Annotated in this window: 60 protein-coding genes (1 of these 60 running past the window's edge); 43 read left to right on the top strand and 17 right to left on the bottom strand. The window is 65.8% G+C overall.

Annotation, left to right across the window (positions count from 1 at the left end; translation table 11 throughout):
* The first annotated feature begins 252 nt into the window (after positions 1–252).
* The 5 genes from rpsL (at position 253) to G6N43_RS26915 (ending at position 5,646) form a co-directional block, all read left to right on the top strand.
* Positions 253–627 carry a 30S ribosomal protein S12 gene (gene rpsL, locus G6N43_RS26935; RefSeq protein ID WP_007167812.1) on the top strand — a complete coding sequence of 125 codons (375 nt, stop codon included), beginning with the start codon at positions 253–255 and terminating at the stop codon, positions 625–627.
* On the top strand, positions 627–1,097 hold the full coding sequence (rpsG, locus tag G6N43_RS26930) for a 30S ribosomal protein S7 (RefSeq protein WP_083156093.1): 471 nt from the start codon (positions 627–629) through the stop codon (positions 1,095–1,097). Before rpsL ends, rpsG begins: the two co-directional genes overlap by 1 nt.
* An 89-nt stretch (positions 1,098–1,186) precedes the next feature.
* Entirely contained in the window at positions 1,187–3,292 is a 2,106-nt protein-coding gene (gene fusA / locus G6N43_RS26925; RefSeq protein WP_083156091.1) for an elongation factor G, read from the top strand.
* Positions 3,293–3,389: 97 nt separating this feature from the next.
* A complete protein-coding gene (gene tuf / locus G6N43_RS26920) occupies positions 3,390–4,580 on the top strand; it encodes an elongation factor Tu (protein WP_083156089.1) in 1,191 nt (396 codons plus the stop codon).
* Between the two features lie 202 nt (positions 4,581–4,782).
* Complete coding sequence (locus G6N43_RS26915; protein WP_083156087.1) at positions 4,783–5,646, top strand: cutinase family protein; 864 nt, start codon at positions 4,783–4,785, stop codon at positions 5,644–5,646.
* Here G6N43_RS26915 and G6N43_RS26910 read toward each other — a convergent pair.
* A complete protein-coding gene (locus G6N43_RS26910; protein ID WP_234810223.1) occupies positions 5,621–6,934 on the bottom strand; it encodes an MFS transporter in 1,314 nt (437 codons plus the stop codon). The genes G6N43_RS26915 and G6N43_RS26910 overlap by 26 nt on opposite strands.
* A 151-nt stretch (positions 6,935–7,085) precedes the next feature.
* Between G6N43_RS26910 and G6N43_RS26905 the strand changes: the two genes are divergently transcribed.
* From G6N43_RS26905 to G6N43_RS26890, 4 genes are all read left to right on the top strand, one after another.
* Positions 7,086–7,922 (top strand): SHOCT domain-containing protein, encoded by an 837-nt coding sequence (locus G6N43_RS26905; RefSeq protein ID WP_083156083.1) that lies wholly within the window; start codon positions 7,086–7,088, stop codon positions 7,920–7,922.
* Between the two features lie 77 nt (positions 7,923–7,999).
* Complete coding sequence (locus tag G6N43_RS26900; RefSeq protein ID WP_234810225.1) at positions 8,000–9,382, top strand: basic amino acid/polyamine antiporter; 1,383 nt, start codon at positions 8,000–8,002, stop codon at positions 9,380–9,382.
* A gap of 19 nt (positions 9,383–9,401) precedes the next feature.
* Positions 9,402–10,646, top strand: coding sequence for an arginine deiminase (locus G6N43_RS26895; RefSeq protein ID WP_083156079.1), 1,245 nt, complete (start codon positions 9,402–9,404; stop codon positions 10,644–10,646).
* Positions 10,647–10,713: 67 nt separating this feature from the next.
* Positions 10,714–11,568 (top strand): mycofactocin-coupled SDR family oxidoreductase, encoded by an 855-nt coding sequence (locus G6N43_RS26890; RefSeq protein ID WP_179967930.1) that lies wholly within the window; start codon positions 10,714–10,716, stop codon positions 11,566–11,568.
* A gap of 72 nt (positions 11,569–11,640) precedes the next feature.
* Here the strand turns inward: G6N43_RS26890 and G6N43_RS26885 are convergent, their stop codons facing one another.
* From G6N43_RS26885 to ddaH, 4 genes are read right to left on the bottom strand one after another with little or no spacing between them, the layout of a single operon-like run.
* The gene (locus tag G6N43_RS26885; protein WP_083156077.1) at positions 11,641–12,522 is read right to left on the bottom strand and encodes a universal stress protein; all 882 of its coding nucleotides are present in this window, start codon (positions 12,520–12,522) and stop codon (positions 11,641–11,643) included.
* Positions 12,519–14,024, bottom strand: a complete 1,506-nt coding sequence (locus tag G6N43_RS26880; protein WP_083156075.1) for an amino acid permease — start codon at positions 14,022–14,024, stop codon at positions 12,519–12,521. Before G6N43_RS26880 ends, G6N43_RS26885 begins: the two co-directional genes overlap by 4 nt.
* A 16-nt stretch (positions 14,025–14,040) precedes the next feature.
* Entirely contained in the window at positions 14,041–15,318 is a 1,278-nt protein-coding gene (rocD, locus tag G6N43_RS26875; RefSeq protein WP_272937667.1) for an ornithine--oxo-acid transaminase, read from the bottom strand.
* Entirely contained in the window at positions 15,291–16,064 is a 774-nt protein-coding gene (ddaH, locus tag G6N43_RS26870) for a dimethylargininase (RefSeq protein ID WP_163658222.1), read from the bottom strand. Before ddaH ends, rocD begins: the two co-directional genes overlap by 28 nt.
* Positions 16,065–16,314: 250 nt before the next feature.
* Between ddaH and G6N43_RS26865 the strand changes: the two genes are divergently transcribed.
* Both G6N43_RS26865 and G6N43_RS26860 read left to right on the top strand, forming a co-directional pair.
* On the top strand, positions 16,315–16,761 hold the full coding sequence (locus tag G6N43_RS26865; protein ID WP_083156165.1) for an Rv2324 family transcriptional regulator: 447 nt from the start codon (positions 16,315–16,317) through the stop codon (positions 16,759–16,761).
* Positions 16,762–16,806: 45 nt separating this feature from the next.
* Complete coding sequence (locus tag G6N43_RS26860) at positions 16,807–17,982, top strand: FAD-dependent oxidoreductase (protein WP_179967929.1); 1,176 nt, start codon at positions 16,807–16,809, stop codon at positions 17,980–17,982.
* A gap of 65 nt (positions 17,983–18,047) precedes the next feature.
* Here the strand turns inward: G6N43_RS26860 and G6N43_RS26855 are convergent, their stop codons facing one another.
* From G6N43_RS26855 to mftR, 3 genes are read right to left on the bottom strand one after another with little or no spacing between them, the layout of a single operon-like run.
* A complete protein-coding gene (locus G6N43_RS26855; protein ID WP_083156070.1) occupies positions 18,048–19,328 on the bottom strand; it encodes a VOC family protein in 1,281 nt (426 codons plus the stop codon).
* On the bottom strand, positions 19,325–19,849 hold the full coding sequence (locus G6N43_RS26850) for an RNA polymerase sigma factor (RefSeq protein WP_083156068.1): 525 nt from the start codon (positions 19,847–19,849) through the stop codon (positions 19,325–19,327). The genes G6N43_RS26855 and G6N43_RS26850 overlap by 4 nt, the downstream gene beginning before the upstream one ends.
* A 38-nt stretch (positions 19,850–19,887) precedes the next feature.
* On the bottom strand, positions 19,888–20,544 hold the full coding sequence (gene mftR / locus G6N43_RS26845; protein ID WP_234810222.1) for a mycofactocin system transcriptional regulator MftR: 657 nt from the start codon (positions 20,542–20,544) through the stop codon (positions 19,888–19,890).
* Between the two features lie 74 nt (positions 20,545–20,618).
* Between mftR and mftA the strand changes: the two genes are divergently transcribed.
* The 7 genes from mftA (at position 20,619) to mftG (ending at position 27,138) form a co-directional block, all read left to right on the top strand.
* A complete protein-coding gene (mftA, locus tag G6N43_RS26840) occupies positions 20,619–20,732 on the top strand; it encodes a mycofactocin precursor MftA (RefSeq protein WP_083156066.1) in 114 nt (37 codons plus the stop codon).
* Entirely contained in the window at positions 20,717–21,034 is a 318-nt protein-coding gene (mftB, locus tag G6N43_RS26835; protein WP_179967928.1) for a mycofactocin biosynthesis chaperone MftB, read from the top strand. Before mftA ends, mftB begins: the two co-directional genes overlap by 16 nt.
* On the top strand, positions 21,031–22,218 hold the full coding sequence (mftC, locus tag G6N43_RS26830; protein ID WP_083156062.1) for a mycofactocin radical SAM maturase: 1,188 nt from the start codon (positions 21,031–21,033) through the stop codon (positions 22,216–22,218). The genes mftB and mftC overlap by 4 nt, the downstream gene beginning before the upstream one ends.
* Before the next feature lie 4 nt (positions 22,219–22,222).
* A complete protein-coding gene (gene mftD / locus G6N43_RS26825; RefSeq protein WP_083156060.1) occupies positions 22,223–23,413 on the top strand; it encodes a pre-mycofactocin synthase MftD in 1,191 nt (396 codons plus the stop codon).
* Between the two features lie 133 nt (positions 23,414–23,546).
* Positions 23,547–24,290 (top strand): mycofactocin biosynthesis peptidyl-dipeptidase MftE, encoded by a 744-nt coding sequence (gene mftE / locus G6N43_RS26820; protein ID WP_083156058.1) that lies wholly within the window; start codon positions 23,547–23,549, stop codon positions 24,288–24,290.
* Positions 24,287–25,699, top strand: coding sequence for a mycofactocin biosynthesis glycosyltransferase MftF (gene mftF, locus G6N43_RS26815; RefSeq protein ID WP_083156056.1), 1,413 nt, complete (start codon positions 24,287–24,289; stop codon positions 25,697–25,699). The genes mftE and mftF overlap by 4 nt, the downstream gene beginning before the upstream one ends.
* A gap of 8 nt (positions 25,700–25,707) precedes the next feature.
* Positions 25,708–27,138 carry a mycofactocin dehydrogenase MftG gene (mftG, locus tag G6N43_RS26810; RefSeq protein WP_083156054.1) on the top strand — a complete coding sequence of 477 codons (1,431 nt, stop codon included), beginning with the start codon at positions 25,708–25,710 and terminating at the stop codon, positions 27,136–27,138.
* Here the strand turns inward: mftG and G6N43_RS26805 are convergent.
* Positions 27,037–28,719 (bottom strand): MFS transporter, encoded by a 1,683-nt coding sequence (locus G6N43_RS26805; RefSeq protein WP_083156152.1) that lies wholly within the window; start codon positions 28,717–28,719, stop codon positions 27,037–27,039. The two genes, mftG and G6N43_RS26805, sit on opposite strands and share 102 nt — an antisense overlap.
* An 82-nt stretch (positions 28,720–28,801) precedes the next feature.
* Here G6N43_RS26805 and G6N43_RS26800 point away from each other — a divergent pair, with 82 nt between their 5' ends.
* Complete coding sequence (locus G6N43_RS26800) at positions 28,802–29,449, top strand: TetR/AcrR family transcriptional regulator (RefSeq protein WP_083156053.1); 648 nt, start codon at positions 28,802–28,804, stop codon at positions 29,447–29,449.
* A gap of 6 nt (positions 29,450–29,455) precedes the next feature.
* Here G6N43_RS26800 and G6N43_RS26795 read toward each other — a convergent pair whose 3' ends face one another.
* Positions 29,456–30,721 carry a cytochrome P450 gene (locus G6N43_RS26795; protein WP_083156051.1) on the bottom strand — a complete coding sequence of 422 codons (1,266 nt, stop codon included), beginning with the start codon at positions 30,719–30,721 and terminating at the stop codon, positions 29,456–29,458.
* Between the two features lie 186 nt (positions 30,722–30,907).
* The gene (locus G6N43_RS26790) at positions 30,908–32,158 is read right to left on the bottom strand and encodes a cytochrome P450 (protein WP_083156049.1); all 1,251 of its coding nucleotides are present in this window, start codon (positions 32,156–32,158) and stop codon (positions 30,908–30,910) included.
* Between the two features lie 153 nt (positions 32,159–32,311).
* Here G6N43_RS26790 and G6N43_RS26785 point away from each other — a divergent pair, with 153 nt between their 5' ends.
* From G6N43_RS26785 to G6N43_RS26720, 14 genes are all read left to right on the top strand, one after another.
* Entirely contained in the window at positions 32,312–33,847 is a 1,536-nt protein-coding gene (locus G6N43_RS26785; RefSeq protein ID WP_083156047.1) for a carboxylesterase/lipase family protein, read from the top strand.
* 5 nt (positions 33,848–33,852) lie between these two features.
* Positions 33,853–34,209 carry a nuclear transport factor 2 family protein gene (locus G6N43_RS26780; RefSeq protein ID WP_083156150.1) on the top strand — a complete coding sequence of 119 codons (357 nt, stop codon included), beginning with the start codon at positions 33,853–33,855 and terminating at the stop codon, positions 34,207–34,209.
* Between the two features lie 391 nt (positions 34,210–34,600).
* Positions 34,601–34,906 carry a 30S ribosomal protein S10 gene (gene rpsJ, locus G6N43_RS26775; RefSeq protein ID WP_003883485.1) on the top strand — a complete coding sequence of 102 codons (306 nt, stop codon included), beginning with the start codon at positions 34,601–34,603 and terminating at the stop codon, positions 34,904–34,906.
* A gap of 14 nt (positions 34,907–34,920) precedes the next feature.
* Entirely contained in the window at positions 34,921–35,574 is a 654-nt protein-coding gene (gene rplC / locus G6N43_RS26770; RefSeq protein ID WP_083156045.1) for a 50S ribosomal protein L3, read from the top strand.
* Complete coding sequence (rplD, locus tag G6N43_RS26765) at positions 35,574–36,227, top strand: 50S ribosomal protein L4 (protein WP_083156043.1); 654 nt, start codon at positions 35,574–35,576, stop codon at positions 36,225–36,227. Before rplC ends, rplD begins: the two co-directional genes overlap by 1 nt.
* Positions 36,227–36,529: a 50S ribosomal protein L23 gene (rplW, locus tag G6N43_RS26760; RefSeq protein WP_083156041.1), complete on the top strand. Its 303-nt coding sequence runs from the start codon at positions 36,227–36,229 to the stop codon at positions 36,527–36,529. The genes rplD and rplW overlap by 1 nt, the downstream gene beginning before the upstream one ends.
* Positions 36,530–36,560: 31 nt before the next feature.
* On the top strand, positions 36,561–37,403 hold the full coding sequence (gene rplB, locus G6N43_RS26755; protein ID WP_083156039.1) for a 50S ribosomal protein L2: 843 nt from the start codon (positions 36,561–36,563) through the stop codon (positions 37,401–37,403).
* Between the two features lie 10 nt (positions 37,404–37,413).
* The gene (gene rpsS, locus G6N43_RS26750; protein WP_007167837.1) at positions 37,414–37,695 is read left to right on the top strand and encodes a 30S ribosomal protein S19; all 282 of its coding nucleotides are present in this window, start codon (positions 37,414–37,416) and stop codon (positions 37,693–37,695) included.
* Positions 37,695–38,303: a 50S ribosomal protein L22 gene (gene rplV / locus G6N43_RS26745; RefSeq protein ID WP_083156037.1), complete on the top strand. Its 609-nt coding sequence runs from the start codon at positions 37,695–37,697 to the stop codon at positions 38,301–38,303. Before rpsS ends, rplV begins: the two co-directional genes overlap by 1 nt.
* Entirely contained in the window at positions 38,303–39,154 is an 852-nt protein-coding gene (gene rpsC / locus G6N43_RS26740; RefSeq protein ID WP_083156035.1) for a 30S ribosomal protein S3, read from the top strand. Before rplV ends, rpsC begins: the two co-directional genes overlap by 1 nt.
* Positions 39,155–39,157: 3 nt before the next feature.
* Positions 39,158–39,574 carry a 50S ribosomal protein L16 gene (gene rplP / locus G6N43_RS26735; protein ID WP_006245113.1) on the top strand — a complete coding sequence of 139 codons (417 nt, stop codon included), beginning with the start codon at positions 39,158–39,160 and terminating at the stop codon, positions 39,572–39,574.
* Complete coding sequence (gene rpmC / locus G6N43_RS26730; RefSeq protein WP_014209141.1) at positions 39,574–39,807, top strand: 50S ribosomal protein L29; 234 nt, start codon at positions 39,574–39,576, stop codon at positions 39,805–39,807. Before rplP ends, rpmC begins: the two co-directional genes overlap by 1 nt.
* Positions 39,807–40,121, top strand: a complete 315-nt coding sequence (gene rpsQ / locus G6N43_RS26725) for a 30S ribosomal protein S17 (protein WP_083156033.1) — start codon at positions 39,807–39,809, stop codon at positions 40,119–40,121. Before rpmC ends, rpsQ begins: the two co-directional genes overlap by 1 nt.
* Before the next feature lie 114 nt (positions 40,122–40,235).
* On the top strand, positions 40,236–42,191 hold the full coding sequence (locus tag G6N43_RS26720; RefSeq protein WP_083156031.1) for a hypothetical protein: 1,956 nt from the start codon (positions 40,236–40,238) through the stop codon (positions 42,189–42,191).
* 18 nt (positions 42,192–42,209) lie between these two features.
* Here the strand turns inward: G6N43_RS26720 and G6N43_RS26715 are convergent, their stop codons facing one another.
* The 6 genes from G6N43_RS26715 to G6N43_RS26690 all read right to left on the bottom strand — a co-directional run bounded on the left by G6N43_RS26715 (position 42,210) and on the right by G6N43_RS26690 (position 49,196).
* Positions 42,210–43,601: an NAD(P)/FAD-dependent oxidoreductase gene (locus G6N43_RS26715; protein ID WP_083156029.1), complete on the bottom strand. Its 1,392-nt coding sequence runs from the start codon at positions 43,599–43,601 to the stop codon at positions 42,210–42,212.
* A 7-nt stretch (positions 43,602–43,608) separates the two neighbouring features.
* Entirely contained in the window at positions 43,609–44,262 is a 654-nt protein-coding gene (locus tag G6N43_RS26710) for an undecaprenyl diphosphate synthase family protein (protein ID WP_083156027.1), read from the bottom strand.
* Positions 44,263–44,452: 190 nt separating this feature from the next.
* On the bottom strand, positions 44,453–45,988 hold the full coding sequence (locus G6N43_RS26705) for a sugar transferase (protein WP_083156025.1): 1,536 nt from the start codon (positions 45,986–45,988) through the stop codon (positions 44,453–44,455).
* 152 nt (positions 45,989–46,140) lie between these two features.
* Positions 46,141–46,851: a GAF domain-containing protein gene (locus tag G6N43_RS26700; protein WP_234810221.1), complete on the bottom strand. Its 711-nt coding sequence runs from the start codon at positions 46,849–46,851 to the stop codon at positions 46,141–46,143.
* Positions 46,852–46,948: 97 nt separating this feature from the next.
* On the bottom strand, positions 46,949–48,454 hold the full coding sequence (zwf, locus tag G6N43_RS26695; protein WP_083156023.1) for a glucose-6-phosphate dehydrogenase: 1,506 nt from the start codon (positions 48,452–48,454) through the stop codon (positions 46,949–46,951).
* Positions 48,455–48,494: 40 nt separating this feature from the next.
* Positions 48,495–49,196, bottom strand: a complete 702-nt coding sequence (locus G6N43_RS26690) for a TetR/AcrR family transcriptional regulator (RefSeq protein ID WP_083156021.1) — start codon at positions 49,194–49,196, stop codon at positions 48,495–48,497.
* A gap of 55 nt (positions 49,197–49,251) precedes the next feature.
* Here G6N43_RS26690 and G6N43_RS26685 point away from each other — a divergent pair, with 55 nt between their 5' ends.
* The 10 genes from G6N43_RS26685 to rplF form a co-directional block, all read left to right on the top strand.
* The gene (locus G6N43_RS26685) at positions 49,252–49,935 is read left to right on the top strand and encodes a DUF2306 domain-containing protein (protein WP_083156146.1); all 684 of its coding nucleotides are present in this window, start codon (positions 49,252–49,254) and stop codon (positions 49,933–49,935) included.
* 54 nt (positions 49,936–49,989) lie between these two features.
* Positions 49,990–52,341, top strand: coding sequence for an arylsulfatase (locus G6N43_RS26680; protein WP_083156019.1), 2,352 nt, complete (start codon positions 49,990–49,992; stop codon positions 52,339–52,341).
* A gap of 6 nt (positions 52,342–52,347) precedes the next feature.
* A complete protein-coding gene (locus G6N43_RS26675; RefSeq protein WP_083156017.1) occupies positions 52,348–53,058 on the top strand; it encodes a hypothetical protein in 711 nt (236 codons plus the stop codon).
* Between the two features lie 4 nt (positions 53,059–53,062).
* Entirely contained in the window at positions 53,063–53,971 is a 909-nt protein-coding gene (locus G6N43_RS26670) for a formylglycine-generating enzyme family protein (RefSeq protein ID WP_083156015.1), read from the top strand.
* Positions 53,972–54,203: 232 nt separating this feature from the next.
* Positions 54,204–54,572: a 50S ribosomal protein L14 gene (rplN, locus tag G6N43_RS26665; RefSeq protein ID WP_083124662.1), complete on the top strand. Its 369-nt coding sequence runs from the start codon at positions 54,204–54,206 to the stop codon at positions 54,570–54,572.
* Positions 54,573–54,890, top strand: coding sequence for a 50S ribosomal protein L24 (gene rplX / locus G6N43_RS26660; RefSeq protein ID WP_083156013.1), 318 nt, complete (start codon positions 54,573–54,575; stop codon positions 54,888–54,890).
* Between the two features lies 1 nt (position 54,891).
* Positions 54,892–55,455, top strand: coding sequence for a 50S ribosomal protein L5 (rplE, locus tag G6N43_RS26655; protein ID WP_083156011.1), 564 nt, complete (start codon positions 54,892–54,894; stop codon positions 55,453–55,455).
* 4 nt (positions 55,456–55,459) lie between these two features.
* Positions 55,460–55,645, top strand: coding sequence for a type Z 30S ribosomal protein S14 (locus tag G6N43_RS26650; protein WP_067804051.1), 186 nt, complete (start codon positions 55,460–55,462; stop codon positions 55,643–55,645).
* 92 nt (positions 55,646–55,737) lie between these two features.
* Positions 55,738–56,136 carry a 30S ribosomal protein S8 gene (gene rpsH, locus G6N43_RS26645; protein WP_083156009.1) on the top strand — a complete coding sequence of 133 codons (399 nt, stop codon included), beginning with the start codon at positions 55,738–55,740 and terminating at the stop codon, positions 56,134–56,136.
* Between the two features lie 15 nt (positions 56,137–56,151).
* On the top strand, positions 56,152–56,638 hold the 5' portion of the coding sequence (gene rplF, locus G6N43_RS26640; protein WP_083156007.1) for a 50S ribosomal protein L6. It continues 53 nt past the right edge of the window; 487 of the gene's 540 nt are visible here — the first part of the coding sequence; the start codon lies at positions 56,152–56,154; its stop codon lies beyond the right edge, outside the window.

Here is a 56,638-nt window from a genome sequence, read left to right as displayed (position 1 = left end):
TCGGTACGCGCCACCCTGGTATTGTGGACGATCGTGCCTGGCAGATAAGGCGCATTGCGGACTGGCCTTTCGGGAAAAGTCAGCAGGCATGCCTGCACGCCGGGCCAATTCGCGTGTCCACGAAGCCTAGAGGAAAACCTCGCGGCGGGCGCATGCGACACACCCGATCGCGGGGTACGTGAACGGGACATAACTGCAGTACAGAGACTTCGGAACGACCAAGAACACACGAGCAACACAGAAAGCCGGTAGATGCCAACCATTCAGCAGCTGGTCCGCAAGGGTCGCCGCGACAAGATCGCCAAGGTCAAGACTGCGGCCCTCAAGGGCAGCCCGCAGCGTCGCGGAGTGTGCACCCGCGTGTACACCACCACCCCGAAGAAGCCGAACTCGGCGCTTCGCAAGGTCGCGCGCGTCAAGCTGACCAGCCAGGTTGAGGTCACCGCCTACATCCCCGGTGAGGGCCACAACCTGCAGGAGCACTCCATGGTGCTGGTGCGCGGTGGTCGTGTGAAGGACCTGCCCGGTGTGCGCTACAAGATCATCCGCGGCTCGCTGGACACCCAGGGCGTGAAGAACCGCAAGCAAGCGCGCAGCCGCTACGGCGCCAAGAAGGAGAAGAGCTAATGCCGCGCAAGGGGCCCGCACCCAAGCGTCCGTTGGTCAACGATCCGGTCTACGGGTCGCAGCTGGTAACCCAGCTGGTCAACAAAGTGTTGCTGGACGGGAAGAAATCGCTGGCCGAACGCATTGTTTATGGTGCGCTCGAACAAGCCCGTGACAAGACCGGCACCGATCCGGTGGTGACCCTGAAGCGCGCTCTCGACAACGTCAAGCCGGCCCTCGAGGTCCGCAGCCGCCGCGTCGGTGGCGCCACCTACCAGGTTCCCGTCGAGGTCCGCCCGGACCGCTCGGTGACCCTGGCACTGCGCTGGCTGGTCAGCTTCTCCAAGCAGCGTCGTGAGAAGACGATGATCGAGCGCCTGGCGAACGAGATCCTCGACGCCAGCAATGGCCTGGGTGCCGCCGTGAAGCGGCGCGAGGACACCCACAAGATGGCCGAGGCGAACCGAGCCTTCGCGCACTATCGCTGGTGACCCAGCCGGCCGTGGCGGCGTTGCCGCGGTGATGGCGGGTGACGGCGAATGAAGGCTGAACAACTACCAAGCGAGAGAGAAGAACTTCTGTGGCACAGAAGGACGTGCTGACCGACCTGACCAAGGTCCGCAACATCGGCATCATGGCGCACATCGATGCCGGTAAGACGACGACGACCGAGCGCATCCTCTACTACACCGGCATCAGCTACAAGATCGGTGAGGTGCACGACGGCGCCGCCACCATGGACTGGATGGAGCAGGAGCAGGAGCGGGGGATCACCATCACCTCCGCCGCTACCACCTGCTTCTGGAACGAGAACCAGATCAACATCATCGACACCCCCGGCCACGTCGACTTCACCGTGGAGGTGGAGCGCAGCCTGCGCGTGCTCGACGGTGCCGTGGCCGTCTTCGACGGCAAGGAAGGTGTCGAGCCGCAGTCCGAGCAGGTTTGGCGCCAGGCCGACAAGTACGACGTCCCCCGCATCTGCTTCGTCAACAAGATGGACAAGATCGGTGCGGACTTCTACTTCTCGGTGCGCACGATGGAGGAGCGCCTCGGCGCCAACGTCATCCCGATTCAGCTGCCGGTGGGCTCCGAGGGCGACTTCGAGGGCGTCGTCGACCTGGTCGAGATGAAGGCCAAGGTGTGGCGCGGCGAGACCAAGCTCGGTGAGACCTACGAAACCATCGACATCCCGGCCGACCTCCAGGAAAAGGCCGACGAGTACCGCACCAAGCTGCTCGAGGCGGTCGCCGAGACCGACGAGGCGCTGCTCGAGAAGTACTTCGGCGGCGAGGAGCTGACGGTCGAGGAGATCAAGGGCGCCCTGCGCAAGCTGACCATCAACTCCGAGGCGTACCTGGTGTTGTGCGGCAGCGCGTTCAAGAACAAGGGCGTGCAGCCCATGCTCGACGCGGTGATCGACTACCTGCCGTCGCCGCTGGACGTGCCGCCTGCCGTCGGCCACGTGCCGGGCAAGGAAGACGAGCAGATCAGCCGCAAACCGTCGGTCGACGAGCCGTTCTCGGCGCTGGCGTTCAAGGTCGCCACGCACCCGTTCTTCGGCAAGCTGACCTACGTGCGCGTCTACTCCGGCACCGTCGAGTCCGGTTCGCAGGTCATCAACGCGACCAAGGGCAAGAAGGAGCGGCTGGGCAAGCTGTTCCAGATGCACTCCAACAAGGAGAACCCGGTCGAACGGGCCTCCGCGGGGCACATCTACGCCGTCATCGGACTCAAGGACACCACCACCGGCGACACGCTGTCGGATCCGAACGACCAGATCGTGCTGGAGTCGATGACGTTCCCCGATCCGGTTATCGAGGTGGCCATCGAGCCCAAGACCAAGAGCGACCAGGAGAAGCTCGGCACGGCGATCCAGAAGCTGGCCGAAGAGGATCCGACGTTCAAGGTGCACCTCGACCAGGAGACCGGCCAGACCGTCATCGGCGGTATGGGCGAGCTGCACCTCGACATCCTCGTGGACCGCATGAAGCGCGAGTTCAAGGTCGAGGCCAACGTCGGCAAGCCGCAGGTCGCCTACCGCGAGACCATCCGCCGCAAGGTCGAGAAGGTCGAGTACACCCACAAGAAGCAGACGGGTGGCTCGGGCCAGTTCGCCAAGGTGCTCATCGACCTGGAGCCGTTCACCGGCGAGGACGGTGCCACCTACGAATTCGAGAACAAGGTCACCGGTGGCCGCATCCCGCGCGAGTTCATCCCGTCGGTGGATGCGGGCTGCCAGGACGCCATGCAGTACGGCGTGCTGGCCGGCTACCCGCTGGTGAATTTGAAGGTCACGCTGCTCGACGGTGCCTACCACGAGGTTGACTCCTCGGAAATGGCGTTCAAAGTTGCAGGATCACAGGTGCTGAAAAAGGCTGCGGCCCAAGCACAACCGGTGATCCTGGAGCCGATCATGGCCGTCGAGGTCACCACGCCCGAGGATTACATGGGCGACGTGATCGGCGACCTGAACTCCCGCCGTGGTCAGATCCAGGCCATGGAGGAGCGCTCCGGTGCACGCGTCGTCAGGGCGCATGTACCGCTGTCGGAGATGTTCGGCTACGTCGGAGACCTTCGGTCGAAGACCCAGGGCCGGGCGAACTACTCCATGGTTTTCGACTCGTACGCCGAGGTTCCGGCAAACGTGTCGAAGGAGATCATCGCGAAGGCGACCGGGCAGTAAGCCCCGGTTACCCCGCGAAGAGAATCAACTGCAAAGATCAAAGCACTGCTTCGAAACCAGATAGAAGAAGCACCAACAAGTCCAGGAGGACACAGAAGTGGCGAAGGCGAAGTTCGAGCGGACGAAGCCGCACGTCAACATCGGGACCATTGGTCACGTTGACCACGGCAAGACCACGCTTACTGCAGCAATCACCAAGGTTCTGCACGACAAGTACCCCGATTTGAACGAGTCGCGCGCATTCGACCAGATCGACAATGCGCCTGAGGAGCGTCAGCGCGGTATCACGATCAACATCTCCCACGTGGAGTACCAGACCGACAAGCGGCACTACGCGCACGTCGACGCCCCTGGCCACGCGGACTACATCAAGAACATGATCACCGGTGCCGCCCAGATGGACGGCGCGATCCTGGTGGTCGCCGCGACCGACGGCCCGATGCCGCAGACCCGTGAGCACGTGCTGCTCGCCCGTCAGGTGGGTGTGCCCTACATCCTCGTGGCTCTGAACAAGGCCGACATGGTCGACGACGAGGAGCTCATCGAGCTCGTCGAGATGGAGGTCCGGGAGCTGCTGAGCGCTCAGGACTTCGACGAGGACGCCCCGGTCATCAAGGTGTCGGCGCTGAAGGCCCTCGAGGGTGACCCGGAGTGGGTCAAGTCCGTCGAGGATCTGATGGACGCGGTCGACGAGTCGATTCCGGACCCGGTCCGCGAGACCGACAAGCCGTTCCTGATGCCCGTCGAGGACGTCTTCACCATCACCGGCCGCGGCACCGTGGTCACCGGTCGTGTGGAGCGCGGCGTCGTCAACGTGAACGAGGAAGTCGAGATCGTCGGCATCCGCCCGGAGACCACCAAGACCACGGTCACCGGCGTCGAGATGTTCCGCAAGCTGCTGGACCAGGGCCAGGCCGGTGACAACGTCGGTCTGCTGCTCCGCGGCATCAAGCGCGAGGACGTCGAGCGCGGCCAGGTCGTCGTGAAGCCCGGCACCACCACGCCGCACACCGAGTTCGAGGGCAGCGTCTACATCCTGTCCAAGGACGAGGGCGGCCGGCACACGCCGTTCTTCAACAACTACCGTCCGCAGTTCTACTTCCGCACCACCGACGTGACCGGTGTCGTGACGCTGCCGGAAGGCACCGAAATGGTGATGCCCGGTGACAACACCGACATCTCGGTGAAGCTGATCCAGCCCGTCGCCATGGACGAGGGTCTGCGGTTCGCCATCCGCGAGGGTGGCCGTACCGTTGGCGCCGGCCGGGTTACCAAGATCATCAAGTGATCTAAAGGTTCTGCTGCGAAGCGGCGCTCACCTTCGGGTGGGCGCCGCTTTCGCGTTGCGGCCGCGCATTTAGCTGGTGGAATGCACGCATATGCTGCGGGCGATCCACCGGTTCAGCCATCCCTGCCCGTAACACCGGCGGCCGTCGGAGCGATGTACTTCGCGTATGCCCTGGTCGGGGCCTAAGAAGGGGTGGGGATTCATGTTCCGTCGCGTCACCAGGATCGCGAGTGCGGCTGCCGCTGTCGCCGCATTTGCCGGACTCACAGGGCTCTCGCTGGGGACCGCCACCGCGCAGGCCAGTTGCCCCGACGTGCACTGGATCGGCGCTGCGGGCTCAGGGGAGCGCACGCCGACGGAAGTGACCCAGAACGGCGGGATGGGCCGCGTGGTCTACCGGTCGCTGCAGGACCTGTCCGCGGAAGTGGCCAAGGACGGCCGCACGCTGACCGCCGAGGCCGTCGAGTATCCGGCCGTGGAAGTGCCCGGTGAAGACGGCGGAATCGGGGAGTGGCTCGGCTTCATGGGCAGTGTCGATGCCGGTGCGGCGGCGTTGGGTAAGCAATACGAGGGGTTCGTCCAACGCTGCCCTGCCTCGAAGGTGGTCCTGGCCGGTTATTCGCAAGGCGCCATGGTGGTGCACCGCAACCTCGCCGCGCTGGAGGCCAGCCCCAACCTGGCGGCCGTGCTCCTGGTCGCCGACGGCGATCGACGCCCGGAGGACCCCACCTACAACATGGGCACCGCGAGCGGCATCCCGGAGCGCGGCAAGGGTGTCGCGCAGGACTGGCCGATCCTGGCGCACGCGCCGGGCCCGCTGACGCCGGCCATGGGCGCGCGGACCATCAGCGTGTGCAACCTCGGAGACGCCGTCTGCGATTACGACGAGGACGCCGACGACTCGACGGCCGCGTACGCGCAGCGGGTGTCCGTGCACACCAACTACGCCAAGACGTCCGGCCTGCCCTGGACCGCGCCGCTGTACTTCATGCTCGGCGGCCCGGCGCCGCAGAATCCCGAGGCGCAGCCGATCGTCCCGCTCAGCGCGAGCGTGCCGACGCCGTAGGCGTTCGGGCGATTCCAAGCACCACCACGCTGGCCACCGCCACTAGCGCTGCGAGCACACCGAGGATGACGTCGATCGCCGCGGCGGCCGACCGTCCGTCCTGCTGAAGCATCTCGAGCACCGTCCCCGCGACGGCGACACCGACTCCCGCGAGCGTCACCAACGCCGTCAACGTCACGCCTGCGGCCTCGCCCGCGCGTTCGGGTCGCACGACGGCCTGGGTTGCGACGGTGGTGAACGCATACAGCAGCCCCAGCGTTAATCCGCACGCCGCCAGCGCAGGCAGGTAGACGATCCAGGTGTCCGACGCTGCGAGCGTCCCGAGCGACACCGCGGCGGCGACACCCGTCAGCCCCATCACCAAGAGCGGTGGCCGACTGGCGGCAAGGCGTCCCGACAGCACGCCGCCCAGCGCCGCGCCCGCCGACGGTCCGAGGAACACCAGGCCCGCCATCAAGGGGTCGAGCCCACGCACCTGCTGCAGATTCAGCGTCGACAGGAAGATGGCGACCGCATAGGCGATGTTGGCGATGGCGCCGGCAATGACGAGTGCCGCGAATCGGCCGTTGCGCACCAGCGACAGATCGACCAGCGGCCACGACACCCGGTTCTCGACGACGACGAACAGCGCGAGTGCGAGTAGCGCAGCGGCGAACGCGATAGCCGTCGATGCCGACACCCACCCCCAGTGCGGGGCACGGTCAAATGTCAACGTGAACAAGCCGATTCCAACCGTGATGAACGCCAGCCCCGCGATGTCGATGCGACGCGGCACGGTCTCGTCGGAGGACTCCTCGATACTCGACGCGCCGAGCACCAGCGATGCCACCGTCAACGGCACGTTGAGCCAGAAGATCCACCGCCAGCCGACCGTGTCGGTCAGCAGGCCACCGATCAAGGGTCCCGCCGCGTTGCCCAAACCCGCTATGCCATAAGCCAACCCGATCGCATGACTTGCCTTCACACCCGGAAAGGCGTTGGTCAGCACGCTCACCGAAACCGGGAAGATGAGCGCGGCCCCGAGCCCTTGCAGGGCGCGAAACGCCACGATCAGGGGCACCGACGGTGCGAGTGCGCACAGCACCGACGCGACTCCGAACAATACGATGCCCGACATCAGCGCCTTGCGCCGTCCGAAGATGTCTCCGATCCGGCCCGCGGGAACCATGAAGGCACCCAACGTAAGCATGTAGACGCTGATCACCCATTGCAGGTCCGTCGGCGAGCTGTGGAGGTCGGAGGCGATCCGCGGCAGCGCGAGATTGGCCGCGAAGTAATCGATTTGCACGCAGAACAGCGCCAAGGAGACGGCTGCTAGGACCCATCGCCCTTTCACAGGTCACCCAGCGCAGCCACCGCCCGACGATAAGGCTCATGAGGGTGGATTTGGCGCTAATGTGACACGACGAGACGACCTCTTTCCCGTAGGAGCTTGGGTTATGTCCACTTTCTGGCGTTATGTCAAGATCCAGGCTTTCGTCCTGCTGTGCGGAATCGTCGGGCCGATCTTCCTCGCCATCTACTTCGCCTCCGGGGCGCAGCCGATCATGAAGTGGATGTTCTGGGCGGGTCTGGCAATCACCGCCCTCGACGTGTTCATCGCCCTCGGACTCACCAGCATGGGCGCACGGTCGTCGGCCAAGAAACAGGCCCTCGAGCAGACCGGGGCGCTGGCGCTCGCTCAAGTCGTGGGCATCCACGAGACCGGAACCCGGATCAACAACCAGCCGCTGGTGAAGATCGATCTGCAGATCTCGGGACCGGGTATCGCCCCGTTCGCGAGTCAGGACAGGGTGATCGCGTCGCTCACACGCCTGCCGATGATCACCAACCGCAAGCTCGTCGCTCTCGTGGATCCCGCCACTATGGAATATCAGATCGACTGGGACCGAAGCGGTTTGATCAGCGGTGTGATGCCCGCGACGTTCACCATCGCCGAGGACAACCGGACCTACGACCTCACGGGACAGGTAGGCCCGCTGATGGAGATCCTGCAGATCCTCAAGGCCAACAACATCGGCGTCAACAACATGATCGATCTACGTTCGAACCCGGTGGCTCGCCAACAGGTGCAGGCCATCGTGCGACGCGCCGCCGCCCAAGCGCCGCCGGCGCCCGCACCCGCAAGCGCACCGTCGACGCCGTCGTATCCCGTTGCACCTCCGGAACCTTCGACCGCGCAACGCCTGCAGGAGTTGGAGACGCTCCGCGCGACCGGTGCGATCTCGGACGACGAATACACCGCAAAGCGACAACAGATACTCGCCGACCTGTAGCGTGGACAGCGGTGACCACCGCTGAACCGCGGACCGAACCGGCCGATCAGAAAGTCAGCCTGCCGACGCTGACTGCGATGGTGGTCGGGTCGATGATCGGGTCCGGCGTGTTCCTGCTTCCCCGCAGATTCGGGACCGAGACCGGTGTTCTCGGGGCGATCATCGCGTGGACGGTCGCGGGTTTCGGAATGCTGATGCTGGCGTTCGTGTTTCAGCGCCTCGCAATGCGCAAGCCGCAACTCGACGCAGGCATCTTCGCCTACGCCAAGGCTGGTTTCGGTGACTACATCGGGTTCAACTCGGCCATCGGTTACTGGGCATCGGCCTGCGCAGGCAACACGTCCTACTGGGTGCTGATCACGGCGACGCTCAGCGCCATCGTCCCCGCCTTCGGACCAGGTGATACGGTGCTGGCCGTCGTCGTGTCCGCGATCGGGGTGTGGCTGTTCGCGGCATTGGTGATGCGCGGCGTCAAGGACGCGGCGGTGATCAACTACATCGTCACCGTCGCCAAGGTGCTGCCGATCCTGTCGTTCATCGTGATCGTGGCCATCGCCTTCCAGGCCGACATCTTTGCCGACAACTTCTGGGGTGGCGCAGAAGGGTATTCGTTCGCGGCGATCTGGGACCAGGCCACCGGCACGATGCTGATCACCGTGTTCGTGTTCCTCGGCATCGAGGGCGCCAGCGTCTACTCGAGGATGGCACGGAGGCGCGAGGACGTGGGCCGCGCGACCGTTATCGGATTCCTCAGTGTACTGAGCGTTTTCGCGCTCGTGACGCTGGTGTCCTACGGCGTCATGCCCCAACATGAGCTCGCCGGCGTCGACCAGCCCTCGATGGCTTCGGTGCTGGAATCGGTTGTCGGGCATTGGGGATCGATCTTCATCCGCGTCGGCGTGATCGTGTCGGTGCTCGGCGCGTATCTGGCGTGGACGCTGATGGCTGCGGAAGTGCTGTACATCCCGGCCAAATCCGATGACATGCCGCGGTTCCTGGCCCGCACCAACAGCCACGGTGCGCCCGTCACCGCATTGGTCATGGCGGCCGGTTTGACCTCGTTGCTGCTCGTGGCGCTGCTGTTCGCCGACAACGCACTGGATTTCATGCTTGATCTGACGGCCGCGCTGTCTTTGATTCCGTACTTGCTGGCCGCGGCGTACGCGCTCAAGCTGACGGCCACCCGCGAGACGTACGGGGACGGCAAATCGCTGGTTCCCGACATGGTGGTGGCAGGGCTGGCGACGGCGTACACGTTGTTCCTGCTGTACGCCGCGGGCATGGACAAGCTGTTGCTGTCCTGCATCCTGTACGCACCGGCGGCCGCGCTGTACGTCAAGGCGCGACGTGAACGTGGCCTACGTGTGTTCCGGCCCGTCGAAGCGGTGCTGTTCGGCGTGATTGTCCTCGGCGCCGTCGCGGGTGTGGTGTCCTTGGCAACAGGTGCGATCGAAATATAGCCGGGTGGGAGGAACTGAAGTGACGAATCCGTCGGCTGCCTACGGCGTCCACTCCGAGGTCGGCAAGCTGCGGAAGGTGCTGGTGTGCTCGCCGGGGCTGGCGCACGAGCGGCTCACCCCGACCAACTGCGACGAGCTGCTGTTCGACGACGTGCTGTGGGTGCAGAACGCCCGCCGCGACCACTTCGACTTCATCGACAAGATGCGCGACCGCGACGTCGAAGTTGTCGAACTGCACGAGCTTCTCACCGAGACGATGGAGATTCCCGAGGCGAAAGCCTGGCTGCTGGACCGCAAGATCGTGCCGAACGAAGTCGGACTCGGACTTGTCGACGACACACGAGGCTTCCTGGACTCGCTGACCCCGAGCCGGCTGACCGAGTTGCTCATCGGCGGCATGTCCACCCGCGACCTCCCGGCCGAAATCCAGTCCGGGTACCGCGCATTGGCCCGCGAGGCGACCGGCGTCACCGAGTATCTGATGCCGCCGTTGCCCAACACGCTGTACACACGCGACACCACGTGCTGGATATACAAGGGCCTGACGCTCAATCCGCTGTTCTGGCCTGCGCGCCACGACGAAACGCTGTTGATGAAGGCGATCTACGAGTTCCACCCCGACTTCGTCGGGTCGACGGTGTGGTGGGGTGACCCGGAACAGTCGTGGGGGATGTCGACGATCGAGGGCGGTGACGTCCTGGTGCCGGGCAATGGTGTCGTCATCATCGGGATGAGCGAACGGACGTCGCGCCAGGCGATCACCCAGGTGGCGGCCAAGCTGTTCGCCGAGAACGCCGCCGAGAAGATCATCGTCGCGGGTATGCCGAAGCTGCGTGCCGCCATGCACCTCGACACGGTGTTCACGTTCGCCGACCGCGACGTCGTCACGCTGTATCCGGACATCGTCGACTCGATACAAACGTTCATCCTGCATCCCACCGACGCCGATCCGGGGGTCGAGGTCGAGGAGGCGACCAAGCCGTTCGTCGAAGTGGTCGCCGGCGCGCTGGGGCTGGCCGCCCTGCGGGTGGTGGAAACCGGTGGCACGAAATACGACTCGGAGCGCCAGCAGTGGGACAGCGGCAACAACCTGGTCGCCGTCGAGCCGGGTGTGGTGTTCGCCTACGACCGCAACACCCACACCAACACCCTGCTCCGCCGAGCCGGCGTCGAGGTCATCACGATCGTGGGCGCGGAGCTGGGCCGCGGCCGCGGCGGCGGGCACTGCATGACGTGCCCGATCATCCGGGATCCCCTCGACTGATCGAGCTACTAGAACACGTTCCAGTTCTGCTGTTAGCCTGGTCCGCAGCTTCACGAAAGGAGCAGCGGTGACGGCGACGGACGGGCCCCTGGAAGGGCGAGTGGCATTCATAACCGGGGCCGCGCGCGGCCAGGGTCGGGCGCATGCGACCCGGCTGGCCCGCGAGGGCGCCGACATCATCGCCATCGACGTCTGCGCGCCGGTCTCGGACAGCATCACCTACCCGCTGGGGACGTCCGAAGAACTGGCCGAGACGGTGCGCGCGGTCGAGGCCACCGGCCGCAAGGTACTGGCCCGCGAGGTCGACATCCGTGACCTGGCCGCACTGCAGCAGGTGGTCGCCGACGGGGTCGAGCAGTTCGGCCGGCTGGACATCCTGGTGGCCAACGCGGGTGTCCTGAGCTGGGGCCGTCTCTTCGAGATGTCCGAGGAGCAGTGGAACACCGTCATAGACATCAACTTGAACGGCACATGGAAGACGATCCGCGCGGCCGTGCCCGCCATGATCGAGGCCGGCAACGGCGGATCGATCATCCTCGTGAGTTCATCCGCCGGGTTGAAGGCCACCCCGGGCAACGGTCACTACGCGGCGTCCAAGCACGGCATCACCTCGCTGACCAACTCGCTGGCATTGGAGGTGGGGGAGTTCGGGATTCGGGTCAACTCGATCCACCCCTACTCGATCGACACTCCGATGGTGGAGAAGGAGGCGATGATGGAGCTCTTCGGGAAGTTCCCGAGCTTCATCCACAGCTTCAAGCCGTTCCCGTACCGCGCCGTCAGTCAACAGGGTGCGTCGACTCTGCAGGATTTCATGACGGCCGAAGAGGTTTCGGATGTCGTGGCATGGCTGGCCGGCGACGGGTCTCTGACCATCTCCGGCAGCCAGATCAACGTCGACCGCGGCACCATGAACTACTAGTTCCTTCGCCGAGCAGACGCGTACACCCCCAAATTCGGTGTGAAATGGGGGCTTACGCGTCTGCTCGCGGGACTAACCCGGCAGCACCAACACCGGTACCGGGCTGTGCCGCACGATCTTTGACCCCCGCGAGCCCAGGAACACCCGGGCGATCCCGCCCGTCGGCTTGGTGCCAAGGGCGAGTAACTCGCCGTCCTGCCAGTCGGCGGCGTCGATGGCCTCATCCCAGGCGTAGCCGGTGGTCACCTCCAGCACGGTGTCGTCACTGACGACGTGCTTGGCTTTCAACTCGGCAAGAGCCTTTCGTGACTGCTCCGCCCAGGCTTCCAAGATCGAGTCCTCGGCGCGCAGACCGACCTCGGGCGGATACATGGTGCGGCCGCGCACAGCAAAGGTGATGACGCGCATCGGAACACTCAGCCTCTGGGCAAGTGCCGCCACGCGTTCGACGGCGTCGATGCACTCGGGTGTACCCGGGTAGGCGCACGTGATCCGGGTCAGCCCGCCGGCTTTCGAGCCGCGGTAACCGCGTGGGCTGATGGCCAGCGGGACCGGCGACGAGTGCAGCAGCCGATCCGTCGTCGAGCCGACGATGACCTGCCCCAGCTTGCCGTCAGCAGCGGAACCCAACACCAGCGCTTCGGCTTTCAGCTCGTCGACGGCTTCCTGAAGGCCAGCGGAAACCGATCGGTGCGCGACCTTGTGAAAGGCGACGTCGATGCCGTCACCGATCGAATCGAGGCACTGCTGCGCCTCTTTCGCCGAGTCCGCCGCCAATTGTTCGGCATATTGGGCATATTCGGCATCGACGCGGGCGAGCGAAGGGGTGATCCACGGCCGCGGCACCACCGTGACCACGGTCAGCGACGTCTTCAGCGTTCTCGCCGCCTCCACCGCGAGGTAGAGCGGCGAACGGCCGCCTTTGCCTGCGAGATAGCCGACCGCGACGGTCACGACTTCTCCTCGGGCGGGTGAGCCAGAATCACGTCGTCTTCGCCTGCGGCGGCGCTGGGGATGTAGCCGTCGCCCCCGTCGTTCAATGCGCTGTGATGGCGACTCCAGAGCAGGTAGAACACCAGCGCGGCACCGACCCAGACCCCGAACCACACCCACGTGTACCAGTGCAGGCCACGAAGCACCCAGATGCATGCCAGCACCGCCAGGATGGGCGTGACCGGATACAGCGGCACCTTGAATCCGCGGGGTAGATCGGGTTCGCGGACCCGCAGCACGATGACGCCGATCGACACCGTGATGAACGCGACCAAGGTGCCGATGGACACCATGTCGAGCAGGTGGTCCAACGGCACGAAGCCCGCCAGCAACGACACGATGACGGTGACGATCACGGTGTTGTTGACCGGAGTCATGGTGCGCGGGTTCACCTTGGCGAACAGCGACGGCAATAGACCGTCGCGGCCCATGGCGAACAGGATGCGCGTCTGGCCGTACATCACAACCAGGACCACCGAGAAGATCGAGATGACTGCACCCGCTGCGAGAACCGTGCTGGCCCAAGTGCTTCCGGTGATGTTCTCCAGGATGACCGCCAGACCCGCGTCGGCCTGTTCCTCGGAAGCGAATTCCGCGGTCGGCTGGGCTCCCAGCGCGGCGACCGCAACGAGCACGTACACGCTGGTGACGATGATCAGCGCGGCGATGATCGCGCGGGGCATCGTCTTCTGCGGGTTCTTCACCTCGTCACCTGCGGTGGAGACGGCGTCGAGGCCGATGTACGAGAAGAAGATGGTGCTCGCCGCCGCGTTGATACCGGCCCAGCCGTAATCCATGAAGCCCTGGAAGTGGTCGGCGTTGTAGGCGGTGAACGCGACCGCCGCGAACAGGATGAGCACACCCAGTTTGATGAGCACCATGATGGTGTTGACGAGCGCGGACTCGCTGGCCCCGCGGATCAGCAGCAGAGCGCACATCACGATCACGGCGACCGCGGGCAGGTTGATGAAGCCGGGGGTGCTGTCCCACGGTGCCGAGCTCAGCGCATCGGGGATCTCGAAGCCGAACAGGTTATCCAGCAATTTGTTCAGATAGCCGCTCCATCCGACCGCGACAGCGGATATCGACACGCCGTATTCCAGGAGCAGACAGGCTGCGATGCCCATCGCGGCGAACTCGCCGAGGGTCGTGTACGCGTAGGAGTAGGTGGAGCCGGACACGGGTACAGCCGACGCCATCTCGGCGTAGCAGATCGCGGACAGCCCGGCGGCGATACCCGCGATGATGAACGAGATGATCACGGCCGGACCGGCTTCCGGGACAGCGGACTGCAGCACGAAGAAGATGCCGGTGCCGACGGTGGCACCCACGCCGAACAGCGTCAGGTTGAACGTGCCGAGGGTTCGTTCCAAGTGGTCCGAGGCGCCGTGTGCGACCGGCGCTCCGATCACCGGCCTGCGACGCAGCAGCTGGTCCCTGAGGCTTATCGATGGAGCGGTCATGATGCCTCCTGAAGGCCTATCGCGCGGGGCTCCCGGTCAAGTGTGGACCTGCATCGGCCAGAACATCGGCGAATTGATCAATCGCCCAGTCGATCTCCTCGGCGGTGATCACCAGCGGTGGCGCGAAGCGCAGCGTCGACCCGTGCGTGTCCTTGACCAGGACGCCGCGCTCGGCGAGCTTGCGGCTGATCTGCTTACCGGTGCCGAGCGCCGGATCGATGTCCACGCCGGCCCACAGCCCCATGCCGCGTACCGCGACCACGCCGTACCCGAACAGCGCATGCAGTCGCCGATGCAGCTGCTCGCCGAGTTCTGCTGAACGCGACTGGAACTCGCCGCGTTGCAGCATCGCTACCACGGTGGTGCCGATCGCTGCCGCCAGCGGATTGCCACCGAACGTCGAGCCGTGCTCGCCCGGATGCAACACGCCCAGGATGTCCCGGTTGGCCACCACGGCCGAGAGCGGAACCACGCCGCCACCCAGGGCTTTGCCCAGCAGATACATGTCGGGCACCACGCCGAAGTGGTCGCAGGCGAAGGTGCGTCCGGTGCGTGCCAGGCCCGATTGGATCTCGTCGGCGATCATCAGCACGTTGCGCTCGGTGCACAGCGCGCGCACTCGCGGCAGGAAATCGGGCGGCGGAACGATGATCCCGGCCTCACCCTGGATCGGCTCGAGCAGCACCGCGACGGTGTTCTCATCGACCGCCGCGGCAAGGGCGTCGGCGTCGCCGAAGGGCACCGCACGGAACCCCGGCGTGTACGGACCGAAGCCGCGTCGCGCCGTCTCGTCGTCGGAGAAGCTGATGATCGTCGTCGTGCGACCGTGGAAGTTGTTGCGCGCCACCACGATATTGCCCTGCCCCGCGGGCACGTCCTTGACGTCGGTGCCCCATTTCCTGGCGACTTTGATACCGCTCTCAACGGCCTCGGCGCCGCTGTTCATCGGCAGCACCATGTCTTTGCCGCAGAGTTCGGCCAACGCCTCGCAGAACGGGCCGAGCCGATCGGAGTGAAACGCGCGGCTCACGAGCGTCAGCTTGTCCAACTGCGCATGGGCGACGGCGATGATCTCCGGATTGCGGTGGCCGAAGTTGACCGCCGAATAGGCCGCCAGACAGTCGAGATAGCGTCGGCCCTCGACATCGGTGATCCAGACGCCCTCCGCGCTCGCCGCGACCACCGGTAGCGGCGAATAGTTGTGTGCGACGTAGCGGTCGTCGAGGGCGATCGCTTCCTCGGTGGCGTTCACGGTGTCGACGATGGTCACGGATGTACCTCCAGTGTGCAGCATTTGACGGATCCGCCGCCTTTGAGCAGCTCGGAGAGATCGACGCCGATGGGTCGGAAGCCGGCCTGTTTCAGTTGTTCGGCGAAGCCGGTCGCGGCCGCAGGCAGGACGACGTTGAGGCCGTCGGATACGACGTTTAAGCCGAGCACGTTCGCGTCGGCGCTGCCCACCTCGATGGCGTCAGGGAACAGCTCGAGCAATCTCGCTCTGGACTCGGCGCTGAACGCGGGTGGATAGAACGCGATCGTCGTGTCGTCGAGTACGGCGAGCGCGGTGTCGAGGTGATAGAACCGCGGATCGACGAGTTCGAGGCTGACGACGGGCATCTTGACGATGGCGGCGATCTCCTCGTGCGCTCGTCGGTCCGTGCGAAAACCGTGGCCCGCCAGGATGATCGAACCGACGACCAGCAGGTCGCCCTGGCCTTCGTTCGTGTGTCGGGTTTCGGCGACGTCGTAGCCGTGCCGGCGCATCCACTCGGCGTAGGCCGCGGCTTCGCCTGCGCGTTGCGGGTAGGCGAATCGGGCGACGACGGCCGCGCCGTTGACGATCAGGCCGCCGTTGGCGGCGTAGACCATGTCGGGCAGCCCGGCGACGGGTTCGACCAACTCGACGGTGTGCCCGAGTTCCTTATACGTCTGGCGCAGGTGTTCCCACTGACTGAGCGCGACGTGGGTGTCCACCGAGACCGAGGTGTCCATCCAGGGGTTGATCGCGTACTCGACGGCGAAGAACGTCGGCGCCGTCATGGCGTAGTGGCGGGGCGCGGGGTACGTGGAGAGGCCACGCGCGCAGGGGAGGTGTCGGCGTCTGGGCGCGTCCGTGCGGCGACATCGGATACCGGCGGCCCGGAGCGCCTCCGTGCGGCGAGATCTGAGATCGTCATAAATCAACGATATGGTCGATCTATTTTGCAAGCAATCGCCGTTCATTGCGTAATGACTTACTATTTGTTCTCTCAGGCATAGATTTCTGGCGATTTGTTGTGTGGAGGTGATGATGGACCGCCTGGATGAGACCGACGAGCGAATCCTGGCCGCACTCGCCGACGACGCGCGGGCCACCTACGCGGAGATCGGCGAGCGCGTCAACCTATCGGCGCCCGCGGTGAAACGCCGGGTCGACCGGCTGCTGGAGAACGGGGTCATCCGCGGGTTCACCACGGTCGTCGACCGGAGCGCGCTCGGCTGGAACACCGAGGCGTATGTGCAGGTGTTCCGGCACGGCACGATCGCGCCAGAACGCTTGCGCGCGGCCTGGATCGACATTCCCGAGGTGATCGGCGCGGCCACCGTCACGGGGACCGCGGACGCGATTCTGCATGTCGTCGCCCGCGATATGCGCCATCTGGAAGAGGCGCTGGAACGGATTCGCTCGGCGGCCGATGTCGAACGCAGCGAGAGCATCGTGGTGCTGACCAACATCATCGACAGAGACCGGGGCTGACGGGGTGGCCGCCACTTGGCGGGCGGCATCGTGCAAAATCTGCCCATGTCTACGAGTGGAGGAGTCGTCATCGTCGGCGGCGGCCTGGCGGCGGCGCGCACGGCCGAACAGTTGCGGCGCTCGGAGTACGCCGGGCCGGTCACCATCGTCAGCGACGAGGACCACCTGCCGTACGACCGGCCGCCGCTGTCGAAGGAAGTGCTGCGCGCCGAGACCGACGACGTCACGCTCAAGCCCGCCGAATTCTACGAAGAGAACAACATCACCTTGTTGCTCGGCAACGGGGCCCGATCGGTGGATACGGCGTCGCAGACGCTGACGCTGGCGGACGGCACCGAACTGCGCTACGACGAGCTGATCATCGCGACGGGCCTGGTGCCCAAACGCATTCCGTCATTCCCCGATCTCGAGGGAATTCACGTGCTGCGCAACTTCGACGAGAGCCTCGCGCTGCGCAAGGAGGCCGGCTCGGCGCGACGAGCGGTGGTCGTCGGTGCGGGCTTCATCGGCTGCGAGGTGGCGGCGAGCCTGCGCAAGTTGGGTGTCGACGTCGTCCTGGTGGAGCCGCAGCCGTTCCCGTTGGCGTCGGTGCTCGGTGGGACGATCGGTGAGCTGGTCGCGCGGCTGCACCGCGCCGAAGGCGTCGACGTGCGCTGCGGCGTCGGAGTCTCGCAAGTCAGCGGAACCTCGCGGGTGGAGAAGGTCGTCCTCGACGACGGCACAGAGATCGATGCGGATCTGGTGGTCGTCGGCATCGGGTCGCATCCGGCCACCGGCTGGCTCGAGGGCAGCGGACTCGAGATCGACAACGGCGTCGTCTGTGACGACCAAGGGCGTGCCAGCGCACCGCACGTGTGGGCGATCGGCGACGTCGCCTCCTGGCGTCACAGCCTCGGACACCAAGTGCGCGTGGAACATTGGAGCAATGTGGCCGACCAGGCGCGGGTGCTGGTGCCCGCGATGCTCGGCCAGGACATCCCCGCCACCGTCTCGGTGCCCTACTTCTGGAGCGACCAGTACGACGTCAAGATCCAGTGCCTCGGTGAGCCCGAAGCCGACGACGTCGTCCATGTCGTCGAGGATGACGGCCGCAAGTTCCTGGCGTACTACGAGCGCGACGGCATCGTCGCCGGGGTGGTCGGCGGCGGCATGCCCGGCAAGGTGATGAAGGCCCGCGGCAAGATCGCTTCAGGCGCGCCGATCGCGGACGTCCTCGGCTAGTTTTTTGGCGAGTTCGGCGTGCTGGGTCACGCTCAGCGTGACCAGCCACGCCGAAATCGCAAATCTTAGAGCTCGCCGAGATAGAACTTCGTACCCTGATCGTCGGTGCACAGCGCCGACTTGCCGTACGCCTGCTGCGACGGCCCGTCGATGACGGTGCCGCCAACCTCGCGCACGCGCGCCACCGCGGCGTCGATGTCCTCGACGTTCCACATCGGCACCGTGACCGCTTCAGGGCTGCCACCTGCGACGCCCGCCATCGGGTGGGTGCCCTGCACCTGCCAGCCGTCATCGATGCGACCCGGCTCGAACGTCCAGAACAACAGCCCGCTGTAGAACGCCTTGAAGGCGGCCGAATCCGGCACCTCGTACGTGATGTACGAAAGCTCGCCTGGCCCAGTGCCGTTCAGCTCCGGCCGGGGGATACCCGGCGCCGGCTGGAACACCGCGAAGCTGGTTCCGGCCGGATCCGTCGCGCCACACAGGACGCCGAAGTCGAACTCCTCCAGTTGGTCGACAGTCCCGCCGGCGGCGACGATCGCCTGTCGCGCACCCTCCAGATCGAGCACCGCGTAACTGCAGAACAAGGTGTTGTGGCCAGGCACGCTGAAGAGACCGATGCGCTGCTTGGTGTTGGTGACCTGGTGGGTCTCCGGGTCGTAGTTCCAGCCGAGCACGTGACGGTAGAACGCGGACGCCCGGTCGGCGTCGGGTGTCCACACCGAGATGTAGCCGACATCGCCGTGCTGGATCGGCACGACCGCGCCGGTGACGGGTCCGCTGAGCATCCAGCGATGCCCGAACGGGTCGATGATCGTCGCGCCGCGCGCCCCGTGGTCCTCGTACGGCTCCCGCTGCACCCGGGCTCCTCGTTCACGGGCGCGTTCGAGCGCGGCGTCGGTGTCCGGCACCGCCAGCATCAGACTGACCGAGTTCGATTGCGGCGCTGGACCTCTCAGGCCGATCTCGGGGTACTCGTCGGCCAGGTACAGCACACCGCCGCCGAGTGCGAGTTCGGCGTGCCCGACGCGGCCGTCGGCCATCAGGAACGGTTCGCCGACGACGACGGCGCCCAGCGCGTCGACGTACCAATCGATCGCCTCGCGCGCGTTGGCGACGGTGAGGTAGGGCAGCGCGCCAGGCCGCGGCAGACCCGCGGCGGGGGCCGGTTGGGTCAGCTCGGCGATGGCGGTATCGGTGCCGCTCATTTCAACTCCTTCGGTCCGATTGGGCAGGTTCAGCGCACTTTCCAGTCGTGAGCGCAGTCGAGCCGCGAACGCCGGATCAGGTTGGACGACAAGCTCATCGCCATGCAGCACGGTCAGCGGATCGTGGCTGTTGTTCACGGCTTCCCTCCTTCCCGCTCCGGATAGTGGGCTCTGAAGGCTCGCCGCGCCCGCACCAGCAGCGCCTCGGTGGCGTGCACGGTGCGTCCGATCAACTCGGCGCACTCCGGCACGGAACAGTCATCCATATAGCGAAGTGCCAACACGGTGCGATGCTGCTCGGGCAGCTTGGCCAACACACTCTCCGCGACGATGCGGTCGAGCTCGGCGTCCCAGTCGTCGCCCGCGTCGACGGGCTCAGGCAACTCGGCGACAGGGACGTTGAACCGGTCGTGGCGGCGACGGTAGTGGTCGGCCAGTTTGTGGCGCGCCACCCCGAGCAGCCACGGCAGCGTCATCGGCGGCGGGTCATCCTTGCGAGCGGCATCCATCGCCGCCAGGAATGTGTCCGACGTCAGATCCTCGGCGGTTCCGCGGTCACTACATCGGCGGACGAAATACCCGTACACGACGGGCAGCGATTCGTCGTACATCGCCAGCAGTTGGCGCGGAGCGTCGTTGCCATCCGGTTCGGCGCTCACACCCCTATCGTCGCCGCGGCGGTCACAACTCCGACGCCCTAATCATGAATTCTTTCAACGGCGCGGTTGTCCAGGGCCTTGAGCCCGTCGCTGACGGTGTCGAAGGCGTCGCCGAGCGCCCGCAGCAGCGGCACCGACTCGTCGTCGAGCCAATGCTGGTAGGCCGACAGTGCAGCGCCGAGCATGGTCCACGCCACCGTCTGCGGCACGAGGTCGGTCTCCTTCACGCCCAGCCGGCGTGCGACGAATGTGGCGACGACGGCGCGCCAGCCCGCGTACATCGTCATCGAGTAGGCCTGCAGCTCTGCGGAGTGCAGGATCACCCGCATCCGCTGCCGGTGTCGCGCCGTCTCGGCGTCGTCAAAGGTGTTGAAGGCCAACAGCGCCGTGCGCAGTGCAGCATCGATACCCACATCGGGATCGAGGTCGGCGAGCAGGTCGCGCATGTGGGCCAGGTGGGCCTCGAAGTCACCCCAGGGCAGGGCGTTCTTGGACGGGTAGTAGCGGAACAGCGTGCGCCGCGCGATGCCCGCCGCCTCGGCGACGTCGTCGACGCTCACCTCGTCGAAGCCGCGCGCGGCGAACAGCTCGAGCGCCACGTTGCTGATGTGATCCCAGCTGGTGGACCGCCGACGACCGACGCGGTGCTGGGCATCTGCGTCCACGCGCACTCCTTTTCCGGCCCCGGCTTTCATTCTGGCACTCGATGCCATATTATTGCGACCTCGATCACAGTTTGTCGAGATTCTGTCAAGGAAAGGTGCGGGTAGTGGAGCCGAATCAGACAGTTGAGGCCGCTGTGGCGGCGTCGTCAGACAATGAGCTCGTCACCGAGACCCTCGTGGAAGAGGTGTCGATCGACGGGATGTGCGGGGTCTACTGACCGTGACCTCGTCTGCGGCTGAGGACGGGAACGTGACGACGTTCGATCCCGACCTCAGCTGGCGGCTTCACCATCAGGTGGCCGTGCGGCCCGAGCCGTTCGGCGCGCTGCTGTACCACTTCGGTACGCGCAAGCTGTCGTTTCTCAAGAACCGGACGATCGTCGAGGTGGTCAAGTCGCTGGCTGACCACCCCGACGTCCGGTCCGCCTGCCGTGCCGCCGGAGTCGACGACGCACAGCAGGCCCCTTACCTGCACGCGCTCGGTGTGCTCGCTCAATCGAAAATGTTGGTGCCGCAATGACATCAGTTGATTCCGCGCCCGTCGCGCAGCCCGTGCCACGGCTTATCGAGCAGTTCGAGCACGGACTGGACGCACCCATATGCCTGACATGGGAGCTCACCTACGCGTGCAACCTCGCCTGCGTGCACTGTCTGTCCTCGTCGGGTAAGCGCGATCCCCGCGAGCTGACCACGCAGCAATGCAAGGACATCATCGACGAGCTCGAACGCATGCAGGTGTTCTACGTCAACATCGGCGGCGGCGAACCGACTGTGCGGTCGGACTTTTGGGAGCTCGTCGACTACGCCACCGCCCACCACGTCGGGGTCAAGTTCTCCACCAACGGCGTGCGGATCACCCCTGAGGTCGCCAAGCGCTTGGCGGCCAGCGACTACGTCGACGTCCAGATCTCGCTGGACGGCGCGACCGCGGAAGTGAACGACGCCGTCAGGGGAGCGGGCTCGTTCGACATGGCGATCCGTGCCCTGGAGAACCTCGCCGACGCGGGCTTCAAGGACGCCAAGATCTCCGTCGTGGTGACTCGCGAGAATGTCGACCAGCTCGACGACTTCGCCGCTCTGGCAGCGCGTTACGGCGCCACCCTGCGGATCACCCGGTTGCGGCCCTCGGGTCGCGGCGCCGACGTGTGGGACGAACTGCACCCCACCGCGGAGCAGCAGGTGCAGCTCTACGACTGGTTGGTGGCCAAGGGCGACGGCGTCCTCACCGGTGACTCGTTCTTCCACCTGTCCGGCCTCGGGGAGCCCGGCGCGCTGGCGGGTCTGAACCTGTGCGGCGCGGGCCGAGTGGTCTGCCTCATCGATCCGGTCGGCGACGTGTACGCGTGCCCGTTCGCCATCCACGATCGCTTCCTTGCCGGAAACATCCTGACCGATAACGGTTTTGACAACATCTGGAAGAACGCGCCTTTGTTCCGTGAGCTGCGCGAGCCGCAGTCCGCCGGAGCGTGCAGCAGCTGCGGCCACTACGACAGCTGTCGCGGCGGCTGCATGGCGGCCAAGTTCTTCACCGGTCTTCCGATGGACGGTCCTGACCCGGAGTGCGTCGAGGGCTACGGTGCGCCGGCGCTGGCCCGTGACCGCGTCAAGCCCAAGTCCAGTGTTGATCATTCGCGCAGCCAGCCGGTCATGCTCAAGCTGCTGACCAAACCGCCTGCGCGGCTCTGTAACGAAAGCCCGGTGTAGTTCCATGGCCGACATTTGGTTCGAAACCGTCGCCGCCGCCCAGGAGCGGGCCAAGCGACGCCTGCCCAAGCCGGTGTACTCCGCGTTGCTTGCGGCAAGCGAGCGCGGCGTGACCGTCGCGGACAACGTCGATGCATTCTCCGAGCTGGGCTTCGCCCCACACGTTATCGGCGCGACGGAAAAGCGTGACCTCGCGACAACCGTTATGGGCCAGGATATTTCGCTTCCCGTCGTGATATCGCCGACTGGAGTGCAGGCGGTCCACCCGGACGGTGAGGTCGCCGTCGCGCGGGCCGCCGCCGCACGGGGCACCGCGATGGGTCTGTCCTCGTTCGCGAGCAAGCCGATCGAAGAGGTCATCGCGGCCAACCCGAAACTGTTCTTCCAGGTGTACTGGCTCGGTGGCCGCGACGCGATCGCCGCGCGGGTCGAGCGCGCGCGGGCGGCGGGCGCCGTCGGCCTGATCGTGACCACCGACTGGAGCTTCTCGCACGGCCGTGACTGGGGCAGCCCGAAGATCCCTGAGGAGATGAACCTCCGCACGACCGTGCGGATGCTGCCGACGGGGCTGAGCAGGCCCGGGTGGATGTGGCAGTGGAGCAAGACCCTGCGACCGCCGAACCTGCGGGTGCCCAACCAGGCCGCGCGCGGCGAAGCCGGACCGCCGTTCTTCGCGGCGTACGGCGAGTGGATGGGTACGCCCCCGCCGACCTGGGAGGACATCGCCTGGCTGCGTGAGCTGTGGGGCGGGCCCTTCATGCTCAAGGGTGTGATGCGCGTCGACGACGCCAAACGTGCTGTGGACGCAGGTGTTTCGGCCATCTCGGTGTCGAACCACGGCGGCAACAACCTGGATGGCACACCTGCGTCGATCCGTGCGCTGCCCGCGATCGTCGAGGCGGTCGGCAACGACGTCGAGGTGGTGCTCGACGGCGGCATCCGGCGCGGTAGCGACGTGGTCAAGGCCGTCGCGCTGGGGGCCCGGGCGGTCATGATCGGCCGGGCCTATCTCTGGGGCCTGGCGGCCAACGGGCAGGCCGGCGTCGAGAACGTCCTCGACGTGCTGCGCGGTGGCATCGACTCCGCCCTCATGGGCCTTGGTCATGCCTCGGTGCACGACCTGAGCCCGGACGACGTGCTGGTGCCCGAGGGGTTCACGCGGGCGCTCGGCGTGCCCCGCAACCCGAACGCCTGACGCCACGGATTTACGCCCGCGAAATTCCTGGTACAGACGTGGCGCAGGAGGCTGACGTGAACGGCACACCGCCACTGGCGAAAATTTGAGCAAATCAATTCCTGCGCATGCGCCAACAATTGGCGCACGCCAGGTGAATTCGGCCTACCATCGGCGGGTGACCTCTGGAGGCGAGCTCGCGAACGCAACATCGTGGCAGCTGCAGAGCACGTCATCAGCGTTGATCGTTCCCGTCGGCTCCACCGAGCAACATGGTCCTCACCTGCCGCTGGACACCGACACCCGGATCGCGACGGCGGTGGCCCGCGCTCTCGCCGGCCATCTTGCGGTGTCAGATGAATTGAAGTGGCTTGTCGCTCCCGCTATCGCGTACGGCGCCAGCGGTGAACACGAAGAGTTCGACGGCACCGTCTCCATCGGCACCTCGGCGCTGCGCCTGTTGCTGGTGGAGTTCGGCCGGTCCGCGGCGCGCTGGGCGCCACGTCTCGTTTTCGTCAACGGGCACGGGGGAAACGTCGAAGCGCTGGCCGCCGCCGCGGCTCTGCTCCGGTATGAGGGCCGCGATGTGGGCTGGTGTTCGTGTACCGCCGCGAACGCCGACGCCCACGCCGGACACACCGAAACATCTGTATTGCTACATATTTCGCCGGATGACGTGTCGATTGACCAACGGGTCCCCGGCAATCGCACCCCATTGGGGCAGTTGATGCCGGCAATGCGCAAAGGCGGCATCGCCGCGGTCAGCGACGTGGGTATTCTCGGTGATCCCACCACGGCGACCGCAGAGGAAGGTGCGCGGATCTTTGCAGAGATGGTCGACGGGTGTCTGCGGCGCGTGGTCCGGTGGACGCCCGATCGGGACGGGATGCTGACATGACAGGACCACGTCTGCCCGACGGGTTCGCCGTCCAGGTGGATCGCCGGGTGAAGGTGCTCGGCGAGGGTTCGGCGCTCCTGGGTGGATCGCCCACCCGACTGCTGCGGCTCGCGCCCGCGGCGCAGACCATGATCAACGGCGGGCGCCTCGAGGTGCACGACGCCGTCAGCGCACAGCTGGCGCGGACTCTGCTCGACGCCACGGTTGCGCATCCCCGACCTGCGACCGGTCCGTCGCACCGTGACGTCACCGTCGTTATCCCGGTGCGGGACAACGCATCTGGTCTGCGCCGTCTGGTAGCGGCGTTGCGCGGCATGCGCATCATCGTGGTCGACGACGGATCGGTCACCCCGGTGCAGCAGGCCGACTTCGCGCAGATGTACAGCGACGTTCACATCCTGCGACACGACCGCAGCAAGGGTCCGGCGGCCGCGCGCAACACCGGCATGGCGGCATGTCACACCGACTACATCGCGTTCCTGGACTCCGACGTCGTCCCGCGGCGGGGGTGGCTGGAGGCGCTGCTCGGCCACTTCTGCGACCCGGCCGTCGCACTGGTGGCCCCGCGCATCGTCGGCCTGCGCGAGCCGGACAACCTCGTGGCCCGTTACGAGGCCGTGCGGTCCTCTCTCGACCTCGGACTGCGCGAGGCCCCTGTGGTTCCCTACGGCACCGTCTCCTATGTGCCCAGCGCCGCGATCATCTGCCGCACGGCCGCGCTCAAGGAGTTGGGCGGTTTCGACGAGACCCTCAAGTCCGGCGAGGACGTGGACCTGTGCTGGCGGCTGATCGAGGCCGGTGCACGCCTCCGCTACGAACCAGTCGCACTGGTCGCCCACGACCATCGCACACAACTGCGAGAGTGGTTCTTGCGCAGGGCTTTTTACGGTGAATCCGCGGCGCCGCTGTCGGTCCGGCATCCTGGCAAAACGGCGCCGTTGGTCATCTCGGGGTGGACCCTGGTCGCCTGGATGCTGATGGCGATGGGCTCGGGCATCGGCTACCTCGCGTCGATCGTGGTCGCCGCGATCACCGGTCGCCGGATCGCACGCTCGCTGTCCACCGTCGAGACCGAACCGAAGGAAGTGGCGGTGGTCGCCGCCCGCGGACTGTGGTCCGCGGCGCTGCAGCTGGCGTCGGCGATCTGCAGACACTACTGGCCTGTGGCCTTCGTCGCCGCACTGCTGTCACGACGCTGTCGCCAGGTCGTGCTGGTGGCCGCCATCGTCGACGGGGTGGTCGACTGGATCACCCGCAACGGCAACGGCGACGACGACACAAGGCCGGTCGGGCTTCTCACCTACATCCTGCTGAAGCGGCTGGACGACATCGCCTACGGCACGGGACTGTGGACCGGTGTCGTGCGTGAACGGCATGTCGGCGCCCTCAAGCCCCAGATCCGGACCTGAACCCCGCCTTGCACAGCGATGTGCTGATCGTCGGTGCTGGTAGCGCCGGATCTGTATTAGCGGAAAGACTTTCGGCCGATCCGAGCTGCCGCGTGACGGTCGTCGAAGCCGGGCCCGCCCCCTCCGACCCATCGGTGCTCAGCCAGATCACCAACGGTCTTCGGCTGCCGATCGGCACCGCCAGCTCGGTGGTTCGGCGCTATCCGACGGTGCTGACCGATCATCCGCAGCGGCACGCACAGATCATGCGGGGTGCGGTGGTCGGCGGATCGGGAGCGGTCAACGGAGGGTACTTCTGCCGGGGGCTGCCGTCGGATTACGACGGGTGGGGGTTGCCGGGCTGGACGTGGGCCGACGTGCTTCCGCACTTCCGCGCCATCGAGTCCGACGCCGACTTCGAAGGTCCGCTACATGGCAGCGCAGGGCCGATCCAGGTGCAGCGGGTCTCCGAATTCGACGGCTGTACAGCGACTTTCGTCGATGCAGCGAAAGACGCGGGATTTCAGTGGATCGACGATCTGAACGGGTCATCGCCGGACGTGCCGTTACCGCCGGGTGTCGGCGCGGTGCCGCTGAACATCAACGGAGGAACGCGAGTCGGTCCCGGTGGGGCCTACCTCAAACCGGCGATGGACCGCGCCGGTCTGACGGTGCTCACCGATACCCGGGTCACCCGCATCCGGATCGTCGGCGGCCGGGCGGTCGGCGTCGACGCCGTGGGACCAGACGGACCCATTGAACTGACTGCGGACCGAATCGTGGTGTCATCCGGTGCGATTGGCTCGGCACACCTGTTGATGCTCTCGGGTATCGGACCGGCGGACGTGCTCACGGCCGTCGGAGTGCCCGTCGTGGCGGACCTGCCGGTCGGCGTCCACACGTCCGACCATCCCGAGTGGGTGTTGCCTGTCGACTGGGCCGAGACCCACGGTCTGCCTCCCCTTGAGGCTGTGCTCGCCACTGGCGACGGACTCGAAATCAGGCCCTACACAGCGGGGTTCGGTGCGATGGTGACCGGGCGTCGCGATGACCCGGGCGACCATCCGCACGTCGGTGTTGCGCTGATGCGACCGCGATCTCGCGGCAGGGTCCGGCTGGTGTCCGCCGATCCGACCGTCCTGCCCGCCATCGAGCACCACTACGACAGTGAGCCCGCCGACGTCGCGGCGTTGCGTGCCGGTGCGGAGCTCGCGCTGGAATTAGCCGGTGCACACGCGAAATCGAAGACTGCGTCGTGGTCGACGTCGCAGCATCTGTGCCGTACCGCACCGATGGGACTGGACGGCGACGAATCCGCGGTCGTGGACCCGCACTGCCGGGTGCGCGGCGTCGACGCGCTATGGGTGGTCGACGGCTCGGTGCTTCCCGCCATCACCAGTCGCGGCCCGCACGCGACCATCGTCATGGTCGGTCACCGCGCCGCCGAGTTCATCGCCTGAACCCGACCAGCGTTCGTTGATCCCACGCGCAAAGTCGAACTGCCTGCCGTCACGGCCGGGCGCCCAGACCGCGACGAAGGCGGCGGCGACGGCCAACACGAGGGACAGCACGAGCAGCGACAGGCTCATCGATTCGATGAACGCGGCCGTGGCGAGGTCGGCCAGACGAGCGCCCTGCGGGCCCATCTGGTCAGCAATGGCCAATGCGTTGGCAAGGGATTCCAGTGCGCCCGACCGGATCTGCTCGGGATAGCTGGCCAGTGCGGGAGACAGCACCGTTCCGTACTGGGCCGCCAGCACCGAGCCGGCGACGGCGATTCCGACGGCGGCGCCGATCTCGCGTGTGGTGTCGTTGACCGCCGACGCCACGCCCTGCTTCTCGGTGGGAACGGCGTTCATGATCGCGGAGGTGGTCGGCGCGACGCACAGGCCGATGCCCGCACTCGTGACCAGCATCGGCCATACGAGATCGAGGTAGGACGACCCGGCGTCGAGGTAGCGCATGAGGAAGAGCCCCACCCCGATGAGAAACAGCCCGAGCGCCACCGCCGTTCGCAACCCGACCCTCGGCAGGTAGAGATGCATCGTGGCGCCCAGGATCAGGATCGGCACCGCCAGCGGTGCGAGTGCGAACGCCGTCTGCAGCGGGCTGTACCCGAGAACCAGTTGCAGGTACTGCATCTCGATGAAGAAGAATCCGAAGTTGGCGAGGAAGAGGATCGTGATGCCGATGGCCCCGGTGGCGAAGTCGGGTCTGCCGAACAGTCGGACGTCGAGCAGCGGATGCCTGCGTCGCAGTTCCACGACGCCGAAGGCCACCGCGAGTGCCACACCGGCGGCCATGCAGCCCCACACCAGCGGATGAGTCCACCCGCGCACCGGCGCCTCCACGACACCGAACACGAAAACCGCTACGGCGGAACCGATCAGCACCGCGCCGACGCCGTCAATCGGTGTGGCGGTCTCGTCGCGTGACGAGGAGATCGTGAACGTACAGAAGATGAGGACGACGGCCGATGCGGCGAACGCATAGAAGATCGACTGCCAGTTAAAGGCCTGTAGCAACAGACCCGAACCCATGAATCCGACGATCGCACCCGAACTTGCGACGCCGGCCCAGATTCCGACGGCCTTGTTGCGTTCGCTTTTCGGGAAGGCCGCAGTCAGTAGTGACAACGTCGCGGGCATGATGAACGCCGCGCCCACACCCGCGAGCGCTCGGGCGAGGATGATCTGGACGGGACTGTCGAAGAACACCGGGGCGATCGAGGCCACCGCGAAGATCGCCAGGCCTGCCACGAGTGCACCGCGTCTGCCATACCGGTCGCCGATCGCGCCGGCGGGCAGGAGCAGGCAGGCCAGCACCAACGTGTAGCCGTCCACGATCCAGGTGAGCTGCGTCTGCGTCGCGGCGGTTTCCACGGCGATATCCGGAAGCGCGGCGTTGAGCGCCACCATCGACGAAATGACCAGCAGTACGTCGAGGGCCGCGACCGTGAGCAACCAGAAGCGTCCGAACCTTGACAGGGTTGCCAAGTCGGCGTGGATATTCTGGTCAGACCGGGTGAAGGTGTCGACCACGTGATCGCGCTCCAATCCACTGGAGGAGATTTTTGAGACTGACAGTCTCGTAGCTGTTCCCAACCAGGAGGTCGCCTAAACGATGTCCGCCTCGCGCGTGGGCTACACAAGTACGGACCCGCGGCCGGCCCGCTCACGGGCCCGCCTGCTCGAGGCTGCGACCTCGCTCCTGCGTACAGGCGGTCCGAGCGCCGTGACGATCGACGCGGTCACGCGGACCGCCAACGTCGCCAGGGCCACGCTGTATCGCCATTTCTCGAGCGCCAACGATCTGTTGAGCGCGGCATTCATGAGCCTGCTGCAACCCGCACCGATGCCGCCGCCCGAAGGCGACCTGCGCGAGCAGTTGCTCGCGGTCGTCGAGGGGTGGACGGATGCGATCGCCGAGGTGCCCGCGATGCTCACCGCCTTGACGTGGTTGGCGTCAGGGCCTGACGCTGGTGATTATTCCGATGTGCGGCAAGCGGATTCGGATACCAACGGCCCGCTGCGGGCCCGCATCATCGCGCTGTACTCCGTGCCGTTCGACGCCATCTTCGACAGCCCGCAGGCCGCGGCCGAGATCGAGGTGCCGGACCGCATGCGCGCGATCGCGCTGCTGATCGGTCCGCTGGTCCTCGGGCGCCTCAGCACGTTGGCCGATTTCGATTACCGTGCCTGCGCGGAGGCCGCAGTCGACGGTTTCCTGGCCACCCACCGCCAAGATGGGCCCACGCGAAGCCGGGGATAGCCGCTATTAGCGCACCGCGTACCGAATCGGCAGGTGCTTGAGCCCGCCGACGAAGGTCGTGGCCGCCAGTTCCGGCTTGCCCGCGAGTTCGATGGACTCCAGTCGCGGCACCAGTTCGGTGAACAGGCTGGCCATCTCCATCCGGGCCAGCGCGGCACCAAGGCAGAAGTGCACACCGTAACCGAACGCGACGTGCTTGTTGGGGTCGCGGCCGACGTCGAAGCGGAACGGCTCGTCGAAGACCTCTTCGTCCCGGTTGCCGGAAACGTAAGCCAGATAGACGGATTCGCCCTTCTTGATCGGCACCCCGCGCACTTCGGTGTCCTCGGCGGCGGTGCGCATGAACTCCTTGACCGGCGTCGTCCACCGGATCATCTCCTCCACCGCGGTGCCCATCAGTCCGGGATCCTTTCGCAGTCGGTCCAGCTCGCCGGGGTTCTCGATGAGTGCGAGCAGTCCGCCGGAGATGGCGTCCTTGGTGGTGTCGTGGCCCGCGCTGGCGACGATCACGTAGTAGGAGGCGGTGTCGACGTCGGAGAGCGGCTCACCGTCGATGCGGCCGTTGGCGATCGCCGACGCGAGGTCGTCGGTCGGGTGCTCGCGACGCGACGCTGTCAGCTGGGCGAAGTAGTTGAAGAAGTCGAGCAGAATCGTGAGCTGTTCTTCGGGAGATTGGCCGCGCTTGTTGTACTCCTCATCGTCGCCGCCGAACATCTCCTGGGTGAGCTGATGCATGCGCGGGAAATCCTCTTCCGGCAGACCCAGCAGCGACATGATCACGTACAGCGGGAAGTTGACGGCGATCTCGGTCACGAAATCGCATTCCGGGCCGATGTCACGCATCTTGTCGACGTAGCGCTTGGCCAGCGCGTCGACGTTGACCTTCAGATCGCGCATTGCCTTGGGGCGGAACCAGTCCGCGCCGATCTTGCGGACGTCGCGGTGGTGCGGGTCGTCCATGTGAATCAGCGTCCGCAGTCCCATACCGGCCTCCAGCTGCTGCTTGCCGAAGTCATCGGCCTCGGCAGTGACGAGCAGCGGGCGCGGTTCGGAAAGCCATAGATTGTTCTCACGCTCGATGGCCATGATGTCGGCGTGCTTGGTGATCGCGTAGAACGGCCGGTACGGCTCGTGATCCACATAGGGGACCGGGTTGTGCGCCCGAAGATGAGCGAGCGCGGCGTGCAGCCGGTCGTCGTCGGCGTACGCCGTCGGATCTACGAAGACCTTGGCGGCCTCCTGTGATTCCTGGTCCATCGTGGACGTGCTCATGAAGCTCCTCGGGACGACTTGACGGGTGTCAAGAGCAGTCTATGTGACCGACACCACTTTGCGTCGCGAGGTCGGGCTCCAGCACAGGGCTACCGCTTCTTCGAACGTGAAGCCAGGGCTGTGAAAAGTGCGTCGTAGCGACCCGGAATGCTATTTCGATCGATGACCCGGACTGGCCGGTGTCCCTTAGCGAACCGAGTACCTGATCGGCACGCGCTTGAGCCCGCCGACGAACGTCGACGCGATGAACTCGGGCTTGCCGGCCAGCTCGATCGAGTCCAGCCGTGGCACCAGCTCGCTGAAGAAGCTGTTGATCTCCATGCGTGCCAGTGCGGCGCCGAGGCAGAAGTGCACGCCGTATCCGAACGAGAGGTGCTTGTTGGGGTCGCGGCCGACGTCGAAGCGGAACGGCTCGTCGAAGATCTCCTCGTCCCGGTTCGCCGAAACATAGGACAGCAGAACCGATTCGCCCTCTTTGATCGGCACGCCACGCACCTCGGTGTCGGCGGTGGCGGTGCGCATGAACTCCTTGACCGGGGTGGTCCAGCGGATCATCTCCTCGACCGCGGTGCCCATCAGTTCCGGCTGCGCCTTGAGGCGCGCCAGCTGGTCCTGGTTCTCGACCAACGCCAGCAGGCCGCCCGAGATCGCCGCACTGGTGGTGTCGTGGCCCGCACTGGCGACGATCACGTAGTAGGACAGGCAGTCGACGTCGTTGAGGTACTCGCCGTCGATTTTGGCGTTGGCGATCGCCGACGCCAGGTCTTCGGTCGGGTTCTTGCGGCGTTCGGCGGTCAGCGCAGTGAAGTAGTTGAAGAAGTCGAGGATGACGGCGTTGAGGTCCTCCGCGCTCGAGCCGCGGTTCATCTCCTCGTCCTCGTTACCGAAGAGCTCCTGAGTGAGCTTGAGCATCCGGGAGAAGTCGGACTCAGGCAGGCCCAGCAGCGAAAGGATCACGTACAGCGGGAAATTCACCGCGACCTCTTGAACGAAGTCGCACTCCGGCCCCTTCTCGACCATCTTGTCGACGTAGATCTTGGCCAGCTCGTCAACGCGGGTCTTCAGCGCGCGCATCGCCTTCGGGCGGAACCAGTCGGCACCGATCTTGCGGATGTCGCGATGCAGCGGATCGTCCATGTGGATCAGCGTGCGCAGCCCGCCGCCGGCTTCGAGGTTGGCCTTGGCCAGATCGTCCTTGTCCTTGGTGATCAGCATCGGGCGCGGGGCGTTGATCCACAGCTCGTTGTCCCGCTCGATGGCCATGATGTCCGCGTGCTTGGTGATCGCCCAGAACGGATAGAAGTCGGGCACGTCGACCAGGGATACCGGGGCGTTCTTGCGTAGGTGGGTCAGCGCGGCGTGCAGTCTGGGCTCGTCGGCGTAGGCCTTCGGGTCGGCCAGCACTTTGGCAGCGTCATCGATGGTCGGCGTGCTCATGGGTACCTCGCTCCGGCGTTCTTGACAGGTGTCAAGTGTTGGTGTGACGCCATAGTAAATGATCGAGCGACCGGTCGTCCCGTGAGGTGTCAGTAGGCTCGCGGGGTGCGCAGGGCAACGGCGGGGCGGGGCCGGCGGGCGGCAGCATTGCTGATGGCCGCCGTGGTCGTGCTGGGCGGATGTGGTCTCGGGGAGTCCGCCGCCAACCGGGACCCGATCGTGGTGCCCGACGACCCGGCCGTCGTCCACACGCAGGCCGGGGCGGTGCGCGGAACCACCTCGCTCGATCACCGCTATTTCGCCGGAATCCCTTATGCTGCACCGCCGGTCGGGCCACTACGGTGGCAGCCTCCGGCGCCGGTCGTGCCGTGGGACGGCTTCCGCGATGCGACCCGCCCGGGAGCGCAGTGTGTGCAGGACATCAGCGCCGAGGATCGTCGCCCCACCGGGGAGGACTGCCTGTCGCTCAACGTGTGGACGCCGCCGCCGTCGACCGAGAAGCGCCCGGTGATGGTGTGGATTCACGGCGGCAGCTTCCTCGCCGGCAGCGGCGACATCTACAACTCACGGCGGTTGGCCGCCCGCGGCGACATGGTCGTCGTGACCATCAACTACCGGCTTGGCGCACTCGGTTTTCTGGCCCACCCCGCGCTGGGGCAGGGCAACTATGGGCTCGCCGACCAGCAGGCCGCGTTGCGCTGGGTGCGTGACAACATCGCCGACTTCGGTGGCGACCCGGACCAGGTGACGATCGCCGGTGAGTCGGCAGGCGGAATGTCGGTCTGCGACCACCTCGTGGCGCCCGACTCGGCCGGGTTGTTCCGAGCGGCGATCGTCTTCAGTGGGCCGTGTCAGGCCCAAGTCGATCTGCCTGCCGCGGAGAAAGTGAGCCTGCAGTACGCGGCGGAGGAAGGCTGCGGTGATGCTGCGACGGCGGCGCAGTGTCTACGTGCGCTGCCGGCGGACAAGCTGCAGCGACCGCTGTTCTACGGCCGTATCGGCACCGAACAACTCAGTGGACCGGTGACGGGCACGACGGCGCTTCCGGTGGACCCGATGCGCGGCGCCGCCCAAGGTCGCGCCGCGAAGGTCCCGGTGATGATCGGCACGACGGCCGACGAGTTCAACCTGTTCACCGCGCTGCAGTTCGTTCGCGGGCGCCCGATGGACACCCCGCACTACCCGGAGTTGCTCGCCGAAGCCTTCGGTGCCAATGCCGCGGCAGTTGGTCGGCAGTACCCACCGGAGCGGTTCGGAGGCAGTGTGCCGCTTGCCTTTTCGACGGCGACGACCGACGGCGTGTTCGCCTGCGACGCCGACGAACTGGCGGACACGCTCGCCACGCACGCTCCGGTGTATTCATTCGTATTCGACGATCCCGACGCGCCCGCACCCGAGCCGATACGCGAAGCGCCCTTCCCGATCGGCGCAGCGCATTCTCTGGAACTGCGGTATCTGTTCGACGTGGGAGGGGCGCCGTCGCTGAACGCGGCGCAGGAGCGCCTCTCCGAGCAGATGATCGACTACGTCAGCCGCTTCGTCGCGACCGGTTCGCCCGGCTCCGATTGGCCCCGGTTGACCCCGGGCGATGCCGGCGAACGGATGTCGCTGCAGCCCGGCGGCAGCCGCGTCATCACGTCGTTCGAGCAGACGCACCAGTGCCCGTTCTGGGCGGGGTTGAAAGGTTGATCGAGATGCCGACACCCGACCCGCATACGTTCGCCGATCAGTGGGTCAACGCGTGGAACGCCCACGACGTCGACGCCGTGCTCGCGCATTTCCGCGACGACGTGGTCTTCACCTCACCCGTCGCGGCGCGGGTGGTTCCGGACAGCGGGGGAGTGGTGCGCGGCAAGGACGCGCTTCGGCACTACTGGGCGACGGCGTTGGAGTCGTTACCCGGGCTGCACTTCGAGGTCGTAGGGGTCTATCGGGGCGAGTCGACGCTGGTCATCAACTACACCAACCATCGCGGCGAGTCGGTCAACGAGGTGCTGACCTTCGACGCCGACGGCCTGGTCCGCGAGGGCCACGGCACTTATCTGGCGTAAAACCCCGCCCAACCCCTCGCCGAGACTGCTCAGGGATCGGGCCACTCACCGGCGGATATGGCCTGGCCCGGGCGGGTGAGCAGGGATTTGGAGCACGCCAGGATCTAGGGCATACTGTTCAGGTTGCCTTGAGCCGGGACGGCACCCCTTCGGGACTGTCTGGCATGGGGCATACGACCGGCGCCCGAACGGGCGCGTCCGGTCCCCACCTCGAGCGTGACGGATTTCCGACGCGGGCGAGTGTGCGTGAGGGCGACACACCCGAGCGCGGGGGTCGGTGAACCACAGACAGGTAAACAGCGGCGGCTAGGGCTGCGCGACCGGGTTGGTCCTGGAGCGCGGCTACAGACCAGGCCCAGGACGGGCCCGTTAGTAGTGAGGTAGGAGAAGCGTGGCGGGACAGAAGATCCGCATCAGGCTGAAGGCCTACGACCATGAGGCGATCGACGCCTCGGCGCGCAAGATCGTCGAGACGGTCACCCGGACGGGCGCCAGTGTGGTCGGCCCGGTGCCGCTGCCGACCGAGAAGAACGTGTATTGCGTCATCCGCTCCCCGCACAAGTACAAGGACTCGCGGGAGCACTTCGAGATGCGTACGCACAAGCGGCTGATCGACATCCTCGACCCGACGCCGAAGACCGTTGACGCTCTCATGCGCATCGATCTGCCGGCCAGTGTCGACGTCAACATCCAGTAGGAGACCACGGATTCATGGCTAGAAAAGGAATTCTGGGCACCAAGCTGGGCATGACGCAGGTGTTCGACGAGAACAACCGGGTCGTGCCGGTGACGGTCGTCAAGGCCGGCCCCAACGTCGTCACCCGCATCCGCACGCCCGAGCGCGACGGCTACTCGGCCGTGCAGCTCGCGTACGGCGAGATCAGCCCACGCAAGGTGAACAAGCCGGTGACGGGCCAGTATGCGGCCGCCGGTGTGAACCCGCGCCGCCACCTCGCCGAGCTGCGGCTCGACGACGAGGCCGCCGCCGCTGAGTACGAGCTCGGTCAGGAGCTGACCGCCGAGATCTTCTCCGACGGCACCTATGTCGACGTGACGGGGACCTCGAAGGGTAAGGGCTTCGCGGGCACCATGAAGCGGCACGGCTTCCGGGGTCAGGGCGCCAGCCACGGTGCCCAGGCGGTGCACCGCCGCCCGGGTTCGATCGGTGGCTGCGCGACGCCGGGCCGCGTGTTCAAGGGCACCCGCATGTCGGGTCGCATGGGTAACGACCGCGTGACGACGCAGAACCTGTTGGTGCACAAGGTCGATGCCGAGAACGGCGTGCTGTTGATCAAGGGCGCCATCCCCGGCCGCAACGGCGGACTGGTGATGGTCCGCAGCGCAATCAAGCGAGGCGAGAAGTAATGGCTCTAAAGATTGATGTCCACACCCCGGCGGGTAAGAAGGACGGCTCCGTGGAGCTGCCCGCCGAGCTGTTCGACGTCGAGGCGAACATTGCGCTGATGCATCAGGTCGTCGAGGCGCAGTTGGCGGCCAAGCGTCAGGGCACGCATGCGACCAAAACCCGCGGCGACGTCCGTGGTGGCGGCAAGAAGCCGTACCGGCAGAAGGGCACCGGCCGCGCCCGTCAGGGTTCGACGCGTGCACCGCAGTTCACCGGCGGTGGCACCGTGCACGGTCCCCAGCCGCGCGACTACAGCCAGCGGACCCCGAAGAAGATGATCGCCGCCGCGCTGCGCGGTGCGCTCTCGGACCGGGCGCGCAACGGCCGTATCCACGCGGTGACCGAGCTCGTCGAGGGTCAGACCCCGTCGACCAAGAGCGCCAAGGCGTTCCTGGGCACGCTGACCCAGAACAAGCAGGTGCTGATCGTGATCGGCCGCGCCGATGAGACGGGCGCCAAGAGTGTTCGCAACCTCCCCGGCGTGCACGTGCTCTCCCCGGATCAGTTGAACACCTACGACGTGCTCAAGGCCGACGACGTGGTGTTCAGCGTGGAGGCGCTGGATGCCTACATCTCAGCTCACACGAGGAAGGATGAGGAGGTGTCGGCCTGATGGCGACCGTCACTGACCCACGCGACATCATCTTGGCGCCGGTGATCTCCGAGAAGTCCTACGGGCTCATCGAAGACAACGTGTACACGTTCGTCGTTCACCCCGACTCGAACAAGACCGAGATCAAGATCGCGATCGAGAAGATCTTCAAGGTCAAGGTCGACTCGGTGAACACGCTGAACCGGCAGGGCAAGCGCAAGCGCACCCGCGCCGGCTACGGCAAGCGCAAGAACACCAAGCGCGCGATCGTCACGCTGGCCGAGGGCAGCAAGCCGATCGACCTGTTCGGAGCACCGGCGTAAGCCCGGGGAACCTAGAGAGATTTAGAGAAACATGGGAATTCGCAAGTACAAGCCGACGACCCCGGGTCGTCGCGGTGCCAGCGTCTCCGATTTCGCCGAGATCACTCGCGACCATCCGGAGAAGTCGCTGGTTCGCCCGCTGCACGGCAAGGGCGGCCGCAACGCGCACGGTCGAATCACCACGCGGCACAAGGGCGGCGGGCACAAGCGCGCCTACCGTGTGATCGACTTCCGTCGCAACGACAAGGACGGCGTCAACGCCAAGGTCGCGCACATCGAGTACGACCCGAACCGCACCGCGAACATCGCACTGCTGCATTTCCTGGACGGCGAGAAGCGCTACATCATTGCGCCGCAGGGACTCTCGCAGGGTGACATCGTCGAGTCGGGCGCCAACGCCGACATCAAGCCGGGCAACAACCTGCCGCTGCGCAACATCCCGGCGGGCACGCTGATCCACGCGGTGGAGCTGCGGCCCGGCGGCGGTGCCAAGCTGGCCCGTTCGGCCGGCTCGAGCATCCAGCTGCTGGGTAAGGAAGGCACCTACGCCTCGCTGCGTATGCCGTCCGGTGAGATCCGTCGCGTCGACGTGCGCTGCCGCGCCACCGTCGGCGAGGTCGGCAACGCCGAGCAGGCGAACATCAACTGGGGCAAGGCAGGCCGGATGCGGTGGAAGGGCAAGCGCCCGACCGTCCGTGGTGTCGTGATGAACCCGGTCGACCACCCGCATGGCGGCGGCGAGGGCAAGACCTCCGGTGGCCGTCACCCGGTCAGCCCGTGGGGTAAGCCCGAAGGCCGTACCCGCAAGGCGAACAAGCCGAGCGACAAACTCATCGTCCGACGCCGGCGCACCGGCAAGAAGCATCACCGGTAGGAGCCAGTAAATGCCTCGCAGCCTCAAGAAGGGTCCGTTCGTCGACGACCATCTGCTCAAGAAGGTCGACGCACAGAACGAGAAGAACACCAAGCAGGTCATCAAGACCTGGTCGCGTCGATCGACGATCATCCCCGACTTCATCGGGCACACCTTCGCGGTGCATGACGGCCGCAAGCATGTCCCGGTGTTCGTCACCGAGGCGATGGTCGGGCACAAGCTCGGCGAGTTCGCACCGACCCGCACGTTCAAGGGTCACATCAAGGACGACCGGAAGGCCAAGCGCCGGTAATGAGTACAACGACTGAATACCCGTCTGCGGTCGCGAAGGCGCGCTTCGTGCGCATCTCGCCGACCAAGGCGCGCCGGGTCATCGACCTGGTGCGCGGCAAGTCGGTGACCGAAGCACTGGACATCCTGCGGTGGGCGCCGCAGGCCGCCAGCGAGCCGGTCGCCAAGGTCATCGCCAGCGCCGCGGCCAATGCGCAGAACAACGAGGGTCTGGATCCGTCCACCCTCGTGGTCGCCACCGTCTACGCAGACGAGGGTCCGACCGCCAAGCGCATCCGTCCGCGCGCGCAGGGCCGTGCCTTCCGGATTCGCAAGCGCACCAGCCACATCACCGTGATCGTGGAGAGCAGGCCGACCCGCGACGGTGAGCGCGGGCAGTCCGCCAGCACTGCGCGTTCGCGTCGTGCGCAGGCCAGCAAGGCCGCGGCCGCGAAGAAGGCTCCGGCCAAGGCAGCCGCTGAGACGGCCGAGACGCAGACCGTGACTGTCGAGACGGCGCCGGCCGAGAAGGCCGCCGCGAAGAAGGCTCCGGCCAAGAAAGCCGCTGCGAAGGCGGACGCCGACACGACCAAAGAAGCTTCTGGCGAAGCGAAGGAGGGCTCAGAGTAGTGGGCCAGAAAATCAATCCCCACGGCTTCCGGCTCGGTATCACCACCGACTGGAAGTCCCGGTGGTATGCCGACAAGCAGTACAAGGACTACGTCAAGGAAGACGTGGCGATCCGTCGTCTGCTTGCCACCGGTCTCGAGCGCGCCGGCATCGCCGACGTGGAGATCGAGCGCACCCGTGACCGCGTCCGTGTGGACATCCACACCGCGCGTCCTGGCATCGTGATCGGTCGCCGCGGCACCGAGGCCGACCGCATCCGCGCCGACCTGGAGAAGCTGACCGGCAAGCAGGTCCAGCTGAACATCCTCGAGGTGAAGAACCCTGAGTCGCAGGCGCAGTTGGTGGCCCAGGGCGTTGCCGAGCAGTTGAGCAACCGTGTCGCGTTCCGTCGCGCCATGCGTAAGGCCATCCAGTCCGCGATGCGCCAGCCCAACGTCAAGGGCATCCGGGTGCAGTGCTCGGGCCGCCTCGGCGGCGCCGAGATGAGCCGCTCGGAGTTCTACCGCGAGGGTCGCGTGCCGCTGCACACGCTGCGCGCCGACATCGACTACGGGCTCTATGAGGCCAAGACGACCTTCGGCCGCATCGGCGTGAAGGTCTGGATCTACAAGGGCGACATCGTCGGTGGCAAGCGTGAGCTCACCGCCGCGGTGCCCGCGGGTGCGGAGCGTCCGCGTCGCGAGCGTCCGTCGGGCACCCGCCCGCGTCGCAGCGGCGCATCGGGCACCACCGCGACGAGCACCGAGGCCGGCCGTGCCGCCTCCGGCGGCGAAGCCGCACCCACCGCCACCGAGGAAGCCCCGGCAGCTGCCGAGCAGGCCGCCGCAACGGAAACCCCATCGGAGAGCTGAACCATGCTTATTCCCCGCAAGGTCAAGCACCGCAAGCAACACCACCCGCGGCAGCGCGGCATCGCCAGCGGCGGTACCTCGGTGAGCTTCGGTGACTATGGCATCCAGGCACTGGAGCACGCCTACATCACCAACCGGCAGATCGAGTCCGCTCGTATCGCCATCAACCGGCACATCAAGCGTGGCGGCAAGGTGTGGATCAACATCTTCCCCGACCGCCCGCTGACCAAGAAGCCGGCCGAAACCCGCATGGGTTCCGGTAAGGGTTCGCCGGAGTGGTGGGTGGCCAATGTCAAGCCGGGTCGCGTGCTCTTCGAGCTCAGCTACCCCGACGAGAAGACCGCGCGCGAGGCACTGACCCGCGCGATCCACAAGCTGCCGATCAAGGCACGCATCGTTACCCGAGAGGAGCACTTCTGATGGCTGTGGGAGTGACGCCGGGCGAACTGCGCGAGCTGACCGACGACGAGTTGAAGGACAAGCTGCGCGAGTCCAAGGAAGAGTTGTTCAACCTTCGCTTCCAGATGGCGACGGGACAGCTGGCAAACAACCGCCGGCTTCGCACGGTGCGCCAGGAAATCGCACGCGTGTATACGGTGCTGCGTGAACGTGAATTGGGTCTGGCATCCGGGCCCGCAGGTGAGGAAGCGTAATGGCTGAGACCAAAGATCAGGCAAAGGGTAAGGGCCCCAAGCACACTCCTCGCGCCGAAAAGCCGCGCGGCCGTCGCAAGACCGCCATCGGCTACGTCGTGAGCGACAAGATGCAGAAGACCATCGTCGTCGAGCTGGAGGATCGTAAGAGCCATCCGCTCTACGGCAAGATCATCCGGACCACCAAGAAGGTGAAGGCGCACGACGAGAACGGCGACGCCGGTATCGGCGACCGCGTCTCGCTGATGGAGACGCGGCCGCTGTCGGCGACCAAGCGTTGGCGTCTGGTCGAGATCCTCGAAAAGGCGAAATAGGCCGGACCGCAAGAGGAAAGCCCCCGCACACACGGCGTGTCGGGGGCTTTTCGTCTATTCGGGCGGCGTGGACCCTGTTTGTCGATCGGGTCCCGTGGCTATACCTTCGGCCATATGGCGGCTGCCCTGGCACGTGCTCTGAAAAAGGCGGCGCTCGTTACGGCGAGCGTCGCGGTAATTGCCGTCTTGACCGTCAATTTCGGTTCACCGCAGGTGAATGCGACTCCTGGCGATGGCGGCGAGGTGGCGGACGCACCGACGCTCAGCCTGACGTCACTCGGTGTCGACGGTGACATCTCGCTGTACGGGGTGCAGGGCACCCAGACCATCACCGTCCCGGTTCCGAAAGGGTTGGCGCCTGGCGCGTTGACCGCCGACGTCGAGCTGCCGCCGTATGTCCGGGGCGGAACCCTCACGGTCACCCAGGAGGGTCGAGAACTGTCACGGATCGAGCTGCTGGTGGCGGAGAGCACACCACTCTCGATTCCGCTGACGGGTGCCCGCGTCGCCGACGGCACCGTCACGTTCACGGTGCGCAGCCGGCTGTTGCCCGAAGAGGGTGACTGCCTCTTCGACCCGACGGCTCCGCTTCAACTCGCTGATGCCGCAATCGACTACACCGGCAAAGAGGTGGCACCCGCCCGGGTTGCCGACTTCCTTCCGCCGGTGCTGGAGAAGCTGACGATCTTCACCCCGGACAAGCCCACAGCCGCCGAATCCGACGCTGCGGTGGAGCTGACCACTGCTGTCGTCAGTCGGTACGGCGCACAGAACACCGACATCGACATCGCACCGTTGGGGGATGACCGTCCGGTGCCGCCGTCGGCACCGCTGGAACGCAATGTCGTCATTCGTGAGGGGTCGGATGCCGCGCTTACGTTGCAGGGTCGCGGCGGGGGAGTCCCCGCGCTGCAGATCAGCGGCCCGTCGAACGAGCTCGCCAACCAGGCGAGGTTGCTAAGCAGCGGGCTGTCCCAGCTGGCGCTGTCCGCCAAAGTGGTTGCTGGTCCGATCAACTCATCTCCTGCCGAACCGGTGAAGCAGGTCAACCTCCGTGATCTCGGTCAACCGGAGCTGAGTGCGACGGCGTTCGAGCCGCAGGTGGTCGTCGGGCTGGACCAGACCCGGATCGGACACCCCGTGCGCGACATGCGGGTGCACCTGAAGGGTTCGTACACACCACTGCCATCCACCGTCGGTGGGCAGGTGGTGGTGTCGATCGGTGACCGTCAGATTGACCGGTGGGCCGCCGACTCGAGCGGTGCGATCGACCGATCGGTTGACCTGCCGCAGTCCGAATTACGACGTAACACAAAGCTTTCCGTCGCCGTCGATATTGCGGGCAACACCGGACAGTGTGGTGAGTTCCAGCCGGTGACACTGACCATCGACGGCGACACCACCGTCGACAGCAGCGTCGCCGATCCCCCCGATCCGCTTGGATTCCAGTCGGTTCCCCAGGCGCTGATGCCGACCGTGCAGGTTGGCGTGGAACCCGAGTCCTTCGACGACACTGCCCGTGCGGTGTCGATCATGGCGGGGCTGCAACGGCTCAGCGGCGCGCGTCTCGACACCGAGGTGGTGCCGCTCTCGACAGCCATCGACAGCGCTTCACCCGCCGTGCTCATCTCGGCCGACGGCTGGAACGCCGACAAAGTGGTTCCGCCCGTGCGTAGTTCGACCGACGGGGTCGTTGAGGTTCAGCGCATCGGTGGCGGAAGTCCGGCCAAGCTCACCCTCGATCCGGCCACGCCGTTCGCGTCGCTTCAAGTCGGACACAGCGGCGACCGAACCGTCCTCTTCGCCACGTCGGAGGATGCGCCGGACCAACTCGATTCGCTCCTCGACTGGCTCGACGGCGATGCGCATCGGTGGGCGACGCTGGACGGAACGGCGGTGATCTCACTGCCCGGCAGCGATCCCGTCAGCATCGATATACAGGCCGCGGCACCACCGGACACCGCCGACGACAGCGGCTTCAACCCGATCTGGTGGATCACCGCCGGCGTCGGTGTGATCATCGGGGCGAGCGTCATCGCGCTGGCCGTCCACCGACGGCGGCACGGCTGAGTCAGGCCGCCGAAGCTTTCATGCCCGTGTCAACCCCGCTTCGTGATAGCTGCGATCCGTGTTCACCCGCCACGGATCGACTTTGGCGCCGAAGTACTTTGCCACACTCTGCATCGCGCTGAGCATCGCGTGGTCCTGGTTGTCGTAGTGGTGCATGCCATTGCGGCCGATGGGATGCAGCGTGGGATGGCGCAGGCGCAGATAATCCCGAATCCGGGCGACGTCCCGCTCCCGCCCAGCGTCGTTGATCGGGTAGGCGAACTGTGAGCGGACGATCATCACATGCTCGAGCGTTGTGTCATCGACGCCGAGCTCACGGAGGTCTTCCTGAACGATGGCGCCAAGGCTCTCATCGCTCGCGACGGCCAGATCGTCGTCCGGCAGAGTGAAGTACTCAAGCCCGAGGTGAGTGCCCTTCCAGCCCTCGGGTGCGAGTGCGCTCGACCATCGACCGTAATTCTGGATTCGGCCGACGCGAAAGTTCTTGCCCGGGGTATACACCCAGTTGTACGGGATGTCGTAGTGCTTATCCAACGCGACTGCGACGGTGATCAGGCAGCGGTGTCGCAGCGTCGCGGCGATCTCCCGAATATGTTTGGGCGGTTGCGGTTCCAGGGCCTCGATGAGCAGCCGCAACGGCATGGTCGAGAACACCGCATCCCCGGACGCCGTCTCACCGTTCTGCAGCTCCACCGTCCACGTTCTGCCGTCAAGCCGAATACTGGTGACGGTCGAGTTCAGGGACGGGACTATGCCGTAGCCCGCCAGCGCCGCCGCGGCCGCCTCCCAGAGCTGTCCCGGCCCGCGCCGCGGGTACAGGAAGACATCGGGGCCCGCGGGATCGGGCTTACCGGTCCGGCGCCAGTTGATCGGTTTGATGCGTTGATTCGCCCAGTCGCTCGCCAGTTGGTCGGGTTCGGTCAGCCATGTCTTCCGGACGTAGCCGTCGAAGAAGAGCTCGTACCAGTAGCGGCCGAATTGCCTTACGCCCCAATCTCGGAACGTTTCCGAGTGATCGCTGATCCCGTACCGCAGTCTGGACCAGCAGAAACTTCCCAGACCGCGCATTCCACGCCGAAAGCCCATCTGCCGCAAGAGGTCATGACCGACGAGTGGATACCGGACCGGCTGGCCCTCCACCAGCATGGCGGAGCTTCGGTGCACGGAGATCCATTCCTCGGCCGGCAGCAGCGATCGCCACAGCGCGGCGACCTCCTCGCTCTTGGTGAAGAAGCGATGGCCGCCCGGATCGACGCGCCAGTCGCCGTCGGTCGGTGTGCGCGCCAGACCGCCGACGGATCCCGAAGACTCGAAGATGCGCGGTGTGACGCCGTTCTTCACCAGCTCCAGTGCTGCGGTGAGCCCCGCGGGGCCCGCGCCGATGATCAACGGATTCCGTGTCGACTCCATGGCTGTCCTACCGCCCCCGGAGCTTGGGGAAGCGCCGATAGGCGGCGATGAGGTCGTCGATGTCCTGCTCGGTCAGGTCGTTGAGCGGGGTCGGCAGGAAGACCAGCTGGGCGTATTGGCTCTGCAGTGGCAGGAAGCCGCTGAGTAGTTGCTCCGGCGTGGTCCTGATGATCAGGTCGATGTTGCCGATCTCCAGCGCGGCAGTGATGTCACACCCTTCGCGCCGCGCGCGCTCGTGTGCTGCGCGCAGCTCGTCAGACGCGTCGTATGCGGACAGGATGTTGATGTGGAAGTCGCTGCCGGTCATCGCGGCTTCCAGATCCTCTGCAGCCGCAACATATTTGTGGGGCAAAAGATCGCGATTCCCGTGCAACCGCACCCGGCAGGCGGCCGGGTCGAAATGGTCGGGGAGCAGCGTGGTGAGAAAGTGCAACGAGGCCGCATACACCGCGTCGAGCTCGGCCTTCTGCCGCCCGAGATTCGCCTGACTCAAGTTGTAGACGGACACGGTCCGCACACCGTTTCCCTGCAGTGCCAGCAGGATCTCGGTGACCTTCTCGGCGCCCCTGAGATAAGCGTCGTCCAGCGTGGCGTCGTTGGACTTTGCCCAACGCCGCAACCCGTCCGGAATCAATCCGACGTGAGCTGGATCGGAATTCACTGGTCCCCCCTACAAACCCGTTAACGCCCCCCAACGACCAAGTTGTATATAGAAATGTAACCCGACTTATCGTCATCGCGAAATTAAATGCAATAAGTTCGCCGGCCATACCACAGGGAATGTGACCTGGGGTAATGATGTGAATGCAGTGCCGTTGTCACCCAGTTGCCGAGCCGGACGACGGCAGCGATCAGTCCTCGGCGGATCGCAGCACTGCCAGGACCGTGAGTACCAAGATCTTGAAGTCCAGCAGCAGCGACCAGTTGTCGATGTAGTAGTTGTCCCATTCGGCTCGGTCGGCGATCGAGGTCTGGCCCCGCAGGCCGTGGACCTGAGCCCAGCCCGTCATACCGGCCTTAACCCGATGGCGCTGGCCGTAGCGGCGCACATGCATCTCGAACAGCTCGACGAATTCCGGACGCTCGGGACGGGGGCCGACCAGACTCATCTGCCCGCGCAGGACGTTGAACAACTGAGGTAGCTCATCCAGCGAGAACTTGCGCATCATCCTGCCGATCCAGGTGCGCCGATCCTCGCCCTCCACGCCGCCGGGCGCCACCCCGGTCTGCGGTGTGAACGAATCCGCGGCCTTATCCGGCTCGCGCATGGTGCGGAACTTGAGACAGGGAAAGACCTTGCCGTCGCGCCCGATCCGCTCCTGGCTGAAGAAGACCGGCCCTGGCGAACTGAGCTTGACCGCGAGCGCGAGCCCGATGAGTAGCGGTGAGATGAGCACCAGTCCCAGCAGGGCAGCAGCCCGGTCGAAGGCATGTTTGACGGCGAACTGCCATCCCCTCGGATTGACTCGGGTCAACACCATCAACGGCACGCCGCCCAGATGCTCGATCCGGGTGCCGACACCGACCGCGTCCATCAGTCGCGGCACCACCCGAACGCGGACTCCGAGTTCCTGTGCCAGCTGGGCCGTCCGCGCCAACTGTTCGTCCGGGAGGGATGACGGAGCGATGATCAGCTCCTCGGCGCGAGTCTTACGCACAGCGCTCTCGAGATTGCCGGTGGTGCCCAGGTAGGGCACGTCGAACGTATCCGTGTCGGACGGCCGCGTATCGTCCAGCAGCCCGGCTGGCCACAGGCCGTAGTCCCGCACGTGACGCATTCTGTTGATGAGTTGATGGGCGACCGGGCCGGACCCCACGACCAGCGCCGGCCTCCCGACGCGGAACGTCCGCATCAACCAACGGTTCACCAACGATCTGGCCAGACGGATAGCGGGGATGAGAATCGCCGCACACACCCAGATCCGCAATACCAGCTCGCTGGGACGGACGGCGGGTGTGACAATCTCCCCGACCTCCATGCGAGGAACAAGCAGCACCATGGCCGTCAACGTTGCCAGGGCGGAAATCGCAATCGATGTCTCCACCGGTTCGAACTCGTCGAGAAACCCGTGGTTCAGCTTCTGCCGGTACAGCGACCGCGTCGACAGGACGACGAGGACGATCGGCACGAAGAGCCAGGAGATCAAGCCGATGTTGTTCTCGTCTTCGAGCCCGCCGGGAAAGGAGAGATGAGCCAGCGTCACCGCGACGATGGCCATCAGCGCGTCGAGCCCCACGGTGATCACCGAGTATCCCGGGTCGCGGCGCAAGACCTCGACCCACCGTGGCGAGGGTGGGACCGCGGATGGAACGGGCACGGACCGAAGGCGCGGAGTAGTCGGTCGGCTACTTGGCGACTCGGTCATGACCTTCGCATCTAGCTGCATTTGTGCACTTTCCGGCAGTTTTGGCAAAGCGATCCTAGGGTGTTTTGTCACTCAGGGGAACGAAATGTGACGCATGTCAGCGAGTCGATGATTTCGAGCCGCCAGTGGGCGATGGCTTCCGGGTTAACTGCGACGGAATCCGTGGTTACTGTCTAAGCGGTTGTGTGCCCGAAGAGTCGTTCAGCGGCGACTTGCGCCAAGTCGCTCAGGATTTGAATGTGGCCGGTGCCCCATTGCCGCGGTTTGTCGTCGTATACACAGAGCGTGCCGATGGCGTGGCCGCCACGACTCATCAGAGGGATGCCGAGGTATGCCGCGACGGCGCCGCTGCGCACCACCGGGTGCTTCATGAAAACCGCGTCACTTCGGGCGTCTTCGAGCACCAGAGGATTGCCGTCGGCCACCGTGTACTTATCGATGGATTGGTCCAACGGTATGGACCGATCCGCGGGGCTGGACATATTGGCCATGCCGAGGGTGCTCAAGAAGTATTGCCGGTCGGCAGCTATCAAGGTCAGTGCCGCCAACCGAACGTCCAACGCGTCGGCGGCGGCTCGGGTGATCCGGTCGAAAGCCTCGTCCCGAGGGCTGTCGAGCAACCCGGTGGCATCAAGGGCGTGGAGCCGATCTGGGTCGGAGATGACGGTTTCCACGTCCGGCATCGAGTCGGTATGAAACACACCGGATTCGGAAAGATGATCGACCAGTACCTTGAGATGTATGGCCTCGGTCCGTCGTACGTCGGCGACCATCTGTGATGCCACCGCGCGCGCGACATAGGTGTTGACGTCCTCGCCGGCGTTGCGCGCGCACTCTTCGAGCTTGCGATTCAACCACTCGTCGAACCGCTGGATGCTGGGCACGTAAGCGACGTTATCGACAAACCCACGAGTTTGTATGCAAGTTGCGCTCAGCGGTGAAAGGTGGACGTCGGCGAGTCGGTATCGGTAGTCGGTATGGCTAGTCGCCGTTCTTCTTCTCGCGCCACGCCCGCTCGAACGGCAGCCGCCACGCGTTGGGGGCGATCAGCTGGTGAATGGCGTTGGGGCCCCACGTTCCCTGCGGATACGGCTTGGCCGGCGGCGGATCGGCGAGCAGTTGCTCCGAGCGCTCCCACAGCGACTCGATGCCCTCGGCCGTGGTGAAGAGCGTGTGATCGCCGCGCATCGCATCGAGGATCAGGCGCTCGTAGGCCTCGAGCACGTCGCCGACGGTGTCGATCTCCTGCGTCGAGAACTGCATCGACAACTTGTCGAGCTTCATGCCCGGCCCGGGACGCTTGCCGTAGAACGACAGCGACACCTTGGAGTTGTCGGCCAGGTCGAAGGTCAGGTGGTCGGGTCCCTGTGAGCCGACACCGGATCCCGGCGGAAACATCGACCGCGGCGCTTCCTTGAACGCGATCGAGATGATCCGCATGCCCTCGGCCAACCGCTTACCCGTGCGCAGGTAGATCGGAACGCCGGCCCACCGCCAGTTGTCGATGCCGACCTTCATGGCGATGAAGGTCTCGGTATCGGAATCCTTTGCCACACCTTCCAATTCGCGGTATCCGGTGAACTGTCCGCGCACCACGTCGGAAGGCTTGACCGGCAGCATCGACCGGAACACCTTGTTCTTCTCTTCGCTTATCGCGCGCGGCTCCAACGCTGTCGGCGGCTCCATCACGACGAACGCCATCACCTGGAAGAGATGGGTGACGACCATGTCCTTGTACGCGCCGGTGCTCTCGTAGAAGTTGGCGCGCTGGTCCAGGCCCAGAGTCTCGGGGATGTCGATCTGGATGTGATCGATGAAGTTGCGGTTCCAGATTGGCTCGAACAGACCGTTGGCGAAGCGGAAGGCCAGGATGTTCTGGGCCGCCTCCTTGCCAAGGAAGTGGTCGATACGGAAGACCTGGCTTTCGTCGAACGTCTCGTGCACGAAGTTGTTCAGCTCGACAGCGCTGGCCAGATCGGTCCCGAACGGCTTTTCCATGACCACCCGGGAGCGGTCCACGAGGTTGGCGTCCTTGAGCATCGTGATCACCGCGCGGGCTGCTTTTGGCGGTACCGAAAGGTAGTGCAGCCGACGCACGTCGGGGCCCAGCTTGGCTTCCGCAGCGGCGACGGCGGCCGCCAGCCCGTCGGCTCCCGCACTCTGCGGCACGTAGGTGACGGTCTCGGCGAAGCGTGCCCACTGTTGACCACTGAGCTTGTGGGTACCGAAATCGTCGATGGCTTCCTTGGCGATCTCGAGGAAGTCCTCGGTGGAGATGTCCTCCAGTGACGTGGCGACGATCTCGATATGCGGTGCCAGCTCGGACTGATCCAGATAGGCGAGGCCGGGAATCAGCTTGCGCCGGGCCAGATCACCCGTGGCGCCGAACAGGACCACCACGTGCGGATCGACTGCGTAGTCGTCGTCACGGCGGGGACGCGAGTCGGGGTGCGGATAGGAGATGGTCTGCGGTTTGCTTGTCGCCACCCTCGGCATACTCCCACTGGCGCTGCTTTCCCGCATGGCCTCACGAGTTGCTGCGCACCCGGGTCGCCACGCCGTCGAGAAGTTGTCGCAGTCCGGAGTGGAAGTCCGCCAGGTGATCGCCGTCGGCGCCGTCGAACGCGCCGGCCTCCAGTGCCGACGCCAGCGCGGGGAATCGGTTGGCGTCGACGACCCGCCGCAGCAGGGCGGGGTAGTCGGGGCCAGCCACCTCGGCCGCCTCGATGCTGAGCGCGGCCGCCCCGCGAACGAAATGCAGCACCGCCATCACCGCCGCGAGCTTGTCGCGTTCGGACAGCCCCGTAGGACCGAGGGCGGCCAGCCCGGCATCGAGCCAGGCCACCTGACCGGGGTCCGCGGGCGGGCCGGCCGCAGCGGCCGACAGGATCCAGGGGTGCCGGTGGTAGAGGTCCCACAGTCCGTCGGCCCAATCCGTAAGGGCGCCACGCCAATCCGCGGGTTCGGAGGGTGCGGGCGGAGGGCTCGGCGCCGTGGACAGCATGAAGGTCAGCAACTCGTCCTTGTTGGCGACGTGCCGGTACAGCGACATGGTGCCGCAGCCGAGCCGATCGGCCAGCCGTGCCATCGACAGCCCACCGAGACCGTGTGCGTCGGCCAGTTCGACCGCCGCGGCGACGATGCGCTCGCGGCTCAGCCCTGCAGAGCGTTTCGGCGCGCTCGGGTCGTGCCACAAGATCTCGAGCGCGCGGGGGAGGGGATCGCTCATTTGTCGCCAGCATAACGATTGCAGGCGGTTTGCGTATGGCGTACGCTCCATGCGTATGACATACGCAACGGGGCCGCGTGCGGGGTTCTTGGCGCCGGTGCTCGCCGTTATCGTGACCGCGTTCCTGCTGTTCTCGTTGCCGCCGTACTTCACCGGCGGGACCAGGGTGCCTGCGACGTTCGCGTGGCACTATCCACTGCTCGTCGCCCACGTGATGCTGGGCAGCGTCGCCATGACCTCGGCCGTCGCGCAGATCTGGCCGCGGCTTCGCACCCGCCATCCCGCACTGCACCGCCGCACCGGACGCGTGTACGTCGCCGCAGCGATCCCCGCCGCGGCGTCGGCGATGGTGATCGGAGCCGCCACCCCGTTCGGCCCGCTGCTCGCGGTCAGCAACGTGTTCTTGGGCGCGGTGTGGCTGTGGTTCACGATCAACGGGTTCGTCGCGGCGCGGCACCGGCGCTTCGCCGAGCACCGCAGGCATATGGTCCGCAGCGCGACGGTCGCACTGTCCACGATCACCAACCGGATCTGGACGCCCGTACTGTTCATTTCGCTGCAGCCGTTGCAGGACACCATCTTTGACGGCCACGAGGAGCACTACCTGTGGTTCGTGGCGGGACTGGGGGCGTGGCTCGGGTGGACGATTCCGCTTGCCACCGCGCAGTGGTGGCTGACCAGGAAGCCCGCCGCGCCGCCGTCGTCGAATTCTCAGTCTGAACTCATATCGCCGGGGTAATCTCCAGCGCGATCGTCGACCAAGCGGCGATCAGCGAACGGGGACAGGACTGCCATGGCGACGGAATTCAACGGCAAGATCGAACTCGATATCCGGGATTCGGAACCGGACTGGGGTCCCTACGCCGCGCCCACCGCACCGGAGGGCGCCCCCAACGTTCTCTATCTCGTTTGGGACGACACCGGCATCGCCACCTGGGACTGCTTCGGCGGTCTGGTGGAGATGCCGACGATGAGCCGCATCGCCGAACGCGGCGTCCGCCTCTCACAGTTTCACACCACCGCGCTGTGCTCACCGACGCGCGCGTCGCTGCTGACCGGTCGCAACGCCACGACCGTCGGAATGGCGACCATCGAGGAGTTCACCGAGGGGTTCCCGGGCTGCAATGGACGCATCCCCGACGACACGGCGCTGGTGTCGGAGGTCCTCGCGGAGAGGGGCTACAACACCTACTGCATCGGTAAGTGGCATCTCACCCCGCTGGAGGAGTCCAATCTCGCGTCCACCAAGCGACATTGGCCGCTGTCGCGGGGATTCGAGCGCTTCTACGGTTTCCTGGGCGGCGAGACCGACCAGTGGTATCCCGAACTCGTCTACGACAACCATCCGGTCGCGCCGCCCGGGTTGCCGGAGGACGGCTACCACCTGTCGAAGGACCTCGCCGACAAGACAATCGAATTCATCCGTGATGCCAAGGTGATCGCGCCCGACAAGCCCTGGTTCTCCTACGTCTGTCCCGGCGCCGGGCATGCGCCGCATCACGTCTTCAAGGAGTGGGCCGACCGCTACGCCGGCAAGTTCGACATGGGCTACGAGCGCTACCGCGAGATCGTGCTGGCGAACCAGAAGCGCCTCGGTATCGTCCCGCCGGACACCGAGCTCTCACCCGTCAACCCGTACTCGGATGTCAAGGGCCCCAACGGACAACCGTGGCCCGACCAGGACACCGTGCGCCCGTGGGACTCGCTCGCGGACGATGAGAAGCGGTTGTTCTGCCGGATGGCCGAGGTGTTCGCCGGATTCCTGAGCTACACCGACGCCCAGATCGGCCGCATCCTGGACTATTTGGAGGAGTCCGGCCAACTCGACAACACCATCATCGTGGTCATCTCGGACAATGGCGCCAGCGGCGAGGGGGGACCCAACGGTTCGGTCAACGAGGTCAAGTTCTTCAACGGCTACGTCGACACGGTCGAAGAAGGCCTGCGGTACATCGACAACCTGGGCGGACCCGAGACCTACAACCACTATCCGATCGGCTGGGCGATGGCGTTCAACGCGCCGTACAAGTTGTACAAGCGCTACGCCTCGCATGAGGGCGGTATCGCCGACACCGCGATCATCTCATGGCCCGCGGGCCTCGCGGCGCACGGTGAGGTGCGCGACAACTACGTCAACGTCTGCGATATCACGCCGACGGTGTACGACCTGCTTGGCATCGAGCCGCCCGAGACCGTCAAAGGCATCGTCCAGAAACCGCTTGACGGCGTGAGTTTCAAAGCGGCCCTTGAAGATCCGCAGGCAGCGACCGGTAAGACGACGCAGTTCTACACAATGTTGGGGACGCGCGGCATCTGGCACGACGGATGGTTCGCCAACACCGTGCACGCCGCCTCGCCCGCCGGCTGGTCGCATTTCGACAAGGACCGATGGGAGCTGTTCCACATCGAAGCCGATCGAAGCCAGTGCCACGATCTCGCCGCCGAGCATCCGGAGAAACTCGCCGAACTCCAGGCGCTGTGGTTCAGTGAAGCGCAGAAGTACAACGGACTTCCGCTGGCGGATCTGGACATCTTCGAAACCATCGGCCGGGACCGGCCATACCTGACCCGCGCTCGTGAGTCGTACACCTACTATCCGGGCACCGCCGATGTCGGTATGGGGGCCGCAGTGGAGGTCAGTGGGCGGTCATTTGTCGTGATCGCCGAGGTGACCGTCGACAGCACCGGGGCAGAGGGCGTGTTGTTCAAACACGGCGGCGGACACGGTGGACATGTCCTGTTCATCCAGGACGGACGGCTGCACTACATCTACAACTTCCTCGGCGAGGAGGAGCAGGCGCTGTCGTCGCCGGGGCCCGTGCCGTTGGGGAAGCACTCCTTCGGAGTCGCCTACACCCGCACCGGGACGGCCGAGGGCAGCCACACACCAGTCGGCGACGCGGCGCTGTACATCGATGACACCGAGGTGGCATCCCGCTCGGGCGTCAAGATCCACCCCGGCACCTTCGGTCTCGCCGGAGCGACCCTCAGCGTCGGCCGCAACACCGGTTCGCCCGTATCACGGGCATATAAGGCGCCATTCGCGTTCACAGGTGGCACGATCACTCAGGTGAACGTCGATGTCTCCGGTGCACCGTATGTGGATCTGGAGCGTGAATTCGCGCGTGCCTTCGCGAAGGACTGAGCCCTGATGAAGATTCGATCGGCGGCGCTCGCCGCGTTGTGTCTGGTGATGGTGTCCGCCTGCGGCAAGACCAGCGAGGGTGCGCCGGTCGCCGACGAAGCCAGTCAGACCGCTGCAACGACGACGTCCGAGACGGCCACCACAACGGTGACGACGCGGGCCATCCCGACGCCGGAGGCCGACCTCGACGAACCCGGCATCCTGCCGACGACGCGCACCTCGGTGCCCGCGGGCGCGGTGAGCTGTGAGCTGACAGAACCTCCGTCGGACGGAGTGGCGACGGCGACGGTGTCCGATCCGGCCGCACCGAAGATCACGGTGGCACTCCCGCAAGGTTGGTCGTCGGCACCGGGCGAAGGCGACGTGGGCGCGAAACTCACGGGCCCGGACGGGATCGGGGCGACGGTCACGATCACGAAGACGACGCTGGATCCGGCGGAGGCGTTCAAGAAGTACGCCGACGACGCGATGGCGGCATCGGAGGTCAGCAGCGTCAGCGTGTTGCCCGCCGAGATCTGCGGATACAGCGGCCAGAAACTGCTCGGCTCCTGGTCCGATGCGCCGGGCCAATCCGTCGAGTTCGGCGACCGTATCGCGCACATCTGGACGAACTCGGGCGACTATCTCGTGGTGGTGCACGTTCAGGGGCCCGCCAGTGCGGATTTCGACCCGTTCACCTCGCCGCTGATGAAGGATTTCTCCATCGAACTACCCTGAAGCCATGCTCACCGAGCTCGTTGAGCTGCCCGGCGGCACGTTTCGGATGGGTTCGACGCAGTTCTATCCGGAAGAGGCGCCCGCCCACAACGCGACCGTGGTCGCGATCGCCGTTGAACGTCATCCGGTGACCAACGCTCAGTTCGCCGAATTCGTCGACGCCACCGGATATCTCACCGTCGCCGAGCAGCCGATCGACCCTGCGCTGTATCCAGGTGCGGCACCGGAGGATCTGGTGCCCGGTGCGCTCGTGTTCCGGCCGACGAGCGGACCGGTCGACCTGCGGGACTGGCGTCAGTGGTGGACGTGGCAGCCGGGGGCCAACTGGCGGCGGCCTTTCGGTCCCGACGGCTGGAAGTTCGAGGACCACCTCGATCATCCGGTCGTGCAGATCGCGTATCCCGATGCGGCGGCGTACGCACGGTGGGCGGGTCGGCGGCTGCCGACGGAAGCCGAATGGGAGTACGCCGCGCGGGCGGGTGCCACCACCACCTATCCGTGGGGGGACGACGTCGCCCCGGGCGGCAGGCTGATGGCCAACACGTGGCAGGGCCGCTTCCCGTACCTCAACAACGGAGCCCTCGGCTGGGTCGGCACGTCGCCCGTCGGCACCTTCCCGGCGAATGCGTTCGGCCTGCTCGACATGATCGGCAATGTGTGGGAGTGGACGACCACGGAGTTCTCGGGGCACCACCGGCTCGACGGCGGCAAGGGCGCTAACGGCTCTGGGGGCTCTGGGGGTTGCTGCACCCCGACCATGACGCCCGACCCCTCGGTGAATCAGACCCTCAAGGGCGGATCGCACCTGTGTGCGCCCGAGTACTGCCACCGGTACCGGGCCGCGGCGCGTTCACCCCAGTCCCAGGACAGCGCGACCACCCACATCGGGTTCCGCTGTGTGGTCGGCCTCTAGAACGCGCTGACCGGCAGGTCAGCCGTCCGGGGAACCCCGGCCGGCGGTGGGAGTGGGGGTGACCAGCGGCGATTTGGTTCTGCGCAGGTCGTCACCTAGAATCAACGGGTTGCCTTGGGCAGACCTCGGCCGATCTTTTCGGATAGGCCCCGCGTGCCCTTCGGTGACAGCAAGACCGCGCACGTCAGGTCGGTATCTGCCGTGCACACATTAACCAGGTCGAGGAGTTCGAGTGATTCAGCAGGAATCGCGGCTGAAGGTCGCCGACAACACGGGTGCCAAGGAGATCTTGTGCATCCGCGTGCTCGGTGGCTCCGGCCGGCGCTACGCCGGCATCGGCGACATCATCGTGGCGACCGTCAAGGACGCCATCCCGGGCGGCAACGTCAAGCGTGGCGAGGTGGTCAAGGCCGTCATCGTGCGCACCGTGAAGGAGCGCCGCCGAGCCGACGGCAGCTACATCAAGTTCGACGAGAACGCCGCCGTCATCATCAAGGCCGACAACGACCCCCGCGGTACCCGCATCTTCGGGCCGGTCGGTCGTGAACTGCGCGAGAAGCGCTTCATGAAGATCGTTTCGCTTGCTCCGGAGGTGCTGTAGATGAAGGTCAAGAAGGGCGACACCGTCCTGGTCATCTCCGGGAAGGACAAGGGCGCCAAGGGCAAGGTGCTGCAGGCGTATCCGAGCAGGGACAAGGTTCTCGTCGAGGGCGTCAACCGGATCAAGAAGCACACCGCGATCTCGCGCAACGAGCGCGGCGCGCAGTCCGGCGGCATCGTCACGCAGGAGGCTGCCATCCATGTCAGCAACGTGATGGTCGTCGACTCCGATGGCAAGCCCACCCGCATCGCGTACCGCATCGACGAAGAGACCGGCAAGAAGGTCCGCATCGCCAAGACCAACGGCAAGGACATCTGACATGACCACCGCTGAAAAGACCCTCCCGCGCCTCAAGCAGCGCTACCGCGAGGAAATCAAGGACGCGCTGCAAAAGGAATTCGGCTACGCCAACGTCATGCAGATCCCGGGCGTGGTGAAGGTTGTCGTCAACATGGGTGTCGGTGACGCCGCCCGTGACGCCAAGCTGATCAACGGCGCGGTCAACGACCTGGCGCTGATCACCGGCCAGAAGCCCGAGATCCGCAAGGCCCGCAAGTCCATCGCACAGTTCAAGCTGCGCGAGGGCATGCCGATCGGTGCGCGCGTGACGCTGCGCGGCGACCGGATGTGGGAGTTCCTGGACCGCCTCATCTCGATCGCGCTGCCGCGTATCCGCGATTTCCGCGGGCTCTCGCCCAAGCAGTTCGACGGGACCGGCAACTACACCTTCGGGCTTACCGAGCAGTCGGTGTTCCACGAGATCGACGTGGACTCCATCGACCGGCCCCGTGGCATGGACATCACCGTCGTCACCTCGGCGACGAACGACGACGAAGGACGAGCGCTGTTGCGGGCGCTGGGCTTTCCGTTCAAGGAGAACTGAACAGATGGCAAAGAAGGCTCTGGTCAACAAGGCCAATAAGAAGCCCAAGTTCAAGGTGCGCGCTTACACCAGGTGCAGCAAGTGCGGTCGCCCGCACGCGGTTTACCGCAAGTTCGGGCTTTGCCGTATCTGCCTACGCGAGATGGCACATGCCGGCGAACTGCCGGGTGTGCAGAAGTCCAGCTGGTAACAGCTCTACTACTACTGACCCCAAAGGTTGCGGCAGGCCACCGGTGTTGATGAACACGATGGAACCGCCGCGAGGAAGGTGAACCGGCTGTCATGACCATGACGGATCCGATCGCAGACTTCTTGACACGTCTGCGCAACGCCAATTCGGCGTACCACGATGAGGTGACGCTGCCGCACAGCAAGATCAAGGCGAACATCGCCGAGATCCTCAAGCGCGAGGGCTACATCTCCGATTACCGCACCGAGGATGCTCGCGTCGGCAAGTCGCTTGTGGTGCAACTGAAGTACGGCCCGAGCCGTGAACGCAGCATCGCGGGACTGCGCCGGGTGAGCAAGCCCGGTCTGCGCGTCTACGCGAAGTCCACCAATCTGCCGCGCGTGCTCGGCGGTCTGGGCGTGGCGATCATCTCCACGTCGTCCGGTCTGAAGACCGACCGCCAGGCGGCCCGAGAAGGCGTGGGCGGCGAAGTCCTCGCGTACGTGTGGTGAGGGGGAACTAGAACCATGTCGCGAATTGGAAAGCAGCCGGTCCCGGTTCCCGCCGGGGTCGACGTGACGATCGACGGCCAGAACGTGTCGGTCAAGGGTCCCAAGGGGACTCTTGCCCTCGCGGTGGCCGAGCCGATCAAGGTGTCGCGCGACGACGACGGCGCCATCGTGGTGGCCAGGCCTGACGACGAGCGCCGCAGCCGTTCGCTGCACGGGCTGTCGCGGACGCTGGTCGCCAACCTCGTCACCGGGGTCACCGAGGGTTACACCATCAAGATGGAGATCTTCGGCGTCGGTTACCGCGTGGTGGCCAAGGGCAACAACCTCGAGTTCGCCCTGGGCTACAGCCATCCGGTGCTGATCACCGCACCCGAGGGCGTGACGTTCGCGGTGGAGTCACCGACGAAGTTCTCGATCTCGGGCATCGACAAGCAGAAGGTCGGCCAGGTCGCGGCGAACATCCGCCGCCTGCGTAAGAGCGATCCCTACAAGGGCAAGGGCA

Source organism: Mycolicibacterium moriokaense (assembly GCF_010726085.1).
GTDB lineage: Bacteria > Actinomycetota > Actinomycetes > Mycobacteriales > Mycobacteriaceae > Mycobacterium > Mycobacterium moriokaense.
Note: the sequence above shows the minus strand (reverse complement) of the source record. Positions and strands in the feature narration are given on the sequence as shown.

Bases quoted from the DNA above. Each gene is read 5' to 3' on its own strand.
- mftF (WP_083156056.1), top strand. From the start codon at position 24,287: ATGACAGGACCACGTCTGCCCGACGGGTTCGCCGTCCAGGTGGATCGC.
- rpmC (WP_014209141.1), top strand. From the start codon at position 39,574: ATGGCTGTGGGAGTGACGCCGGGCGAACTGCGCGAGCTGACCGACGAC.
- G6N43_RS26915 (WP_083156087.1), top strand. From the start codon at position 4,783: ATGTTCCGTCGCGTCACCAGGATCGCGAGTGCGGCTGCCGCTGTCGCC.
- rpsQ (WP_083156033.1), top strand. From the start codon at position 39,807: ATGGCTGAGACCAAAGATCAGGCAAAGGGTAAGGGCCCCAAGCACACT.
- G6N43_RS26675 (WP_083156017.1), top strand. From the start codon at position 52,348: ATGAAGATTCGATCGGCGGCGCTCGCCGCGTTGTGTCTGGTGATGGTG.
- G6N43_RS26680 (WP_083156019.1), top strand. From the start codon at position 49,990: ATGGCGACGGAATTCAACGGCAAGATCGAACTCGATATCCGGGATTCG.
- rplC (WP_083156045.1), top strand. From the start codon at position 34,921: ATGGCTAGAAAAGGAATTCTGGGCACCAAGCTGGGCATGACGCAGGTG.
- rpsH (WP_083156009.1), top strand. From the start codon at position 55,738: ATGACCATGACGGATCCGATCGCAGACTTCTTGACACGTCTGCGCAAC.
- G6N43_RS26650 (WP_067804051.1), top strand. From the start codon at position 55,460: ATGGCAAAGAAGGCTCTGGTCAACAAGGCCAATAAGAAGCCCAAGTTC.
- mftD (WP_083156060.1), top strand. From the start codon at position 22,223: ATGGCCGACATTTGGTTCGAAACCGTCGCCGCCGCCCAGGAGCGGGCC.
- G6N43_RS26715 (WP_083156029.1), bottom strand. From the start codon at position 43,601: ATGGAGTCGACACGGAATCCGTTGATCATCGGCGCGGGCCCCGCGGGG.
- G6N43_RS26720 (WP_083156031.1), top strand. From the start codon at position 40,236: ATGGCGGCTGCCCTGGCACGTGCTCTGAAAAAGGCGGCGCTCGTTACG.
- G6N43_RS26860 (WP_179967929.1), top strand. From the start codon at position 16,807: ATGTCTACGAGTGGAGGAGTCGTCATCGTCGGCGGCGGCCTGGCGGCG.
- G6N43_RS26800 (WP_083156053.1), top strand. From the start codon at position 28,802: ATGTCCGCCTCGCGCGTGGGCTACACAAGTACGGACCCGCGGCCGGCC.
- rplE (WP_083156011.1), top strand. From the start codon at position 54,892: ATGACCACCGCTGAAAAGACCCTCCCGCGCCTCAAGCAGCGCTACCGC.
- rocD (WP_272937667.1), bottom strand. From the start codon at position 15,318: ATGCTGCACACTGGAGGTACATCCGTGACCATCGTCGACACCGTGAAC.
- G6N43_RS26690 (WP_083156021.1), bottom strand. From the start codon at position 49,196: ATGAGCGATCCCCTCCCCCGCGCGCTCGAGATCTTGTGGCACGACCCG.
- mftC (WP_083156062.1), top strand. From the start codon at position 21,031: ATGACATCAGTTGATTCCGCGCCCGTCGCGCAGCCCGTGCCACGGCTT.
- G6N43_RS26905 (WP_083156083.1), top strand. From the start codon at position 7,086: ATGTCCACTTTCTGGCGTTATGTCAAGATCCAGGCTTTCGTCCTGCTG.
- G6N43_RS26785 (WP_083156047.1), top strand. From the start codon at position 32,312: ATGGCCGCCGTGGTCGTGCTGGGCGGATGTGGTCTCGGGGAGTCCGCC.
- G6N43_RS26880 (WP_083156075.1), bottom strand. From the start codon at position 14,024: ATGACCGCTCCATCGATAAGCCTCAGGGACCAGCTGCTGCGTCGCAGG.
- rpsL (WP_007167812.1), top strand. From the start codon at position 253: ATGCCAACCATTCAGCAGCTGGTCCGCAAGGGTCGCCGCGACAAGATC.
- ddaH (WP_163658222.1), bottom strand. From the start codon at position 16,064: ATGACGGCGCCGACGTTCTTCGCCGTCGAGTACGCGATCAACCCCTGG.
- rpsS (WP_007167837.1), top strand. From the start codon at position 37,414: ATGCCTCGCAGCCTCAAGAAGGGTCCGTTCGTCGACGACCATCTGCTC.
- G6N43_RS26795 (WP_083156051.1), bottom strand. From the start codon at position 30,721: ATGAGCACGTCCACGATGGACCAGGAATCACAGGAGGCCGCCAAGGTC.
- rpsG (WP_083156093.1), top strand. From the start codon at position 627: ATGCCGCGCAAGGGGCCCGCACCCAAGCGTCCGTTGGTCAACGATCCG.
- rplV (WP_083156037.1), top strand. From the start codon at position 37,695: ATGAGTACAACGACTGAATACCCGTCTGCGGTCGCGAAGGCGCGCTTC.
- rplB (WP_083156039.1), top strand. From the start codon at position 36,561: ATGGGAATTCGCAAGTACAAGCCGACGACCCCGGGTCGTCGCGGTGCC.
- G6N43_RS26705 (WP_083156025.1), bottom strand. From the start codon at position 45,988: ATGCAGCTAGATGCGAAGGTCATGACCGAGTCGCCAAGTAGCCGACCG.
- G6N43_RS26865 (WP_083156165.1), top strand. From the start codon at position 16,315: ATGGACCGCCTGGATGAGACCGACGAGCGAATCCTGGCCGCACTCGCC.
- G6N43_RS26685 (WP_083156146.1), top strand. From the start codon at position 49,252: ATGACATACGCAACGGGGCCGCGTGCGGGGTTCTTGGCGCCGGTGCTC.
- G6N43_RS26670 (WP_083156015.1), top strand. From the start codon at position 53,063: ATGCTCACCGAGCTCGTTGAGCTGCCCGGCGGCACGTTTCGGATGGGT.
- G6N43_RS26900 (WP_234810225.1), top strand. From the start codon at position 8,000: ATGGTGGTCGGGTCGATGATCGGGTCCGGCGTGTTCCTGCTTCCCCGC.
- rplD (WP_083156043.1), top strand. From the start codon at position 35,574: ATGGCTCTAAAGATTGATGTCCACACCCCGGCGGGTAAGAAGGACGGC.
- rplX (WP_083156013.1), top strand. From the start codon at position 54,573: ATGAAGGTCAAGAAGGGCGACACCGTCCTGGTCATCTCCGGGAAGGAC.
- rplP (WP_006245113.1), top strand. From the start codon at position 39,158: ATGCTTATTCCCCGCAAGGTCAAGCACCGCAAGCAACACCACCCGCGG.
- mftR (WP_234810222.1), bottom strand. From the start codon at position 20,544: ATGAAAGCCGGGGCCGGAAAAGGAGTGCGCGTGGACGCAGATGCCCAG.
- G6N43_RS26790 (WP_083156049.1), bottom strand. From the start codon at position 32,158: ATGAGCACGCCGACCATCGATGACGCTGCCAAAGTGCTGGCCGACCCG.
- G6N43_RS26780 (WP_083156150.1), top strand. From the start codon at position 33,853: ATGCCGACACCCGACCCGCATACGTTCGCCGATCAGTGGGTCAACGCG.
- rplW (WP_083156041.1), top strand. From the start codon at position 36,227: ATGGCGACCGTCACTGACCCACGCGACATCATCTTGGCGCCGGTGATC.